Consider the following 51,237-nt stretch of genomic DNA (forward strand, 5'->3'; position numbering starts at 1 on the left):
TCACGTGGACCCGCGAAACGCTGGATGCAGAGATCTCGGCGCTGCTTGGTGGTTATGGCGACAAGTTTCAAATCAATTTTTCGTGATTACTTAAATCGATAGACATGATCCACTCCAAAAACGATTCAGGTGGGACGATGCTAAAGGCCGGCGCATGACGGATAAATGGTTTAGCATGCCGGTTAAAACGGAAATAAATTCCGCAATGGTGCAAGCAGTGGAAAAAATGAATGGAATCGAGCTGTTCGTCCAAGTGGCGCGCCAGGGCAGCCTGGTGGCGGCCGGACGGCAGCTGGGCCTGTCGGCCTCGGCGGTGGGCAAGGGCTTGCAGCGGCTGGAGCAGCGGCTGGGCGCGCGCTTGGTCCACCGCAGCACGCGGCGGCTGGCGCTGACCGCCGAGGGGCAGCAGTATCTGGCGCGCTGCCTGCGCATTCTGGACGAAGTGGACGCCGCCGAGCGCGAGTTGCAGCAGGGCTTGGCCGCGCCCAGCGGGCGGCTGAAAGTGGGCGTGCCGCACGAAAGCGGCTTGCTGACGCCGCATCTGGCCGGCTTCATGCGCGCCTACCCGCAGGTGGCGCTGGATCTTGATTACAGCGACCGGCTGGTGGATGTGATAGGCGAAGGTTTCGACGTGGTGGTGCGCGGCGGCGAGCCGGGCGATTCGCGGCTGTCCGGCCGCAAGTTGGGCGGCTACCACATGTTGTTGGCCGCCTCGCCCGCTTATTTGGCCGAATGCGGCAGGCCAGGCTCTGCCACTGATCTGGCGCGGCATCGCTGCCTGCACTATCGCTTTCCCAGCAGCGGCAAGCTGCTGCCATGGCCGCTGGTGTTGGCGGACGGGGAAGAGGCGGAACCGCCGGTCAGCGCCAGCTGCAATACCGGAGAGGCCTTGATCGAACTGGCCGAGCGCGGCATGGGCATCGTCTGCATGCCGGACTTCTCCATCCGCCGCGAGCTGGCTTCCGGCGCGCTGCTGGCGCTGGAGACGCCCCAGGTGAGGCGCAGCGGCAATCTGTATCTGCTCTGGCCATCCACGCCGGCCATGCCGCCGCGGCTGCGCGCTTTTATCGACTACATGGCGGCGAATGTGTTTGCGGGCTGAGCGCCGGCTAAGGTTTTCGCGGGCAGCGCCGTGGGCGAACCCGCGCGACAGGCGAGATGGCGCGGCCTGCGCCGCCGCAATGAGAAAACCCGGCCTGCGGCCGGGTTTCGCGAAACAGGATGCGGATGCGGGGACTCAGGCCTCGGACAGCACCAGGCGCACGCTGTGCTCTTCCAAGAGCTTGCTGACCGGCTCCGGCGGCATGGCGTCGGTGAACACGGTGTGGAACTCGCTGATGTGGCCCATGCGCACCAGCGCATTGCGGCCGAATTTGCTGTGGTCCGCCGCCAGGTAGCGGTGGCGGGCATTGTTCATCATCGCCTGGGCCACGCGCACTTCGCGGTAGTCGAAGTCCAGCAGCGAGCCGTCGGTTTCTATGCCGGACACGCCGATGATGGCGTAGTCCACCTTGAACTGGTTGATGAAATCCAGCGTCGCCACGCCGGTGATGCCGCCATCGGACGCGCGCACGGTGCCGGAGGTGATCATCGCGGTGAAGTCCGGATTGGTGGACATGATGGAGGCGACGTGGATGTTGTTGGTGATGACGCGCAGGCCCTTGTGCGTGGCCGTCAGCGCCTGCGCCACCGCTTCTATGGTGGTGCCTATGCTCATGAACAGCGAGGCGTGGTCCGGGATGCTGCGCGCGATCATGTCCGCGATATGGGCCTTTTCGCTCTGAAACTTTCCTTTGCGAGCAAAATAGTCCTCGTTCTCCACGCTGTTGCCCAGCGCGGCGCCGCCATGGTAGCGGCGCAGCAGATTGGCCTCGCACAGCTGGTTGATGTCGCGGCGAATGGTTTGCGGCGTGACGTCGAGCAGACGGGCCAGCTCTTCAATCGGCATGAAGCCGTTTTCGCGGACCAGTTGCAGAATCTTGTCGTGACGTGGAGAGCGGCTCATAACTATTCGGAATCGAAAATCACGTTACTTTAGTAACATATTTGGCCCCGGATTAGCAAATGCGGGATGCAAAAAAAGCCGGCCGCGCGCCTTGGCGCAAGACCGGCAGCCCGCGCGCGCCACACCGCGGCGCTCGCGCTTACCCGTGCTGGATCACCACCTTGCCGAAGTGGCGGCGCGCTTCCAGATGCTCGAACGCGGCGCGGGCGTCGCCGAAGGGGAACGCCCGGTCTATGACGGGGCGCAGGCCGTGTCGGCCGATGGCGCGCAGCATGGCCTCCATATCCTCGCGATGGCCCACCGCGATGCGGCGCAGCGTGGCGCCGCTCAGGAAGTAGCGCATGAAGTCCAGCGCCGCGCCGCCTTGGTCCAGAAAGCCGATCACGGCGATTTCGCCGCCGACGGCGACGGCGTCCAGCGATTGCGCCAGCGTGCCCTGGCCGCCCACTTCGACGATGCGGTCCACGCCCATCCCGCCGCTGAGTTCGCGCGCCCGCGTCCCCCATTGCGGTTCGGCGCGGTAGTCGATCACGGCGTCCGCGCCCAAGGCTTCCAGTTTTTCCGCCTTCTCGGCGCTGGAGGTGGTGGCGATCACTCGCGCGCCCATCAGCTTGGCCAACTGCACGGCGAACAAAGACACGCCGCCTGTGCCCTGGGTCAGCACCGTGTCGCCGGCTCGGATGGGGTTGGGGCCGTTCAGCGCGGTCCAGGCGGTCAGCGCGGCGCAGGGCAGCGCGGCGGCTTCGGCATAGCTCAGATGGTCTGGCACGCGGACCAGCGCCTCCTCGCTCACCGTCTTGTATTGGCACAGCCAGCCGTCCAGATTGCTGCCGTACTGGCGCGCGGCCTGTTCCAGCGGAAACGGTCCGCCGAACCATTCCGGGAAGAAGCTGTTGCACACGCGGTCGCCCACGGCGAAGCGGCGGCAGCCCTCGCCCAGCGCGATGATCTCGCCGGCGCCGTCGGACAGCGGAATCAGGCCGTCCGTCCAGCTCATGGGATAACGGCCGTGCAGCAGGGCCAGGTCGCGGTAGTTCAGCGAGCTGGCATGCACTCTGAGCAAGACCTCGCCGCGGCCTGGCGCGGGCATGGCCTCGTCGCGGCGGTTCAGGTGGTCCAGGGAGCCGAAACGGGAAAAACGGTAGCTTTGCATCGTGGATGTCCTTGCTTGAAATATCGCCAGGACATCTTGCCGCGGCCAGGCGAGATGATGAATGATTGGCCGTATCCGTTTTTTCACCATTCGTGCCGGACTCATCATGGACTTGCTGGAAGACATTTTCGCCTCGATGCGGGTGGAAAGCGCGCTGTACGCGCGGCTGCAGGCGCGCGTGCCGTGGGGCATCGCTTTTGATCATCAGGTGTCGGCCCGTTTCGGCATCGTCGCCCATGGCGGCTGCCTGCTGGACGGCGCCGGTCTGGCCGCGCCGCTGGCGCTGGCGGCTGGCGATCTGTTCATTGTCAGCGGCGGCCAGCAGTTCCGGCTGATGGACCAGCCGGGGCGGGAGACGCCGCCGTGCGGGACGGTGTTCGATGGCCGCGTCGACGGCGTGATCCGCTTTGGCGGCGCCGGCGCGGAAACCGGCATCGTCTCAGGCCGCTTTCTGTTCGACGCCGCCGCCGGCGCGCCTTTGATGGCCTTGCTGCCGCCGGTGCTGCACCTGCGGCTGGACGCGGAGCGGGCGCGGCTGCTGCAGGCCGCGCTGGAGATGATCGCGCGCGAGAACGCCGCGCCGGCGCTGGGCTCGCGGCTGGTGGTGCAAAAGCTGGTGGATGTGCTGTTGATCGAGGCGCTGCGCATTCATTGCCTGTCCGGCCAGGGGCAGGGATGGCTGGGCGCGCTGGCGGACCGCCGACTGTCGCCCGTGCTGCGCGCGCTGCATGAGGATTTGTCCGCGCCGTGGACGCTGGACGCCATGGCCGCGCGCGCCGGCATGTCGCGCTCGGCCTTCGCGCGTTACTTCCGCGCGCGGGTGGGCGACACGCCGCTGAACCACCTGACGGGCTGGCGCATGCAGCGCGCGCGGGCTTTGCTGGGCGGGAGCCGCTTATCGCTGGCCGAAGTGGCGGCGCGGGTGGGCTACGATAGCGACGCCGCTTTCCAGCGCGCCTTCAAGCGGCTGGCCGGCGTGCCGCCGGGCGAGTACCGGCGGGCCGCGCAGGCTTAATGCGCCGCGTCGGACGGGCCGCGCCAGGTGTCGCCGGCCCGCCAGCGGCGGGTGAACTCGTCCAGCGGCATGGGCCGGGCGATGAGGTAGCCCTGCAGCCAGCCCACGCCCAGCCGGCTCAGGTAGTCGAACTGGACTAAGGTTTCGACGCCCTCCGCGACCGTTTCCAGGCCGAGCTTGGCCGCCAGTTCGGCCACGCTGTCCACGATGTGGGCGGAAAGGCCGTCGCTGCCTATGCCGGCGACGAAGCTCTGGTCTATCTTCAGACCGTCCACCGCCAGCTGTTGCAGGTAGACCAGGCTGGAGTGGCCGGTGCCGAAGTCGTCCAGCGCGATCTTCACGCCCAGCTCGTGCAGTTGGCGGAACAGCACCTCCACCGCCGGGGTGATGGCGATGATCTCGCGCTCGGTCAGTTCCAGCGTCAGCACCGCGCCGCTGGCGGCCAGCGCGCGCTGCCATGTCTCGCAATCGCTGTAGAAGCGCGGGTCGTCGAGGTGGGCGCGGCTGATGTTGAAGCCTAGATGAAAGCCCGCGGGCAATCGCAGCGGACCCAGCTGCCGCACCAGGCTGTCCATCATGCGGCGCGTCATCGGCACGATCAGGCCGCTTTCCTCGGCGCGCGGGATGAACAGATCGGGCCGGATCAGCCCCTCGCGCGGGTGGCGCCAGCGCATCAGCACTTCGGCGCCATGCCAGCCGGGCAGGCCGGGCTTGACCAGCGGCTGCAGGAAACCCTCGAACTCCTCGTTGTCCAGCGCGCGCCGCAGCTCGTCGCTAGGCGAGTCCGGCCGGCCCAGCAGCCAGTACAGCGTGCCGCCGGCCAGCAGGCCCAGCGCTGCTGCCACCAGCAGCAGGGCGGCGTGGCGGCGCCACAGCAATTGGTGGCTGCCGGGCAGCGCGTAGCCGGTGGCCACCGCATAGGGATAGCGGGCCGATTGCCGGCTGGCCTGGATCTGGGCGGGGTAAGGCGGCCGGCCGGCGCCGGTGCGGCGCGGACCCAGCCATTGCTGGCCCACGATCAAATAGACCGGCGCGTTGTCGCTGGCGTCTTGCAGCGCCAGTTGCAAATAGCGGCCGTCCACCGCGGCGATCGCGTCGCCGCGCGGACCGGCTTGCCGGACGTGCAGCACCGGCACGTCAGGCGTGGTGCGGTTGCCGGGCAGCAGCGACAGGCGGCCGGCGGCGAAGCGCGAGGCATAGGGCTTGGGGTGGGCGATGTCCCCGACCAGCGAGGTGCAGTAGATGGCGCCGCCGCGCATCAGCGCGGTGCTGCGCACGAAGGGCACGATGGCGGCCTGGCGGCGCAATTCCGGTTCGGCGACCGCGCAATCGCCGCCTGCCAAGGGCAGGATGGCTCGGCCGGCCAGTTCGGCCTGGTCCAGAATCTCGTCCACCTGGACCTGGGCCTGCTCCACTTGTTGTTGCGCCTGGCGGCGCAGGTCTTGCTTTTCCTGCCAGACCAGGGTCGGGGCGATGGCCAGCAGCGGCAGCGCGCTGACCAGCAGGCTGGCCAGCAGGTGGGACAGCCGATGCTGGCGGCGGGGATGCAAGGGATTCATCGCGTCTCCGCGACGGGGCTGTCCGCTTTATCCAACCAGTCCCATCGCATTTTGTTTCAAATAGTGCTTTTATATTAAATCAAAAATGAAAAACCCTCCTGGCGGAGGGCTGCGGCATGGACGGAGCAGGGCGGGGCCTCAGGCCAGCCGGCCGCGGTGGCGGGCGATTTGCGCCTTGACCTGGGACGGCGCGGTGCCGCCGACATGGTCGCGCTGCGCCAGGCTGCCTTCCGGCGTCAATACGGTATAGACGTCCTCGGCGATCAGCGCGCTGAAACCTTGCAGCGCAGCCAGCGGCAGGTCGGCCAGATCCACGCCCTGGCGTTCGGCGTGGCGCACCGCCAGCGCCACCACTTCATGGCTGTCGCGGAAAGGCAGGCCTTTTTTGACCAGATAGTCGGCCAGGTCGGTCGCGGTGGCGAAGCCCTGCAGCACGGCCGCGCGCATCGCCTCCGGCTTCACCGTCACGCCGCGCATCATGTCGGCGTAGATGCGCAAGGTGGTTTGCAGCGTGTCCACCGTGTCGAACAGCGGTTCCTTGTCTTCCTGGTTGTCCTTGTTGTAGGCCAGCGGCTGGGCCTTCATCAGGGTGATGAGTGCGATCAAGTGGCCGACAACGCGGCCGGATTTGCCGCGCACCAGCTCTGGCACGTCCGGGTTTTTCTTCTGCGGCATGATGGACGAGCCGGTGCAGAAGCGGTCGGCGATGTCGATGAAGCCGACGCGCGGGCTCATCCACAGGATCAGCTCTTCCGACAGCCGCGACAGGTGGAGCATGACCAGCGACGCCGCGGCGGTGAATTCGATGGCGAAGTCGCGGTCGGACACCGCGTCCAGCGAGTTGTGGCAGACATCGTCGAAGCCCAGCAGCTCGGCGGTGTAATGGCGGTCTATCGGGTAGGTGGTGCCGGCCAGCGCCGCCGCGCCCAGCGGCAGGCGGTTGACGCGCTTGCGGCAGTCCTGCATGCGCTCGGCGTCGCGCGCCAGCATTTCCACATAGGCCAGCAGGTGGTGGCCGAAGGTGACCGGCTGCGCCACTTGCAAGTGGGTGAAGCCCGGCATCACCGTATCGGCGTGCGTTTCCGCCAGGTCCAGCAGGCTGCGCTGCAGCTCGGACAGCAGGTGGACGGTGGCGTCGATCTCGCCGCGCAGCCACAGCCGGATGTCGGTGGCCACCTGGTCGTTGCGGCTGCGGCCGGTGTGCAGGCGCTTGCCGGCGTCGCCGATGCGGTCGGTCAGCCGGCGCTCGATGTTCATGTGCACGTCTTCGAGGTCCACGCTCCATTCCAGCTTGCCGGCGCGGAGGTCGTCGCGGATTTCCGCCATGCCTCGTCGGATCGCTTCCAGGTCGGCGTCGCTGAGCACGCCGGATCGGTTCAGCATCGCGGCGTGGGCCAGCGAGCCTTCGATGTCGACCTCGGCCAGTCGGTAGTCGAAGCCGATGGAGGCGGTGTAGTGCTTGACGAGTTCGGAAACCGGCTCGGAAAACCGGCCGGACCAGGCGTGCGAGTCTTGCATGGCGTAGCGTCCTGCGTTGAGGGTGCGAAAGCCCTACTATGCCAGCCGCAACCGTTCGCGGCCAGCGCGGATTTACCCCTGGCGGCTAACGCGGCTTGATGGGGCCCGCCTGCTGCAGCCGGGCTAGCGTGCCGTCGGCTTGCATGCCGCGCAGGGTTTGCTCGATGCGGGCCTTTTGCGGCTGCAGCGGCGATTGCCGCGCCAGCGCCAGGCGGTTGGGGTGGTGGTCGTCCAGCGTCAGCGCGGCGCGTTTCACGCGGGCGGCGAATTCAGGCCGGGCGGCCAGCGCGGCGCCCTGGCTCTCATTGACGATCAGCACGTCGACGCGGCCCTCCGCCAGTTTGCGGAAGCCGGACTCCATGCCGGGGCTGGCGTCGCGGCGCAGGCGCGCGTCATGGTCGAAGCGGGCGGCGTAGCTTACGCCTTCGGACACGCCCACTTTCAGCGGCAACAGGTCTTCATAGCGGGCAATGACGCGCGGATCGCCGCGGCGTTGGTAGAAGGCCAGGCGGTCGCCGTTGGCGAACGGCGGCTCCAGAAAGTCCAGATATTGCGATCGTTCGGCCGTTTGCCGCACCCCTATCATCAGATCGGCGCGGCCCTGCTGCATCCTGGCCAGGCATCGCGACAGCGGGCAGTGCAGAAAGCGCAGCCGCAGATCCAGCCGCCGCGCCAGTTCGCGCACGATCTCGGTATACGGCCCCGCCGGCTGGCCCTGCGCGTCCAGCCGTTTCCACGGCTCGAACACGTTGTAGGCGAAAACCAGCTCGCGAGCCTCCGCCAGCGCAGTCTCGCAGACCAGGCAGAGCAGTAGCAGGGCGATCAGTTTCTTCACGGTATTCGCTTGGAAATGTTTTCAGCAATCCTATCCGGTAATGCTGACAGTAGGGGTTTTGCCGAGGGGTGGTTGCGTTTCGTGTTGTAAAAAGGCTGCGGTTCAAGAAGGCCGGATCATGAGCTGGCTGGCGCTGCGACAGGGGCGGTGACCTTGCCCCATCAGCGTCGAATGGGATAAGCGCCGAAGCCCGTGAGGCAGGGCTACTGGCTAACGGGAATGCCAAATAAGTAAATAAAAATTGTTTTAATAAGAAATGTTTAAATATGTGGCATATTGTAAACACGGTTTGCTTAAAACCGGATTTGGGAATGGAGATATTGCATGTATCGCAAAACAACCATGTTGGCCCTGACTTCTCTGCTGGCAGGCCAAGCTATGGCGGCCCAGTTCGTGGTATCCGAGAGCCGTAATTTTCCGCCAGCGCCGGCCGTCGGCAAACCGTCGCCGAGCCTGGTAACCGTCAAGCTGCTCAATATCGGCTCCGCCGGCAGCATGATCTCTCCGACTCTGGGCGGCTACAATCCGGGCGATTTCTCGGTGGCGGCCAATAGCTGTGCCGACATTGCCGTCAATGGCGGCTGTCAGATCAGCTTCGGCTTCACGCCGTCCGCCGCCGGCACCCGCAGCGCCACCGTGATGCTGGGCGCCACCCTGATCACCCTGTATGGCACCAGCAATAGCGGCATCGGCAACGGTTTCTCCCGTAGCGGCGCTTGCGCCTCAGGCGCGGCCAGCGGCTGCGCGTCTTTCTCTTCCGGAACCCTGCAGGTGACGGCCAGCGGCAGCGCCGCTGTGGCAGCCAATGTTTGCAAGAGCAGCGGCAAATGGTACTTCGAGATGACCCCGACGCAGTTGTCCGGCAACGCCGCATCGCGCGCGCTGTTGGCTGGCTGGGCCACCAATCCGCCCGGACCGCAGTTGACCGGCAACGGCATCACCGGCAGCGGCACCTACGCGGTGGAGAATGACCAGGCCTGGGGCATAGGCTCCACCCGCACCGCGGAAACGCTGATCAACAAGACCGCCATCGCCAAGCTGGCGCCCATCGGCTACGCTTTCGACGCCGATGCCGGCACGCTGAGCGTGTACAACGGCGGCAAGGCCCCGTATGCGGTGATCTACACAGGCATGGCGCGCGGCAACTACTGCCCGGCGGCCTTGGCCACTGGCGCGCTGTACAACAACACCTCGTCCGGCGCGTTCAACTTCGGCGGCAGCAACTTCGCCTACCCGGTGCCGGCAGGTTTCCACGCCGGCGTGTGGTAAGCCGATTCCGGCCTGGGCTGGAAAACGAAAAGCCCGCGCGGAGGCGCGGGCTTTTTTTGCGGGCGGGAGGTTCGCGTCAGTGCTGCAGGATCTTGGACAGGAAATGGCGCGCTCGCTCGCTGCGGGCGTCCAGATTGCCGAAGAACTCTTCCTTGGCGCAGTCTTCGACGATGCGGCCCTGATCCATGAAGATCACGCGATCGGCCACGCGGCGGGCGAAGCCCATCTCGTGCGTCACACACATCATGGTCATGCCTTCGTGCGCCAGGCCGGTCATCACGTCCAGCACCTCGTTGATCATTTCCGGGTCCAGCGCGCTGGTCGGCTCGTCGAACAGCATGGCGATCGGGTCCATCGCCAGCGCGCGGGCGATGGCCACCCGCTGCTGCTGGCCACCGGACAACTGGCCGGGGTGCTTGTCGGCTTGCTCTTTCAGGCCGACGCGGTCCAGCAGCTTCAGGCCCTTGTCCACCGCCTCGTCGCGGCTGCGGCCCAGCACCTTGATCTGGGCGATGGCCAGGTTCTCGGTAATGGTGAGGTGCGGGAACAGTTCGAAGTGCTGGAACACCATGCCGACGCGCGAACGCAGCTTGGGCAGGTCGGTTTTCGGATCGCCCACCGAGATGCCGTCGACGACGATCTCGCCCTGCTGGAACGCCTCCAGCCCGTTGACGCACTTGATCAGGGTGGACTTGCCGGAGCCGGACGGCCCGCATACCACCACCACCTCGCCCTTGGCGACCTCGGTGGTGCAGTCGGTCAGCACCTGGAAGTCGCCATACCATTTGCTGACCTTGCTCAGCGAAATCATTGCAGTCATACAGCCAACCTTTGTTGCAGGCGCCTCACCAGGCGGGACGCGCCGAAGCTGATCACGAAGTAGACCGTGCCGGCGAATATCAGGAATTCATGCGGCAGGCCGACGATGTCGCCCTTGGAACGGGCGGTATTCAGAAAATCCATCAGGCCGACAGCGTATACCAGCGAGGTGTCCTGGAACAGGATGATGGATTGCTGCAAGAGCAGCGGCATCATCTTGCGCAGGGCCTGCGGCAGCACCACCAGGCGCATCACCTGGTGGTAGCGCATGCCCAGGGCGTAGGCGGCGTTGGCCTGGCCCTTGGGTATGGCCTGGATGCCGGCGCGCACGATCTCGGCGAAGTAGGCGGCCTCGAACATCACGAAGGCCACCAGGCAGGAGGTGAAGGCGCCCACCGGCTCCAGAGTGCCGGTGATCCAGTTCAGCAGCAGCGGCACCGCCAGGTAGAACCAGGAAATCACCAGCAGCAGCGGAATGGAACGGAAGTAATAGATGTAGAACTTGGCTAGCGCCGACAAGGGCTTGACGTCGGACAAGCGCGCCAGGGCCAGGAAAATGCCCAGGACCACGCCGCCGATCACACCGCTTGCCGTCATCTTCAGCGTCAGCGTCATGCCTTGCGACAAGCCCGGCATGGCCGGAAGGATTTGGCTGAAATCCATTATTTGCCTCCCATCATGCCGGGCACTCTGAGCTTTTTCTCCAGCGCGGCCATCAGCAGCATCAGGCTCATATTGAGCACGAAGTAGATGACGGTGGCCAGGGTGAAAGCCTCGAAGATGTTGGCGGAGAACTCGGCCGTCTGCTTGGTTTGCGCCAACAGTTCCATCAGGCCGATCAAGGACGCCACCGACGAGTTCTTGATGATGTTCAGGAACTCGCTGGTCAAGGGCGGAATGATGATGCGCATGGCTTGCGGCAGCAGCACGTGGCGATAGGTCTGCGCGAGCGAGAAACCCATGGCCATGGCCGCGTTGCGCTGGCCGCGCGGCAGCGCCTCTATGCCGGTGCGCACCTGTTCCGCCACGCGGGCGGCGGTGAACAGGCCCAGGCACACCACCACGGACAGGTATTGCGAGGTGGCCGGCGCCAGGTCCTGCTTGAACCAAACCTGCGCCGCTTCGGGCAGCAGGTCCGGCACCAGGAAGTACCAGACGAACAGCTGCACCAAGAGCGGCACATTGCGGAACAGCTCGACATAGGCCGTGGCCAGGCCGGCGGCCCAGCGCTGCGGCAGCGTGCGCGCCACGCCGACCACGGTGCCGACGGCCAGCGCGACGATCCAGCCGGACAGCGCCACCGCGAGGGTCCAGCCCAGGCCGCTGACGAACCAGCTCAGATAGATTTCGCTGCCGACGCCGGTCGGCTTGAAAAAGACTCCCCAGTCCCAGTGATAATTCATTGCAACTACTCCCAGCCGCGCGGCCGGGGCGGCGGCGCGGCGATCGATGCCCCCTGGCGTCCGGTGGCGGGCGCGCAGGGTCAAACCGCCGCCCTGGCGGGCGGCGCGACGTGCAAAGCTTCAGGGCGAAGGCCGCATTCGCGGCCAGGCGGGCTTATTCGGCCGGCTTGTCGGTGGGCTTGGCCAGCAGCGCCTTCAGCTCGTCGGACATCGGGAAGTTCAGGTTCAGGCCCTTGGGCGGCACCGGGCTGGTGAACCACTTGGCGTAGATCTTGTTCACTTCGCCGGACTTGAAGGTGTTGGCGAGCGCGGTGTCCACCACCTTCTTGAAGGCCGGGTCTTCCTTGCGCAGCATGCAGCCGTAGATTTCATACGATTGCGACTTGCCGGTCACGGTCCAGTTGGCCGGGTTCTTGGCCTTGGCCATTTCGCCGTACAGCAGCGCGTCGTCCATCATGAAGGCGACGGCGCGGCCGGATTCCAGCATCAGGAACGATTCGCCGTGATCCTTGGCCGAGATCACGTTCATGCCCAAGCTCTTGCTGGCGTTCATGGCCTTGATCAGGCGCTCGGACGTGGTGCCGGCGGTGGTGACCACGTTCTTGCCCTTCAGGTCAGGGAAGTCTTTGACGCCGGAGGTCTTGGCGGTCAGCAGACGGGTGCCGATCTCGAAGATGCCGACGGAGAACGCCACCTGCTTGCCGCGCTCGGCGTTATTGGTGGTGGAGCCGCACTCCAGGTCCACCGTGCCGTTCTGCACCAGCGGGATGCGGTTCTGCGAGGTCACCAGGTTGTAGCGCACCTGCAGATTCGGCATCTTCAGTTCCTTCTTCACCTCGTCCACGACCTTGTTGGCCAGGTCCACCGAATAGCCGATGGGCTTCTGGTTGTTGTCGTAGTACGAGAAGGGGATGGAGGAATCGCGGTTGCCCAGTACGATCACGCCGGAATCCTTGATCTTTTTCAGCGTGCCGGTCAGCTCGGCGGCGGCGGCGGATTGGGTGGCCAGGGCGGCAAGGGCGGCCAGGGTACATCCGGCGATGACGGAGGTGCGAATGCGCATGGAGTTTCTCCTTATTGACTCTCTATTGCGGGTGAGGCGGCGCCGCTAGGGCGGCGCCTTGATCTTCTTTGTAGTGTTTGTCCGACAGTATGCTGTTATTTTTTATTCGTGTCAGGACGAAATGCCTTTGTCAGACAAATGGTTGGCCAGGCGGACGTAGTCTTCCACCGGCAGGTTCTCCGGACGCAGGCCGGGATCAATGCCCACGGCTTCCAGGTCGGCCACGTCGGCCAGGCCCTTCAGATTGTTGCGCAGCGTCTTGCGGCGCTGGGCGAAGGCCTGGCTCACCAGCTTCTCCAGCAAGCCTTCATCGCGCGCCGTGCCGCAGCGGCCCGGCGCCGGGATCATGCGCACCACGGCGGAATCCACTTTCGGCGGCGGCCAGAACGCTTCCGGCGGCACGAACAGGATGTTTTCCATGTAGAAGCGGTATTGCAGCATCACCGACAGCCGGCCGTAATCGGCGGTGGACGGCTCGGCCACCATGCGCTCGATCACCTCTTTTTGCAGCATGAAGTGCATGTCGGTGACGCGGTTGCCGTAGGTGGCCAGGTGGAACAGCAGCGGGGTGGAGATGTTGTACGGCAGGTTGCCGACTATCTTCAGCGGCGCCTCGCTGACCGAGGCGAAGTCGAAGGCCAGCGCGTCGCCTGCGTGTATGGTCAGCCGGTCGGCCGGATGCTCGGCGCGGAGACGCTCGATGATGTCGCGGTCGATTTCCACCACGTGCAGGTGCTTGAGGCGGGCCAGCAGCGGTTTGGTGATGGCGCCCAGGCCGGGGCCGATTTCGATCACGACATCGTCCGGCTGCGGATTGACCGCGTGGACGATGCCGGCGATGACGCTGGCGTCCTGCAGGAAGTTCTGCCCGAAACGCTTGCGCGGAATGTGCTTGCTCATGAATCTGCCAATCTTGGGAACAGCCGCGATTGTACTCGCGCCGCGGCGAATGTCCCAAGCGATTCAGGCAGTTGGCCGCCTCAGGCGCCGGCCGGGGCCGGCACGCCCTGCTGGCGCAGCGCCAGCAGACAGCCCAGCGACAGCAGCAGGGCCGCGCCGCCCAGCGCCCACTCGCCGGGCAGCGGCAGCGCGGCGAGTCCGGCCGACAGCGCCGCGGCGAACAGCATCTGGCCGCAGCCCAGCAGCGCGGCGGCGCGGCCGGCCGCATGGCCGAACGGCGCCATCGCCAGGCTGCTGGCCGGCCCCAGGGTGAAGGCGAAGCCCACGCTCAACAGCGCCACCGGCCCCATGTAGTGCCAGGACTCGGTTCGGCCGGACAGGGCCAGCAGCAGCGCGCCGGCCAGCGCCATCAGGCTCAGGCCCCAGTGCAGCAAGGTCTGCTGGGAAAAGCGGCCGATCAGGCGCAGGCCGAGGAAGCTGACCGCCATGATCAAGAGCGCGTTGGCGCCGAACAGCAGGCCGAAAGTTGTCGCGTCCATGCCTCCCCTGGCGATCAGCACCGCCGGCGCCAGCGTGACATAGCCGAGTATCATGCCCAGCGCGGCGCAGCAGCAGGCGCCGTAACGCAGCAGCTCCGGGTGGCGCAGCAGCTCGCCGGTGCCCATCCGCTCGGCGCGCGGCGGCGCGGCGGGCCGCGTTTCCGGCATGCGCCAGGCCAGCGCGGCGAATCCCAGCAGAGCCAGCAAGGCCAGCAGCTCGAAACAGGATGGCCAGCCGAACTGCCGTATCAACACGCCGCCCAAGGTGGGCGCCAGCGCCGGCACGATGCTGAGCGTGCCGTTGAGCAAGCTGTAGCGGCGGGCGGCGGCGTTGCCGGAGAAGCAGTCGCGGATGATGGTGAAGGCGCACACCGCGCTGGCGCTGGCGCCCAGCCCTTGCAAGGCCCGCGCGGCCAGGAAGCCTGCCAGCGTGTCGCAACGGCTGGCCAGAATGGAGGCCAACGCGTAGACCAGCAAACCGCCCAGCGCCACCGGCCGGCGGCCGGCGCGGTCGGCCAGCGGGCCGAACAGCAACTGGCCCAGGCCCAGGCTGAACACGAAGGCGCCTATGCTGGCGGAGGCGTCGGCGTGGAACTGGCTTTGCAGCGCGGGCAGCGCCGGCAGATAAAGGTCGATGCCCAGCGGGTTGAACAGGATCAGCAAGATGGCGGCGGCGGTGGCCAGATTGGCCTGGCGGGCGGGAAGACTGGCGTGCGGCATGGCGGAGCCCGGTGGCGACGAAAGACGCATGGTAGCAAATCAATCCGTCTCAGCTCAATTTGCATAAATCAATCGATTTAAAGAATAAACGTCATATCATGACGCCGGTCAGCGCAATAGCCCTTACAAGCGTTTACTTTCTGGAATGCCGCGCCAAGTGATTGAATCTCTTGGACCGCGCGGTAGCCGTCGCCGGAGGGTGTTGGCGTGGTGATGGTTGGCCGCCTGCCGCTCTGGTAACCTAGGCGTCAGCCAAAGAACAAACGAGCAGCCTGACATGAAAGCCAATGACAATAGAATATATCTTGCTTCCGGCAGCCCGCGCCGCCGCGAGATACTGGAGCAGCTTGGCCTGAATCTGGAGCGCATCCACGCCGACATCGACGAAAGCGTGCGGTCCGGCGAGGACGCCGTGGCCTATACCGAGCGGCTGGCGCGCGAAAAGGCCGAGGCCGGCTGGCGCGTGGTGGCCTCTTGCGGGCTGCCGGAACGTCCGCTGCTGGCTGCCGACACCACGGTGACCCAGGACGGCGAGATTTTCGGCAAGCCGGAAAACGCCGACGACGCCCGCCGCATGCTGCGCGCCTTCTCCGGCCGCAGCCACCAGGCCATCACCAGCGTGGCGATCCGCATGGGCGACAGGCTGCTCGTCAAGACCTCGGTCACCGACGTCTTTTTCAAGACGCTGTCCGAGGCCGAAATCGAACGCTACGTCGCCAGCGGCGAGCCGTTCGACAAGGCCGGCGCCTACGGCATCCAGGGCCGCGCCGGCGTGTTCATCGAACATATCGAGGGCAGCTACACCGGCGTGATGGGCCTGCCGGTCCACGAAACCGCGCTGCTGCTGGCCGAATTCGGCTTCGAGCTGCCGTAAGCCGGAGAACCATCATGCTGCATCAATCGATAGCATTGCCGCGCGACTTGCCGCGGCCGCAGGAACAGATCCTGGTCAACATCACGCCGCAGGAAACCCGCGTCGCGGTGCTGGAAGAAGGCATTGTCCAGGAGTTGCACGTCGAGCGCGCGGCCAGCCGCGGCATCGTCGGCAACATCTACCTGGGCCAGGTCAAGCGCGTGCTGCCCGGCATGCAAAGCGCCTTCATCGAGATCGGCCTCGAGCGCGCCGCCTTCCTGCACATCGCCGACGTGCTGGAACAGCGCCAGCACCCCACGGAGCCGCAGCGCATCGAAAAAATGCTGTTCGAAGGCCAGACCGTCCTGGTGCAGGTGATCAAGGACCCGATCGGCACCAAGGGCGCGCGGCTGTCGACGCAGATCTCGCTGGCCGGCCGTTTCCTGGTTCACCTGCCGCAGGAGGAGCACATCGGCGTATCGCAGAAGATTGAAAGCGACGCCGAACGCCACAGTCTGAAATCTCGACTGGAAAAGCTGCTGCCGGCGAATAGCCCGCGGGGCTACATCATCCGCACCAGCGCGGAAACCGCGCGCGACGACGAGCTGGCCGCCGACGTCGAGTACCTGAGCAAGCTGTGGTGCGACATCCAGCAGAAGTCGCAGACCCTGCCGGCGCAGAGCTTGTTGTACGATGACCTGCCGCTGGCGGTGCGCGTGCTGCGCGACATGGTCAGCGGCTACACCGACAAGGTGCTGGTGGACTCCAACGAGAACTACGGCCGCATGGTGGAGTTCGCCGAGCAGTACGTGCAGATCGCCGTGGACAAGATCGAGCGCTACGCCGGCGAGCGGCCGCTGTTCGAGCTGCACGGCATCGAGGCCGAGATCGACAAGGCGCTGGCGCGCCGCGTCAATCTGAAGTTCGGCGGCTATCTGATCATCGACCAGACCGAGGCGATGACCACGATAGACGTCAACACCGGCGGCTTCGTCGGCAACCGCAACTTCGACGAAACCATCTTCAAGACCAATCTGGAGGCCACCCAGGTCATCGCGCGCCAGCTGCGGCTGCGCAATCTGGGCGGCATCGTCATCGTCGACTTCATCGACATGGACAGCGAAGAGCACCAGGCCGCGGTGCTATCCGAACTAGCCAAGGCCATGGCGCGCGACCGCACCCGGGTGACGCTGAACGGCTTCACCAGCCTCGGCCTGGTGGAAATCACCCGCAAGCGCACCCGAGAGAGCCTGGCCCATGTACTGTGCGAGCCCTGCCCCACCTGCCAGGGCCGCGGCGAGATCAAGACGGCGCAGACGGTGTGCTACGAGATCCAGCGCGAGATCGTGCGCGAGGCGCGGCAGTACGGCGCCAAGAGCTACCGCATCCTGGCCGCGCAGTCGGTGATAGACATGTTCCTGGACGAGGAGTCGCAGAGCCTGGCCATGCTGGTGGACTTCATCGGCAAGCCGGTGTCGCTGTCGGTGGAGTCCAGCTACACCCAGGAACAGTTCGACGTGGTGCTGCTGTAGGGCGGAAGCCTGGCCTCGCCGGGCGTTCCGCCTGCCTCGCGCCATGGACTGGAGCGGCGGCGCAAGAACGGGCAATGGCCATAGGGCGGTTGCCCGTTTTGCTTGGGCAGCTAGCCGGCTAGGCGAAGGTTGTGGATAAGAAACGATTTGGCAAAGGACTGTGGATAACCGGCGTTCAAAGCATCCATCGGCCAGGTTTCGACGCGGGGCGCGCGCAGGTCTTGCAGGGTGGCCAAGCCTTTTCTTGCGCAGACAATCGCGGGCATGCCTCCTAGGCCAGCCCGCGCTGCGTTTGGACGGGCACGCCCTTCTCCCTTAAAGATTGTGGCGTCAGCTGCAAAGGCAAGGATATTGCCGTCAACCCGCTACACTCAAATTGACAAGCCGGATGACGGAGGGACATGCCATGAACGCGCTGTGCCGTGAAAGCCTGCTGTGCCTGATGGAGGACGTGGAGGCGGAGGACCCTATCGATTACGCCGACCTGCCCTTCGATGAGCGCAATCTGCGCGAGCTGATCGTCGACTCGCTGCTGGAGCGGGAACTGACATTCCGCGCCGAGGAGCCGGACGAGGCCAGGCGCATGCTGGTCTACCTGGCCGCCACCGCGCGGCTGACTTTGGAGAATCTGGTGCTGCACGCCCGGCTGCTGCGCGCGGGGCTGGAGGAGGAATGAGGCTGGGATGGGCCAGCGCGCCGCGCCGCAAGTGGCCGGAATGATGACGGAGAGCTAGAATGGCGCCCGCCATCGGCGCGTTGCCCTTGGTTTTCCCAAAATAACAAGCCAGACACTGTGATGAAAAAGATTCTCGCCCTGACCGTCTGCGCGCTGGCCCTGTCCGGCTGCGCCGCCACCACGACTATGAGCAGCTCCGCGCCCAAAGCCGCGATAGCCATCCATCAGGACAAGCAGGTGGTCAATATGGACCTGCCGCAAACCCGCAGCTACTCCACCACCAGCTTCGGCAATTACGAATTCAAGGCTACCGCCGAAGGCAAGCCGCCGCTGTACGGCTTGTTGCCGTTGAAGTTCAACGGCGGCTACCTCGCGACCGACATCGTCCTCTTCCTGCCCGCCCTGTTCTTCAACCTGCGCGAAGTGTTCCCCTATTACGATTTCGACCTGGAGCATGGCGTGGTGCGTTACCGGTCGAAGGCAACCGATGCCTGGACCGCGTACACGCCGAGCCAGGCGGAGGCGGATAGAGCGCGCAGCCATATCGACTATGCCCAGGGTCCGTCCTCCGTGGCCGCATCCGAGCCTGTGGCCGCCAAGTGACGAGGGTGTGACGGGCGCGCTGCCCCGTCTGACTTTTCCCCGGTTCGCGGCTGCCTGCCATGGCGGCCGCGGGTTTCGCCGGGCGGAGCCAAGCGATCCATCACGCCGAATAAACATTTGGCATGGCTGCGCTTATACTGATCGTCTACCCCTCATCAGGATGACGACATGCTACGCCTGCTCGGCCGCGCCAACTCCATCAATGTCCGCAAGGTGCTGTGGACCTGCCATGAAATCGGCCTCGATTACCTGCGCGAGGATTGGGGGCGCGGCTTCCGGCCGGTATCCGATCCCGAATTCCTGGCGCTGAATCCCCTGGCGCAGATCCCGACGCTGGTGGACGGCGACACCGTGTTGTCCGAATCCAACGCCATCTGCCGTTATTTGGCGGCCAAGCATGGCCGGCATGACCTGCTGCCGGCCGATCCCGCCGCGCGGGCGCGAGTGGAGCGCTGGATGGACTGGCAGGCCGCCGACCTGAATCCGGCCTGGTCCTATGCTTTCCACGGCCTGAGCCGCCGCAGCCCGGAGCATCAGGACCCGGCGCGCATCGCCGAAAGCGTGGCCGCCTGGAGCCAGCAGATGCGCTTGCTGGAAACGCAGATCGGCGACGGTTGGATATTGGGCGATGCCTTCACCCTGGCCGACCTTGTCTTGGGCGTCTCGGTGCAGCGCTGGCTGCTGACGCCGTTCGACAAGCCGGCATTGCCCAGAGCCGAAGCCTATTTCGAGCGGCTGCGCCGGCGGCCGGCCTATGTCGCCCACGGCGGCGAGGGCATAGCTTGATCCGAATCCGTTTTTAAGGAGAGCAGCGATGAACGATGCGCAATGGGCCGCGCTGGACGATTACTACAGCGAGGAACTGGTGAGACAGGACGCGGTGTTGGCGGCGGCCTTGGCCGACAGCGAGGCCGCCGGCTTGCCCGGCCATCATGTGGCGCCCAACCAGGGCAAGTTCTTGAACCTGCTGGCGCGCATCCACGGCGCGCGGCGGATTCTGGAAATCGGCACCCTGGGCGGCTACAGCGCCATTTGGCTGGCGCGCGCCTTGCCGGCCGACGGCAGGCTGGTCACGCTGGAGTTCGAGCCGCGGCACGTGGAAGTCGCCGCAGCCAATATCCGGCGCGCCGGGCTGGCCGACCAGGTGGAGATGCTGCCGGGCGCGGCGGCCGATACGCTGCGCCGGCTGATCGCCCAGGGCGAAGCGCCGTTCGACTTCATCTTCATCGACGCCGACAAGCCCAACAACCCGCTCTACCTGGAGCTGGCTCTGCAGCTGTCGCGCCCCGGCACGGTCATCGTGGGCGACAATGTGGCGCGCGGCGGCGCGGTGGCGGACGCCTCCAGCGCCGACCCGGCCGTCCAGGGCATACGCCGTTTCATCGAGCTGATGGGCGAGCACCCGCGTCTGTCCGCCACCGCGATGCAGACGGTTGGCGCCAAGGGCTACGACGGCTTCGCCTTGGCCGTGGTCGAGCGCTGAGCCGCCGCGCGCGAAAACGGGCAGCCCAGGCTGCCCGTTTCGTTTTGCCGATCGAGCCGGCTTACGGCTGAGCCGACGGCTGGCCGAACACGTCTTTCCAGCTGGTGTAGGCCGTGACGAAGGCGATGGGGCACCACAGCAGCAGGCCCAGGCCTAGCGTCAGCATGACCGGAATCAGCAAGAGGCCCAGCGCCAGGCCGGCCACCAGCATGGGCAGCCAGTTGGACAAGCCGGCGCGCAGGCTGGCCAGGATGGCCTGCCACGGCGACACGCGGTCCAGCGCCACCAGCGACGGCGCGAACCAGTAGCTCAGGCTGACGACGAACATCACCGCCGACATCGTCAGCGCCAGCAGGGCTAGGAAGCCACCCGCCGCACCCGGGTGCGATGCTGCCGGTGCTAAGTCGCCAGAGAACAGCGACAGCTCGCCCATCGCGCCGGGATGCATCGCATGATTGCCCAGGACGCCGCTCATCACGCCGGTGGACATGCCGACAATGCCGACGACCATCATCGCCGCCACCATCAGCGCGAAGAACATCGCGCCCACCTGCAGCAGCGGGCCGGGCATCAGGCGGAAGCCGGCGAACAGGTCGGCCAGCTCCAGCTCCTCGCCGCGTTCGGACTTGCGCGCGGCCAGGATGAAGCCGCCGGCGAACACCGGGCCGATGACGGCGCCGATCAGCCCGCCGATGAAGGGCACGGAGTGGATGGCGAAATGGATCAGCAGATAGACCAGGGTCAGCAGCACCCAGGTCAGCGGTTGCTCGCGTACGATGTGAAACGCCTCCACGCACCAGCGCCAGCCGCGGCCGGCGGCCACTTTGCGGGCAAGGGGCGGGGTGTCGAATGACTGCATATTTGGCCTCCGTTGCGGCGCGTTTTGCGCCGTGATTTGGGGAAATACAGCTAGACCATGCCATCCAGCCATGGTTCTGCTTGATTCTACTCAATTTGCGGGGCGGCGGGCCGGTTGCCGGAAAGCGCCAAAATCGGCGATAATCCGGCGGTTTTGCGACGGTGTGCCCTGTCGCCGGCAGCATGAGCGCATAGGGATGAACCGTCGTACCGGTTCCCAAATAGTCTTGAGGTTTTACCGAAATGGTTACCCGCACCGAGCTTGCCAATGCTATCCGCTTCCTGGCCATGGACGCCGTGGAAAAAGCCAAATCCGGCCACCCGGGCGCGCCGATGGGCATGGCGGATATCGCCGAAGTCCTGTGGCGCGATCACCTGAAGCACAATCCGGCCAACCCGTCCTGGGCCGACCGCGACCGCTTCGTCCTCTCCAACGGCCACGGCTCGATGCTGATCTACAGCCTGCTGCACCTCTCCGGCTACGATCTCTCCATCGACGACCTCAAGAATTTCCGCCAGCTGCACTCCAAGACGCCGGGCCACCCGGAATACGGCTACGCGCCTGGCATCGAAACCACCACCGGTCCGCTGGGCCAAGGCATCACCAACGCGGTGGGCATGGCGCTGGCCGAAAAAATGCTGGCCGCCCAGTTCAACCGCGACGGCCATGAAATCGTCGGCCACAACACCTATGCGTTCCTGGGCGACGGCTGCCTGATGGAAGGCATCAGCCACGAGGCGTGCTCGCTGGCCGGCACCTGGGGCCTGAACAAGCTGGTCGCCTTCTGGGACGACAACGGCATCTCCATCGACGGCCACGTCGAAGGCTGGTTCAGCGACGACACCCCGGCCCGCTTCGAGGCCTATGGCTGGCAAGTGATCCGCAACGTCAACGGCCACGATCCGGCCGAGATCGCCACCGCCATCGAAACCGCCAAGAAGAGCGCCGACCAGCCGACGCTGATCTGCTGCAAGACCACCATCGGTTTCGGCGCCCCCTCCAAGCAGGGCAGCCACGATTGCCACGGCGCGCCGCTGGGCGCGGCCGAAATCGCCGCTTCCCGCGAACTGCTGAAGTGGCCGCACGCGCCGTTTGAAGTGCCGGCCGAGATCTACGCCGAGTGGAGCGCCCGCGACAAGGGCGCCGTGGCCGAGATCGAATGGAACAAGCGCTTCGACGCCTACCGCGCCGCCCATCCGGAGCTGGCCGCCGAGTTCGAGCGCCGCATGAAGGGCGAGTTGCCGCAAGGCTGGGCCGACGCTCAGGCCGCCGCGCTGGCCAAGATCAACGACGCCGCCCAGACCGTGGCCACCCGCAAGGCCAGCCAGATCGCGCTGGAAGCGCTGTCGCCGTCCCTGCCGGAATTCGTAGGCGGTTCCGCCGACCTGACCGGCTCCAACCTGACCAACTGGTCCGGCTCCAAGTGGATAGACGGCGAAGGCCAGGGCAATTACATCAGCTACGGCGTGCGCGAGTTCGGCATGGCCGCCATCATGAACGGCATGACCCTGCACGGCGGCCTGCGTCCGTACGGCGGCACCTTCCTGATGTTCAGCGAATACGCCCGCAACGCGCTGCGCATGGCCTCGCTGATGAAGATCAACCCGATCTTCGTGTTCACCCACGACTCGATCGGCCTGGGCGAAGACGGCCCGACCCACCAGCCGGTGGAACAGACCGCCACCCTGCGCTACATCCCCAACCACCACACCTGGCGTCCGTGCGACACCACGGAAACCGCGGTGGCCTGGGCGCATGCCGTCGAGCAGAAGCACACGCCGTCCAGCATGATCCTGAGCCGGCAGAACCTGCCCTTCGTCACCCGCGACGAGGCCCAGGTCGCCGCCATCCGCAAGGGTGGTTACGTGCTGCGCGACGCCGAGAGCGCGCGCGCCGTGCTGATCGCCACCGGCTCCGAAGTGGAGCTGGCGCTGAAGGCGCAGGAAACGCTGGCGGCCGAAGGCATCGCCGTGCGCGTGGTGTCCATGCCCTGCACCAATGTGTTCGACGCCCAGGACAAGGGCTGGCAGCAAAGCGTGCTGCCGGCGGGCCTGCCGCGCGTGGCCATCGAAGCCGGCCATCCGGACTTCTGGCGCAAGTACGTGGGCCTGGAAGGCGACGTGGTCGGCATCGACCACTTCGGCGAATCCGCCCCGGCCGGCCAGCTGTTCAAGGAATTCGGCTTCACGGTGGAGAACGTGGTCGCCAAGACCCGCGCCGTGCTGCGCTAAGAAATCAACAGACCACCGCGGCGTCGCGGTGGTCTTTTTTTGCCTTGCCATGTAGTGTCGCCACTACATGAAGCATTCTGGAGAAGAGAGAAGCATGACCATCCGCCTCGCCATCAACGGTTACGGCCGCATCGGCCGCCAAGTTCTGCGCGCCATCTACGAAAACAAGTTGCACGACGACTTCAAGGTGGTGGCGGTCAACGCCTCCGGCGACCTGGCCATCAACGCCCACCTGACCCAGTTCGACACCGTGCATGGCCGCTTCCCCGGCACCGTGGAGCAGGACGGCGAACATCTGATCCTGAATGGCGACAAGATACCGTTCTTCAGCACCCGCAACCCGGCCGAGCTGCCGTGGAAGGCGCTGGGCGTGGACCTGGTGCTGGAATGCACCGGCTCCTTCACCACCAAGGAAAAGTGCCAGGCCCACCTGGCCGCCGGCGCCAAGAAGGTGCTGATCTCCGCGCCGGGCGGCGACGATGTGGACGCCACCATCGTCTACGGCGTGAACCATGACGTGCTGACGCCGGCAATGACCGTGGTGTCCAACGCCAGCTGCACCACCAATTGTTTGGCTCCGGTGGCCAAGGCGCTGCACGACGCGCTGGGCATCAAGAAGGGCCTGATGACCACCATCCACGCCTTCACCAACGACCAGGTGCTGACCGACGTCAAGCACAAGGACCTGCGCCGCGCCCGTTCCGCCACCGACAATATGATCCCCACCAAGACCGGCGCGGCCAAGGCCGTCGGCCTGGTGCTGCCGGAGCTGAAGGGCAAGCTGGACGGTTTCGCCGTGCGCGTGCCCACCATCAACGTTTCGCTGGTGGACCTGACGTTTACCGCGATGCGCGACACCACCAAGGAAGAAGTCAACGAAATCCTGCAGGGAGCGGCCGATGGCCGGATGAAGGGCATTCTGGGCTTCAATACCCTGCCCTTGGTGTCCGGCGACTTCAACCACACCGAGCAGGCCTCCACCTTCGACGCCACGCTGACCAAGGTGACCGGCGGCAATCTGGTCAAAGTGCTGGCCTGGTACGACAACGAGTGGGGTTTCAGCTGCCAGATGCTGCGCACCGCGCGCGCGATGTTCGAGTGCTGATCCAGCCGTAGGGCGGATGCCCCGCGAGGGGCGATCCGCCATCTTGTCGCGGGGCCAGTGTGTTCGGATGGTAAAGATGGGCGCGGCGGAACGCCCGGCTAGGCCGGGCTTCCGCCCTACGGAAAACCGCGGCCGCATGCCAAATGCACTGTTGTTTTGTTACATGGCGCGCGCAAGAAATTTGATTGGTGTTAAAGTGACGCCGCTTAATCGGCATACACTGCCGGATAGGGGCGATCACCGCGCGCGGCTGTCCGCCGCCCAGCGCCGCTGGGCGACACGGGGGAAATTCTGCAACAGCGCGTGGCGCCATCGTCATGGTTACGCCCAATCCCGCGCAAGCCTAGTCTGCTTGCCGGACTCTTCCGCATCCAAACCTGAGCGAGTGAAGCGATGAAATTCAACAAACTCTCCGAGCAGAATCTATCCGGCAAGCGCGTGCTGATCCGCGTGGACATGAACGTGCCGTTGAAAAACGGCGTGATCGGCGAGGACACTCGCATCCGCGCCAGCCTGCCCACCATCGAACACTGTCTGCAGGCCGGCGCCGGCGTGATGCTGATGACCCACCTGGGCCGTCCGACCGAAGGCGAGCCGAAGCCGGAAGACAGCCTGGCGCCGGTCGTGGCCCGCCTGTCCGAGCTGCTGGGCAAGCCGGTGCGCCTGCAAGCCGATTTCCAGTCCGGCGTCGAACTCGCCGCCGGCGAAGTGGTGATGCTGGAAAACATCCGCCTGAACAAGGGCGAGAAAAAGAACAACGAGGACCTGGGCCGCGCCTACGCAGGCCTGTGCGATGTGTTCGTGCACGACGCCTTCGGCACCGCGCACCGCGCCGAGGCCTCCACCCACGCCGTGGCCAAGTTCGCTCCGGTAGCCTGCGCCGGCCTGTTGCTGTCGGCCGAGCTGGACGCCCTGGGCAAGGCGCTGCAAGCGCCGGCCCGTCCGCTGGTGGCCATTGTCGCCGGCTCCAAGGTATCGACCAAGCTGACCATCCTGGAAGCGCTGGCCGACAAGGTGGACCAGCTGATCGTGGGCGGCGGCATCGCCAACACCTTCTTGCTGGCCGAAGGCAAGGCCATCGGCAAATCGCTGGCCGAAGCCGATCTGGTGGAAGACGCCAAGCGCGTGATCGCCAAGATTCGCGCCCGCGGCGGCGATGTGCCGCTGCCGTCCGACGTGGTGTGCGCCAAGGAATTCGCCGAAACCGCCGCCGCGACCACCAAGAACGTGGCCGAGGTGAGCGCCGACGACATGATTCTGGACATCGGCCCGGATTCCGCCAAGCAGCTGGCCGGCATCATCGCCCAGGCCGGCACCGTGGTGTGGAACGGCCCGGTCGGCGTGTTCGAGTTCGACCAGTTCGGCAACGGCACCCAGACGCTGGCCAAGGCCATCGCCCAGTCCAAGGCGTTCTCCATCGCCGGCGGCGGCGACACGCTGGCAGCCATCGCCAAGTACGGCATCACCGACGACATCAGCTACATTTCCACCGGCGGCGGCGCCTTCCTGGAATTCCTGGAAGGCAAGGAACTGCCGGCCGTGGCCATCCTGGCTGAACGCGCCAACTAAAGGAGCGACCGGCATGGCGGCTTGGCCGTCATGCCGGCGACGAGGGATGAATGTGCGAAAACAAGGAGGCGAGATGAGCCGCCGCCCGCTCCGGACGCTCCGTTATACTGACGGTTCCGCCCTCGTCAGGAGAATGTGATGTCGCTGCAAACTTGGCTGTTGTTCGTCACCACCATGTTTTTCGTCTCCGCCACGCCCGGCCCCAATATGCTGCTGACGATGACCCACGGCATCCATTACGGCGTGCGCCGCACGCTGATGACCTGTTTCGGGCTGATGAGCGCGCTAGGTCTGATCATGATGGGCTCGGTGGCCGGCCTGGGTGCCTTGCTGGCCACCTCCGAGCTGCTGTTTTCCATCGTCAAGTACGCCGGCGCGTTGTATCTGGTTTACCTCGGCGTCAAGACCTGGCGCAGCCTGCCGCAGCCGGTGGCCGAGCTGTCCGAGGATAAGAGCGGCAAGCATGGCCCGTGGGCGCTGTACCGCCGCGGCTTCCTGGTGGCGATGAGCAATCCCAAGGCCTTCATCTTCTTTACCGCGTTGTTCCCGCAGTTCATGAACGCGCACCAGCCGCAAGGGCCGCAACTGGCCATCCTGGCGGCCACGTTTTACCTGATCGAGTCGAGCTGGCAGCTGACCTACGCCGGCAGCGGCGCCCGGCTGGCGCGCTGGCTGAACAGCGCGCGCCGGCTGCGCATGGTGAACCGCTTCAGCGGCGGCGCCTTCGTCGGCGCCGGCGTATTGCTGACCGGCTTGTCTCGTCAATAAGCATCACGGCTGCCGATTCGCCATCGTCAGCCGTTTTTTTCGAACCGGCCCCGCGCGCTGCGGGGCTTAGCGAGGGAGAGATTCATGGCACTCGTTTCCATGCGCCAGCTGCTGGATCACGCGGCTGAATTCAGCTATGGCCTGCCGGCCTTCAACGTCAACAACCTGGAGCAGATGCGCGCCATCATGGAGGCCGCCGACAAGGTGGACGCTCCGGTGATCGTGCAGGCCTCGGCCGGCGCCCGCAAATACGCCGGCGCGCCCTTCCTGCGCCACATGATCCTGGCCGCGATCGAAGAATTCCCGCACATCCCGGTGGTGATGCACCAGGATCACGGCACCAGCCCGGACGTGTGCCAACGCTCCATCCAGCTGGGCTTCTCCTCGGTGATGATGGACGGCTCGCTGAAGTCTGACGGCAAGACCCCGGCCGACTACGACTACAACGTCGGCGTCACCCGCACCGTGGTCAACTTCGCCCACGCCTGCGGCGTGTCGGTGGAGGGCGAAATCGGCTGCCTGGGCAGCCTGGAAACCGGCATGGCCGGCGAGGAAGACGGCGTCGGCGCCGAAGGCGTGCTGGACCACAGCCAACTGCTGACTGATCCGGAAGAAGCCGCCCGCTTCGTCAAGGATACCGGCGTGGACGCGCTGGCCATCGCCATCGGCACCAGCCACGGCGCCTACAAGTTCAGCAAGAAGCCCACCGGCGACGTGCTGCGCATCGACCGCATCAAGGAAATCCACGCCCGCATTCCCAACACCCACCTGGTGATGCACGGCTCCTCCAGCGTGCCGCAGGAGTGGCTGGCCATCATCAATCAGTACGGCGGCGAGCTGGGCGAAACCTACGGCGTGCCGGTTGAGGAAATCGTGGAAGGCATCAAGCACGGCGTGCGCAAGGTGAACATCGACACCGACCTGCGCCTGGCTTCCACCGGCGCCATCCGCCAGTTCATGGCCAAGAACCCGGCCGAGTTCGACCCGCGCAAATACCTGGCCAAGACCATCGAAGCGATGCGCGATGTTTGCATCGCCCGCTACGAGGCTTTCGGCTCCGCCGGCCAGGCCAGCAAGATCAAGGCCATCAATCTGGACACCATGGCCAATCGCTACCTGAAGGGTGAACTGGCTCAGATCATCCGCTGACGAATGATGCACGCGCAGACGATGGTTTGTAAGCATTGTGTAAAAACGCTTGCAAGCCATTATTAGCGATGCAATAATCCATTTGTCATTTCAGGAAAGGGATTTGCATTCCATGCCGCATTGGCGATTTATGCGAACGAGCATGCGCATGGCTTGCTAACTACCCGACCCGCCCGCGAGGCGGGTTTTTTTTGCTTGCGGCGAGCGCAGCGCGTTTCCAGCGCGCAAAGCCGCGCTCTTAATGGCGCGAACCCTTTATGCCATCTCTCCCGCCGCGGCGATCCGGCGCCTGGCGGCAGGAGCATGGCATGCCGACTCAGCCGGACTACGACATGATGGGGTCGCGCCGGCGAGTGCGTCCGGAATTCAAATAACCGGCGATATAGGCTTGCGCCACCTCGCCGCAGTAGCGGCCGGCTTCGTCCACCACCGGCATCCAGGTGAGGTTATGTTCGTATAGCCGCGACAGCACCACCCGCAGGTTCTCGTCCGCGCCGGCGGTCGCCTCTATCCGGTTGAGCTTGTCGCGGCAGCGGCCTTCGCCCAGCTTGGCGTCGCGGCGCTTGACGAAGCCCAGCGGCTCGCCGGCTTCATTCACCACGGTGAGGTGCAGCAGGTCGGCGTCGTCCATCATGCCGTAGGCGGCGGCCAGCGGCGTGTCCAGCCGCGCGGTCAGCGTTTCCTGCTGCTCCGCCACCTCGCCCGCCCGCACCAGCAGCAAGCGCTTCAGGGTGCGGTCATGGCCGACGAAGCTGGCGACGAACTCGTCCGCCGGACGCGCCAGCACTTCGTCCGGGCCGGCGCACTGCACCATTCTGCCCTGGCGGAACACCGCGATGCGGTCGCCGAGCTTGATCGCCTCGTCGATGTCGTGGCTGACCAGCATCACGGTCTTGCCCAACTGGCGCTGCATCTGCAGGAATTCGTTCTGGATCTGCTCGCGGTTGATCGGGTCCACCGCGCCGAAGGGCTCGTCCATCAGCAGCACAGGCGCGTCGGCCGCCAGCGCGCGGATCACGCCTATGCGCTGCTGCTGGCCGCCCGACATCTCGCGCGGATAGCGTTGCAAAAAGCGGTCAGGGTCCAGCGCCACCATATGCATCAGCTCGCGGGCGCGCTCGCGGCAGCGCTTCTTGTCCCAGCCCAGCATGCGGGGCACCACCGTGATGTTTTCCTCGATGGTCATATTGGGGAACAGGCCGATCTGTTGAATCACGTAGCCGATGTGCCGGCGCAGCGTCACCGTGTCGATGCCGGCCGTGTCCTCTCCTGCGATCAGCACCTTGCCGGAAGTCGGTTCGATCAGCCGGTTGATCATCTTCATGGTGGTGGTCTTGCCGCAGCCGGACGGGCCCAGCAGCACGCAGATCTCGCCTTCCGCCACTTTCAAGCTGACATTGTCCACGGCCTGGACCCGTTGACCGTTCTTTTGGGTAAATTGCTTGCAGAGATTTTGCAGTTCTATCATCAGCGAATTCCTTTCGGTGTCAGCGCGCGCTGGGCGCGCAGCAGCAGCCAGTCCATGGCGACGGCGAGCAGGCTTACGACGACGGCGCCGGCTATCAGTTTGCGGATATCGCTCTGGCTGATGCCGTGCAGGATCAGGGTGCCGAGGCCGCCGGCTCCGACGATGGCGGCGATGGCCATGACGCCGATGTTCAGCACCACGGCGGTGCGGATGCCGCCGAAGATCACCGGCACCGCCAGCGGCAGCTCCACCCAGCGCAGACGTTGCCAGAAGGTGAGGCCGATGCCGCGGCCGGCCTCGCGCACGCCGGGCTCCAGCTGCGTCAGCGCGGCATGGGTGTTGCGCACGATGGGCAGCAAGGAATACAGGAAGGCGGCGCTGACGGCCGGCACCGCGCCGATGCCGTGGCCGATCAGCGAAAACAGCGGGATCATCAGGCCGAACAGCGCGATCGCCGGAATGGTCAGCAATACGGTGGCCAAGCCCAGCACCAGGTTGGTGATCGCGGGAAAGCGCACGATCCATATGCCCAGCGGCACGCCCAGCAATACGGCCAGGCTGACGGCGATGCCGACCAGCGACAGGTGCTGCCAGGCCAGCGCGCCAATATAGGGCAGGCTGGACAGAATGTAGCGGACTGTCTCCAGCAGGGTTTCCATCAATCACCCCCTTTCAACAGGCCGCGGCTGAGCAGAAACTCGGCCGCCACCTCCGTGACTGGGCGATGCCGGATATCCACCTCGGCGTTCATCGTCGATATGGTGTCGTTGTCCAGCAAGGCGGACAGCCGGTTCAAATCGTCGGCCAGGCCGGGATGGCGCTCCAGCGCTTCTTTGCGCACGACAGGCGTCGCCGCGTAGGCCGGGAAGAAGTTCAGATCGTCCGCCAGCACCAGCAGCTCGAAGCCCTGGATGCGGCCGTCGGTGGTGTAGACCAGGCCGGCATCGACGAAACCGTCGCGGATGGCGTTGAAGACCAGTCCCGAATCCATCTGCCGGATCTGCGGCCGGCTCAACGCCATGCCGTACAGTTTCTGCAAGGGCTTCAGCCCGTCCGGACGGCCGGCGAACTCCATGTCGAAGCCCAGCTGCCAGCGTTTGTCGCCGCCGTTGCGCGGGTTTACCGCCCGCGCCAGGTCCGACAGCGTGCGCACGCCTTCGGCCTCGGCCCGCGATCGTTTCATCGCCAGCGCATACGTGTTGTTCAGCGCGGATGGATTCAGCCAGACCAGGCCCAGCGGTTCGTCCAGCCGCTTGATCTCGGCATAGGCCTCCTCATTGTCCATTTTCCGCTGGATGCCGTGATGGACGATCAGCCCGGTGCCGGTGTAATCCCAGGCCAGGTCGATCTGCCCGCTCTCTTGCGCCTTGCGCAGGATCACCGAGGCGAGATCCTGCTTTTGGACGATCTGGTAGCCTTTGCCGCGCAGATACTGCGCGGTCAGCTCGGATAGCAGGTGCTGCTCGGTGAAATTCTTGCTGCCCAGCGTCAGGGTCGCCGCCTGGGCCGGGATGGCCAGGCCAAGCGCCAGCGCCGCCAGCGTCAGCCAGCGGCGGACGCCGGCCTTGAACATCGATAGGGATATCGTCATGAAACCTCCATGGAATGGCTTGGATCAGCCCATACCGCGCGCGGCGGCGAGGCGGCCCGCCAGCGCTACAGCCTGATCCAGGGCCAGCGCCAGCAGCGCCGTGGCGCCTGCGCCCAGCAGCAAGGCGGTATGTTTGTTCAGATAGATGCCGGGGAAGATCAGCTCGCCATAGCTGCTGGCGCCGATCAGAAAGGCCAGCGGCGCGGTGCCCACGTTGAGCGCCAGCGCGACGCGCACGCCGGACAGGATCACCGGCAGCGCGTTGGGCAGCTCCACCCGCCACAGCCGCTGGCGCGGCGTCATGCCTATCGCGTCGGCGGCTTCGAGCAAGGCCGGCGGCAAGCCGGCCAGGCCGGCATAGGCGTTGCGCACAATGGGCAGCAAGGATGCCAGGAACAGGGCGGTGATCGCGGGGGCGTCGCCGATTCCGACCACCACCATGGCTAGGGCCAGCACCGCCATCGGCGGCAGGGTGTTGCCGATATTGAAGATCTGCATCCATGATTCCGCGCTGCCGCGCAGGCGCGGCCGGCTCAGCAGGATGCCGCTGGGCAAGCCGACGGCTAGAGCCAGGGCCATGGAAACGCCCACCAGATAAAGATGCCGCCCGCCCAGATAGACCAGGTCTTCGCGGTACTCGGCCCATATGGCCGTGTCTATGCCGTAATGCCATCCTGCCGCAGCCAATGCGGCGAGGGCCAAGCAAAACATGTTGCGCTTGCTAAACGCTCTTTTGTGCATCTGCGTCCTCCTTGGCGGATGAAGACGGCGAAACCGTCAACGATCCGCTGTAATGATCGCGACAACCAGAGAGCTGCCAGTAGATTTTCAAGACATCCGGCCAAGCCGGATACGAGACGCGTGAAACGCGGGAACGGGCGCGAGCCCGAAGCTTGAATGACGCGCCGTGAAGCGCATCGAGTTTTTAACGCTACCATACAAAGATTAAATATACAAACAATCTAATATTCAAATAATCAATACTGGCGCAGAATTTGATGGATGATGTTTGAATTGTTAGATTAATTTATGCATATGGTATTGCTTGTGGGGCATTGTGTCCGCTTGGCCGTTAGGGCGGCTGAGGCCGGCGCGACACTCCTGAACATGGCGTTCTGCGGTCGCTCGGCGCCGAACGTCGATGGACTCGCTTCCGTCGTCGCCATCGTTTGCATACACTGGCCATAGCGAGTGAGTGAGCTCGATAAAGGGGGACGATATGAAACTGAACTTGTTGTATTTTGCCCGCTTGCGCGAGACGCTGGGCGTGGAGAGCGAGCAACTGGACAGCGAGGCCGCCACGGTGGCTGAGCTGTTGACCGAGTTGCGCCAGCGCGGCCAGGCCTGGGCTCTGGAACTGTCGGCGGACAAGGTGTTCCGCGTGGCGGTGAACCAGGAAATGGCCGGCCTGGAAACGCCGCTGGCCGACGGCGACGAAGTGGCGGTGTTTCCGCCGGTGACCGGGGGCTGAGATGACGGTCAACCATATCCGGGTGCAGAACGAGGACTTCGACGTCGGCGCCGAAGTGCGGCGCTGGTCGGCCAATCCGGCTTGCGGCGCGGTGGTCAGCTTCACCGGCATGGTGCGCGGCGACGGCGACCGTCAGGACGTGGTGGCGCTGGAGCTCGAGCATTACCCGGGCATGACGGAAAAGGCGCTGGCCGACATCGTCCGCGAGGCGCGCCGGCGCTGGTCCTTGAAGGGCGTGACGCTGATCCACCGCATCGGCCGGCTGGCTCTGGGCGACAATATCGTGTTGGTGGTGGCGGCCAGCGGCCATCGCCGCGATGCTTTCGAGGCCGCCTCCTTCCTGATGGATTATCTGAAGCGGCAGGCGCCGTTCTGGAAATGCGAAATCCTGGCCGATGGCAGCCGCCATTGGGTGGACGCCAAGGCCAGCGACGAGGCGGCGGCCGCGCGCTGGGACGAAGCGGGAGCGCAGTCATGACGATGGATGTGATCGATTACCAGGTGTTCGGCGACGACATGCAGTATGTCGAGGTGGAACTGGACCCGGGCGAGGCGGCGGTGGGCGAGGCCGGCGCGCTGTATTACATGCAGGACGGCATCGCCATGGATACGGTGTTCGGCGATGGTTCGAACCGCGGCGGCGGCGCATTCGGCTCCTTGCTGGGCGCCGGCAAGCGGCTGCTGACCGGCGAGTCCGTGTTCACCACCGTGTTCGCCAATCAGGCCTCCGGCCGGCGCAAGGTGGCGTTCGCCGCCGCCACGCCGGGCAAGATCGTGCCGGTGCACCTGCTGGAGCTGGGCGGCGTGCTGTACGCGCAGAAGGACAGCTTTCTCGCCGGCGCCAAGGGCGTCAGCCTGGGCCTGGCCTGGCAGAAGCGCATCGGCACCGGCTTGTTCGGCGGCGAAGGCTTCATCATGCAAAAGCTGGAGGGCGACGGCTACGTCTTTCTGCACGCCGGCGGCGCCTTGACCGAGATGCAGTTGCAGCCCGGCGAAACGGTGCGGGTGGATACCGGCTGCGTGGTGGCCTATCAGCCCAGCGTCGACTTCGACATCGAATACGTGGGCAAGCTGAAAAGCGCGCTGTTTTCCGGCGAGGGTCTGTTTTTCGCCAAACTGACCGGTCCGGGCAGGGTGTGGCTGCAGTCGCTGCCCTTGTCGCGCTTGGCCGACCGCATCGTCGCCGCCGCGCCGCGCGCCGGCGGCGAGTCGAAGGAGCAGGGTTCCTTGTTGGGCGGCCTGTTCAACGACAAGAACTGATTCACGCATCCGAAGCAGGGGCGGCAGACCGTCGCCAGCCGTCCAGCCGGTAATGGCGAGCGCCGTCGGCGCGCAGCTCGGACGCCAGCAGCGCCACGTCGTCCAGCGGCAGGATCAGCGGCGGCAAGGCCTGTTGCGGCAGCGGCCGCGCCAGCCGGCGCAGCAGCGTCAGATGCGGCCGATAAGGCCGCGCGTCCGCCGCGATGCCGGCCGCGCGCAATTCGCGTTTCAAATTCTCCACCCAAGCGCGCAGCGCCGGCGGCGGATGGACCGGTCCGCACCAGCCCACGTCGTGCCAACTGCCGCAGCTGTCTAGCCGGACTGAGGCCGGCAGGCTGGCCATGGCCCGCTCCGCGCAGTCGGCGGCCAGTTGCAGCTGCAGCGGCGTGACTTCGCCCAGAAAAGCCAGGGTCAGGTGCAACTGGCGCGCCGGCAGCGGCCGCCCGCCGCCCAGCCGCCGCAATTGGCGTTGCCAGTCTTGCAGGGACGCTAGGCAGTCCCGCGGCGGCAGGCAGGCGAGAAAGACGCGCATCGAGAAATCCGCCGGCTATCGCGGCGATGCCGCTTCGGACGTGCCTAGTCCGGATGGCGCAGCAGGGCCTGGCGCCGCTTGACGAAGCCGCGCACCCGCTCGTTGTCGTGCGGCAGCCAGCCCAGCAGCTCGCGCAGCGAGCGCATCTCCCCGCCGTCCGGCAGGCCCGTCTGGCTGCGGTTTTCGGCGATGCGCAGCAGCATGGCGCAGCCGTAATGGCCGAGCCGGCAATTCAACGTGAGCATCGCCTCGTCGTGCAGCAGCTTGGCCGCCTCGTCCAGCCGGCCCTGGTTGGCGATTTCCAGCGCCGCGCGTCCTTTCTCCTGCAGTTCCTCGTAAGCCTGCTCGATGGCGTCGCGGCAGGCAGGCCGCTCGCGGGTGATTTCCTGCAAGGCGCCCAGCTCGTGGCGGCCGTCGGCGAAGCGCAGGCTGATCAGCCGCGCCCAGGGCGGCGCATGCCCGCCGCCCTGCTCGTCCGGCAGCCGGACGGCGACGGCCAGGAAGCGCTGGGCGCTGGCGAAGTCTACCTCCGGCGAGCGCAGCCATTCCGCGGCCTCCTGCAGATGCGGCAGCGCCTGGGCCGGCTGCTGCAGCGCCAGCGCGGCCAGCGCGCGGCAAACCGCCATGGTCAGCGGCCCGCCGGGCAGCTCGCCCTGGCGCGCGGCGATGTCTTTCTGCAAGCGGTCCAGCTGCTGGGTCTGGCCGCTTTCGCAGCGCGCCTGCAGCAGGTCTACCATGGCTTCCGGGCCGAAGAAGCTGTTGCCGCGGCCGATGTCCACCGCCTTTTGCAGAGATTCCACCGCGCGCTCTGCCTCGCCGCTGCGCAGCAGCGAGGTGCCGTAGTGATGCAGGCGGCGGAAGTTGCGCGGCGAGATCGCCACCGCTTTTTCCAGCACGGCGGCGGCCTGGGCGTAGCCGCCCTCGTCTATCAGGTTTTGCGCCAGCAGGTCGTAGGCCTCGGTATAGCGCGGCGCGACGGCGATCACCTGGTCCAGCAGCTCGCGCGATCCGGCGCCGTCGCCCTGCTCGGCCAGGATGCGCGCCACGCCCATCTTGGCCCAGGGCACGTCGGTTTGGGCCAGCACCGCGCGGTATAGCTGCAGCGCCGCGTCGTGCAGGCCTTCACGCGCCTGCAATTCGCCGCACAGCCGCAGCGCGTCCAGCCGGCGCTGGCGGTTTTCCGCCTGTTTGGCCAGCTCCATCAGTTGGGCGATGGCCTGCTCGGTCCGGCCCTTGTCCAGCAGCTTGTAGGCCGGCGCGAGCCAGGCCTTGCGTCGTGCGGCCGCTTCCAGCCGGTCCAGCAGTTGCTGGGCGGTGAACGGCTTGAGAATGTAGTCGTCGGGGATCATTTCGGCGGCGCCCGCCACCTGGCTGTAGTTGCGCTCGCCGCTGATCATCACCCACAGTGTGGACGGCGGCAGATTGCCGTCCTTGCGCATGGCTTCGAGCAGTTCTTGCCCGCTCATGCCGCGGCCCAGGTTGTAATCGCACAGCACGGCGTCGTAGCGGCGGCCGCGCAGCCGGTTCTGCGCCTCGGCGGCGCTGCTGGCGGTATCGGCCTGGCTGACGCCGGCCATGGAGAGAATGGCGCGTATGCCTTGCGCCATGCTGAGGGAGTCGTCGACGATCAGGACGGTGGTGTTCGCATCGAATGCCATGGGCTGCCTCGCGGCGGGACATTGGGGCGGCCGGCGGCCGGCCTATGGCTTCAGTCTAGACCGTTCGCCGCCGGACGGTCACACGCAGTCTGGATCCAGCGCCTGGTGGCGGCGCACGAAGCCGCGCACACGTTCGTTGTCTTCCGGCAGCCAGTTGAGCAGCTGCATCACCTGCTTGTCTTCCTCGGCGAAGGCCTGGTTCAGCTTGCTGCGGCTCTCGCAGGTGCGCAGCAGCAGCGCGCAGGCGTTCATGCTGATGCGCTCGTTCAGCGTCTTCTGCGACAGCAGGTAGAGCATGGCGGCGGCCTCCTCCAGCATGCCGTTGCTGGCCAATTCCACCGCCTTGTTGCTGTCGGTCTGCAATGTGTCATAGGCGGTCTGGATGGCCTCGTGGCAGGCCGGGTGCTTGTGGGCGATCTCCAGCAGCGTGCCCAGTTCGTGGCGGCCGTCGGCGAAGCGCAGCGCGATGCTGTGCCCCCATTGCGGCGGCAGCTCGCTGTTCAGTTCCTCTGGCAGCCGCACGGCGGCGGCGAGGAAGCGCTGGGCGGAGGTGAAATCGGTTTCGCGCGCGCGCAGCTCTTCGGCCACCGATTGCAGCTGGGTCAGCGCATCGGACGGCCGTTTTTGTGCCAGCGCGGTCAGCGCGCGGCAGACCGCCATGGTCAGCTGGCCGCCGGGCAGCTCGGAGGAGCGGGCGGCGATTTCGGCCTGCAGCCGGTCCAATTGCTGGGTCTGGCCGCTTTCGCTGAAGGCCTGCAGCAGGTCCACCAGCACGTCGGGGCCGAAGAAGCTGTTGTTGCGGCCTATCTCCACCGCGCGCTGCAGGTATTCCGAGGCCTTGGCCGGATCGCCGCAGCGCAACAGCGCGGTGCCGCAGCTCTTCAGCCGGTGGAAGTTGCGCGGCGAGATGGCCACCGCTTTTTCCAGCACGATGGCGGCGGTCTGGTATTGGCCGTCGTCTATCAGGTTTTGCGCCAAGAGGTCGTAGGCGTCGGTGTAGCGCGGCGCGTCGGCGATGATTTCGCGCAGCAGCGAGTTGGATTCCTGGGTCTCGCCCTGTTCGGCGACGATGCGCGCCACGCCCATCTTGGCCCAGGGGATGACCCGCAGGTTGAGCAGTTCCTGGTAGATGGCCAGCGCTTCACCCTGGCGGCCCTCGTTGACCAGCAACTCGGCGGCCAGCCGCTGCGCGTCCACCCGGTATTGCGGGTTCGCCACTTCGCGCGCCAGCTGCATCAGCACCTGTATCGCCTGTTCCGGCTTGCCCTGGGCCACCAGCTTGTGCGCCGGCGACAGGAAGGTCTTGCGCAGATGGGCCAGATTCATGCGGTCCAGCAATAGTTGCGAGGCGAAGGGCTTCAGGATGTAGTCGTCCGGCGCCATTTCGGCGGCGGCGACCACGCGTTCGTAGTGGCGCTCGCCGGTGATCATGATCCAGATGGTGGACATCGGCAGATTGCCGTCCTTGCGCATCGCCTCCAGCAATTCCTGGCCGTCCATGCCGTCGCCCAGGTTGTAGTCGCACAGCACCACGTCGTAGTCCTTGCCGCGCAGCCGGTTGCGCGCCTCGCTGGCGTTGGTGACGGCGTCGGAGCGGGTGATGCCGGCCATGGACAGCATGGTGCGCAGACCCTGGCGCACGGTGTGGGAGTCTTCGATGATCAGAACGGTGGTATTGGCGTCAAAAGGCATGATGATTGGCTAGGTGGCGTCGGTTTAGACGATGTCCAGATGGTCTATGCCTTCCAGCGGGTCGCGGTTGCGGGCGCTTTCGCTGTACAGCTTGATTTTCAGGCGCAAGTCGTTGATGGAGTCGGCGTTGCGCAGCGCGTCCTCGTAAGTGACCAGGTCTGCTTCGTACAATTCGAACAGCGACTGGTCGAAGGTTTGCATGCCGGCCTCGCGCGAGCGCGACATCACTTCCTTGAGGCCGGCGATTTCGCCGCGGAAGACCATGTCGGAGACCAGCGGGCTGTTCAGCAAGATTTCCACCGCCGCCACCCGGCCGCGGCCGGACTTGTGCGGCACCAGCCGCTGCGACACGATGGCGCGCATATTCAGGGACAGGTCCATCAGCACTTGCTGGTGGCGCTCCTCCGGGAAGAAGTTGAGGATGCGGTCCAGCGCCTGGTTGGCGTTGTTGGCGTGCATGGTGGCCAGGCACAGGTGGCCGGTCTCGGCGAACTGCAGGCCGTAGTTCATGGTTTCGCGGTCGCGGATCTCGCCCATCAGTATCACGTCCGGCGCTTGGCGCAGCGTGTTTTTCAGCGCGATTTCCCAGCTTTCGGTGTCCACGCCGATCTCGCGCTGGGTGACGATGGACTTTTTGTGCGCGTGCACGTATTCGATCGGGTCTTCGACCGTGATGATGTGGTCTTGATTGGTGCTGTTGCGCCAGTCCACCAGCGCGGCCAGCGAGGTGGATTTGCCGGAGCCGGTGCCGCCGACGAAGATCACCAGGCCGCGTTTGATCAGCGCGATGTCCTTCAGCACTTCAGGCAGGTTGAGCTGGTCGAAGTTGGGGATTTCGGTGTTGATCTTGCGCAACACCATCCCCGCCATGCCCTGCTGCACGAAGGCGCTGACGCGGAAGCGGCCGATGCCGGGCGGGTTGATCGCGAAGTTGGCCTCCTTCTTGGACTCGAACTCTTCGGTCTGGCGGTCGTTCATCACCGCCCGCACCAGCTCCTTGCTCTGCTGCGGGCTCAAGGGCTGCGGCGCCACCGGCGTGATCTTGCCGTCTATCTTCATCGCCGGCGGAAATTCCGGGGAGATGAAGATGTCGGACGCGTTCTTGCCGATCGCGTGTTTCAGCAGATCATGGATGAATTTGGAGGCCTGGTCTTTTTCCATGGCGACGTTTCCTGCGGGTTGCTGCTTTCAGTTTAGCCTGCGGGCGATCCCGGCGCGGCGGCCTAGAAGGCGTCCTTGTTGCTGGCCTTGGCCCGCGCCTCGCCCGGCGACACGATATTGCGCCGCACCAGATCGGACAGGCACTGGTCCAGCGTCTGCATGCCGTACTGCTGGCCGGTCTGTATCATCGAGTTGATCTGGGCGATCTTGTTTTCGCGTATCAAATTGCGGATGGCCGGCGTGCCCATCATGATCTCGTGCGCCGCCACGCGGCCTGCGCCGTCCTTGGTTTTCAGCAGCGTCTGCGCGACCACGGCGCGCACCGATTCCGACAGCATGGAGCGCACCATTTCCTTTTCGCCGGCCGGGAACACGTCGACGATCCGGTCTATCGTTTTCGCCGCGCTGCTGGTGTGCAGGGTGCCGAACACCAGGTGGCCGGTTTCGGCCGCGGTCAGCGCCAGCCGTATCGTTTCCAGATCGCGCAATTCGCCCACCAGGATCACGTCCGGGTCTTCGCGCAGCGCGCTTTTCAGCGCGTTGGCGAAGCTGTGGGTCTGCAGGCCCAGCTCGCGCTGATTGATCAGGCTCTTCTTGCTTTCATGCACGAATTCGATCGGGTCTTCCACAGTAAGAATGTGCGAAAACTCGTTTTCGTTGACATAGTCTATCATCGCCGCCAGCGTGGTGGACTTGCCGGAGCCGGTGGGGCCGGTGACCAGCACCAGGCCGCGCGGGAAAGTGGCGATGTCCTGGAAGATCTTGGGCGCGTTCAATTGCTCCAGCGTCAGCACCTTGCTGGGAATCACCCGGAACACGGCGGCCATGCCGCGGTTCTGGATGAAGGCGTTGACGCGGAAGCGGGCGATGCCGGGCAGTTCGAACGAGAAGTCGCACTCATAGGTGTCTTCGAAAATCTTGCGCTGATAATCGTTCATGATGTCGTACACCATGTCGTGCACGTCATGATGGTCCATCGGCGGCAGGTTGATGCGGCGGATGTCGCCGTTGACCCGTATCATCGGCGGCAGGCCGGCCGACAGGTGCAGGTCGGAGGCCTTGTTCTTGACGGTGAATGCCAGCAGCTCGGAGATTTCCATGTCTTGACCCGTTGCGTGATTGCGGGGGCGCGCGGCGCGGCGCGGCGAATGCGTGCATTCTCAAGCGTAGCGGGCCGGCGGCGCAACAAAATCGCGCGGCGCCGGCGGACGGCTGTGCCCGAAACGCCTACGCCGACGGGCCGCGCGGGCTCAGGCTGGCGCGCAGCCGGTTCAGATCGAACGGCTTTTCCAGTTTTTCGTCGAACCAGGCGGCGCGCGGGTCGCTGTACTCCTCCGGGTAGGCGGTCATCGCGATCAGCCGGGCGTCGCGGTTCTGTCCGTCGCGCGCGCAGGCGGCCACGTCGTAGCCGCTGTCCTCGCCCAGCTGCATGTCCAGCAGGACCACGCTGAAGATTTTCTCCCGCAGCAGTCGGCGCGCCTCCGCCGCCGTGGCGGCGGCCGTCACCGCGTAGCCGCTCAGCGCCAGGCAGTCGGAAAACGGCTCGCGGACATTGGCGTCGTCGTCCACCAGCAGGATGCTGCGGGCCGGCGCGGCCGCCGGCAAATGGATGGGCAGCCGCACCACGAATTCCGATCCCCGGCCCTCTTCGCTACGCAAGGTGATCTCGCCGCCCATCAGCCGCACCAGCTCCTTGACGACGGCGAGCCCCAGGCCGCTGCTGCCGGGGCGGCGTTGCCGGCCCTGGAAGAAGGGCTGGAAGATGCGGGTCTGCAGGTCCGCCGGCACGCCTATGCCAGTGTCGGCCACCCGGATTTCCAGCAGATGCAGGCCGTCGCGGTTTTCCGCGCGCGCGGCCACCGTCACCGCGCCGTGGTCGGTGTAGCGGATGGCGTTGGACAGCAGGTTGCCGACGATCTGGCGCAGCCGGTTGCCGTCCAGCCGCGCGGAATCCGGCAGCGCCTCCAGCGCAACCGTAAGCTGCAAGCCCTTGCCTTCCAGTTGCACCCGGTAGGCGTCTATCGCCTCGTTCAGCGCGTGGGCGAGGTCCACGTCTTCCGGCTGCAGCCGGAACTGCATATTGTGGATGGCCGAAATGTCCATGATGTCGCGGACCTGGGCCATCAGGTGGGCCATGCTGGCTTTCAGCCGCTCCAGCGCGGCGCGCGTCTTGCCGGCGGATTCTATCCGCGGCTCTATCAGCTCGACGCAGACCTGCATGGTCTGCAGCGGCGAGCGGATTTCGTGGCTGATGGTGGCGAGGAAGGTGGTGCGGTCCAGCTCGGCCGCCACCGTCGCCTGGTGGGCGGCGCGCTCCTGCTCCAGCAAGGTTTGCTGCGAGGCGATGTCGCGGCGGGCATTCTGGTAGCGGTAAAGCAGGCCGAGAATGACGATGCAGATGGCCACCCACAGCGCGAACCACAGCGACATCAAATGCTGGGCGCGTTCCTGCTCCTGGTTGCGGGCCTCGCGCGCGCCGACTTCGGACACGCGCGACTGCACGGCGAACTCGGCCAGCGTCGGGCGCAGCTGGTCTATGCCTTCCATCAGGGCGGCCGCGCTCGCCTGGCTGGGATGGCGAATGCGCGGGTCGCGGAAGAAGCGCTGCAGCTGGACGACCAATTGGGGGAAGCCGTCCACGCCGCTGAGCTGATGGCGAGTGGTGGATGGCGTCACGAAGTCGAGCGCGCGGCTTTGGGCGATGGCCAGCCGGGTTTGCGCCTGGCCGGCGTCGATCTCGCCCCACTTCAGCCGCTCCAGCTCGGCGCGCGACCGCTCCAGCTCCACTTGCAACTGGGCCACGCTCCAGTACAAGTCCTCGCTGTGCGGCGGCAGCGATTGCGCGGCGACGAAGCGCTCCACCGCCAGATAAACGCCGGAGGCGACGACGAACAGCAGCACCAGGATGCCGGGCGAGGTCTCTTTCAGCAGGGCGCGGAATCGGCCGCGCTTGCGGGCGTCGGGCGGGGCGTCGGCGCGGCTCATGGCTCAGCGGATGTCCATGCGATTGACCTGCCAGACCAGCTTGGCGTCCTGCAGCGGCCCGCGCAGCCGCGCCGGCATGTCGTCCAGCGGGTAGATCAGCCATAGCGGCCCGCGGTCGGCGATCTCCATTTTCCGGCCGTCGCGCTCGCGCGCCAGTATCGTGCCGTACTGGATCAGCTCATGGGCGGCGATGGTGTAGGCGTAGTCGTTCAAGGCGGACAGCTTGACCTGGCCGTCGGCGGCGCCGGCCTTTTGCAGGATGTCGCGCAGCAGCGGGCCGGTGAAGGTGGATTTCGGCGTCCAGCTGGTTTGGGTGATGATGCTGTGCTGCGGCAGCGCCTGCAAGTCGGCCTCGCTGAATTGATAGACTTTCAGGCGGGCGTCGGTATAGCGGCTGATGTGTCCCGACACGGTCAGCAGGATGGGGGAGGATTGCGCCAGCGCCGGCAGACACAGCGCAACGGCGAGTAGCGTGAAACCGATCAGTCTGTCCATCATCGATAGGCGGGTAGCGAGGAGCGAACCCTCATCATACCGCACATACGAAGGCGGAAAATGCATTCGTGCTATGCGGCTAGTCTGAATATTACGTCATGGAACATTGACTGGATGGCGCGGCGCCTGCCCGTTCGATTGTGGTCCGCGGCGGCTTTCCCTACAATCTTCGCGACAACGCGCTCATCGATACGCTCTTGGATCACCCAACATGACAGACACCCTTTCTTCCCGCCTGGAACAGGTGCGGGAGCGGCTGCGGGCGGCTTGCGAGGCCGCCGGACGCGCGGATGGCGCGGTCGCGTTGCTGGCCGTCAGCAAAACCTTCCCCGCCGCCGACCTGCGCGAGGCGTTTGGCTGCGGCCAGCGCGCCTTCGGCGAGAACTATGTGCAGGAACTGCAGCAGAAATGCGAGGCGCTGGCCGACCTGGCGATAGAATGGCACTTCATCGGTCCGCTGCAGTCGAACAAGACCCGCGTCGTCGCCGAGCGTGCGCACTGGGCGCATTCGATAGACAGGCTGAAGATAGCCGAGCGGCTGTCTGCCCAGCGTCCGGACGATATGCCGCCGCTGAACGTGTGCGTGCAGGTCAATGTGTCCGGCGAGGACAGCAAGAGCGGCTGCGCGCCGGAGGAGGCCGCGGCGCTGGCCCGCGCGGTGGCGGCTCTGCCGCGGCTCAGGCTGCGCGGTCTGATGTGCATTCCGGAGCCGACCGAGGACGCGGCCAGCCTGGCGGCGCAGTTCGCCGCGCTGCGGCGGCTCAAGGAAGGGCTGGAGGCCGAGGGCTTGGCGCTGGACACGCTGTCCATGGGCATGTCGGCGGATCTGGAGCCGGCGGTGGCCGAGGGCGCCACGCTGGTGCGCGTGGGCTCGGCCATCTTCGGCCATAGAAGCTACGCGCATTGAGCTTGGCCGGCGGGCATGCCCCGCCGAGGACGTAGGCGCAATCATTCGGGCGCCGGCGCAGCCGGCGCCGCAACGTGTCCAGAGGACAATATGCGGATCACTTTCATCGGCGGCGGCAATATGGCCGGCGCCATCATAGGCGGGCTGGCCCGCCAGGGCGGCCACCGGATTCACGTGGTGGAACATCAGCAGGACAAGCTGGACCAGTTGGCGGCCAGTTTTGGCTGCAGCGGCGGCCAGGCGCTGCCCGAGGCCTTCTCCGCGGACGAGGTCGTGGTGCTGGCGGTGAAGCCGCAGCAGCTGCGCGGGCTGTGCCTGGAGTTGGCGCCGCGCTTGAACGGCGCGCTGGCGGTGTCCATCGCCGCCGGCATCCGGCTGGACGCGCTGCGGCGATGGCTGGCTTCTGATCGCATCGTGCGCGTGATGCCGAACACGCCGGCCATGGTGGGCAAGGGCGTGTCCGGCCTGTACGCGGACGCGGCGGTGACGGCGGCGGACCGCGAGGCGGCCGAAACCGTCATGCGCGCCGCCGGGATGACAGTGTGGCTGGACGAGGAGGTCGGCATAGACGATATCACCTGCGTTTCGGGCAGCGGCCCTGCCTATGTGTTCTACTTCATCGAGAGCATGATAGAAGCTGGGGTGAAGGCTGGTTTCAGCGAAGCCCAAGCGCGCGAGCTGGTGCTGGCGACGTTCGACGGCGCGGTGGAGCTGGCGCGGCAGAGCCCGCTGCCGGTGGCCACGCTGCGCCAGAACGTGATGTCCAAGGGCGGCACCACCGAGCGCGCCATCGCCCGCTTCGAGGCCGAGGGCGTCAAGGCCGCCATCGTCGCCGGCGCGATGGACTGCCGCGAGCGTTCCATCGAGATGGGCCAACAACTCAGCCAGGAGTAAACCGCGATCATGTTCGTCGATACGCTGCAGTTTCTGATCAAGACCTTGTCCGGCCTGTTCGTGCTGGTGTTGCTGCTGCGCTTCTACCTGCAGGTGGCGCGCGCGCCGTTCAAGCATCCTGTGTGCCAGTTCGTGATGGCGGCTACCAATTTCCTGGTGCTGCCTACGCGCAAGCTGGTGCCGTCGGTGCGCAACTACGACACCGCCACCATGCTCTTGGCCTGGTTGGTCAGCCTGTTGGCCAATATCCTGATGCTGCTGCTGGGTTCGCTGCCGGAGGTATTCACCTTCCCGCAGGTATGGGTGGCGCTGGCCCTGCTGTCGCTGCTCGAGGTGTTCAAACAGTCGCTGACGCTGCTGATGGGCGCGGTCATCGTGCAAGCCGTGCTCAGCTGGATCAATCCCTATAATCCAATAGCGCCGGTGCTGGACAGCCTGACTCGTCCCTTCCTGCGCCCGTTCCGCCGCTTTGCCGTCGGCGGCGTGGATTTGTCGCCGCTGGTGCTGCTGCTGGTCATCCAGGTCATCATGATGCTGCCAGTGCGCTGGCTGGAAGCCGGTTTCTTGACCCAACTCAAGGTGGTCATCCAGTAAGGCGGGTTATTTGTCATGTTTTTGACAGTCGCCGGTCATTTCGGTCGGCGATAATGTGAACGATAGGGAGAATCCAGATGAAAAAGACCCTGCTCGCCGCCCTGCTGCTGGGCGCCGTCGCCGCGCCGGCCATGGCCAATATGCAGATGGCGCAGAAGTACGGCTGTACCGCCTGCCACGCCGTGGACAAGAAGATCGTCGGCCCGGCTTACCAGGATGTGGCCAAGAAGTACGCAGGCGACAAGGGCGCCGAGGCCAAATTGATCGCCAAGGTGAAAAACGGCGGCTCCGGCGTGTGGGGCCCGATTCCGATGACGCCGCATCCGAATATCCCGGACGCCGACCTGAAGGCGCTGGTCAAATGGGTATTGAGCCAGAAATAAACAGCCGGCGACGGCTGTCATGAGGCGGAATCGCAACGGTTCCGTCCGGTTGAAAAGGCGGCTGCGGCCGCCTTTGAACTTGTATGGGGGCGGCCGGTCGAATCCGGCGCGCTTATTGATTAATGATGAACTCTGGCGGACTTGTTATCAATGCCGGAGCGGGCTATAAAAAATGTTAGCAGTCGCGAGTGATTATTTGGATTCAAGCTCAAGACAGTTGCGCAAATATTGGCCCGCCGGTAATCTTCTCCGCCTGTTGCCAACTCTATGCTGGAAGCACCAAACATGGCCAAGCTGACCGAACAGGATATCCTCAACTGGGAAGGCGATGATTACATGAACGCCGACCACCTTGAGTTTTTCAAAGACCGGTTGTTGCAGATGCAGCAGGAGTTGCTGGTAAACGCCAACGCTACCGCCAATCACCTGCAAGAACAAGAAGCCACGCCCGATCCGGCCGATCGCGCGACGCTGGAGGAAGAGTACGCGCTGGAGCTGCGCACGCGCGACCGCGAGCGCAAGCTGCTGCAAAAAATCCAGGCGTCCATCCGCCAGATCGAAGACGGCTCCTACGGCTTCTGCGAAGACACCGGCGAACCCATAGGCCTGAAACGCCTGATGGCCCGTCCCACCGCCACGCTGTCGGTGGAGGCGCAGGAGCGCCGCGAGCGCATGAAGCGCCAGTACGCGGACTGATCCTCCCCTGTCGCCGCGCCAAGCGCCGCCGCCTTCGGGCCGCGGCGTTTTGCTTTGCGCGCGCCGGCGGTTGTCGAGTGCGGACAAATGCGGTTATCTTGCTGCTATGCAGAAAACGACATAGCCAAGGGACAATCGCATGCAACGCCAGACCGACGACGTCAGAATCCGCGAAATCAAGGAACTGCTTCCGCCTATCGCCCACCTGTATGAGCTGCCGATCAGCGAGTCGGCCTCCGAACTGATCTACAACACCCGTCGCGAAATCTCGGCCTTGCTGCGCGGCGAGGACGACCGCCTGCTGGTGGTGATCGGCCCCTGTTCCATCCACGACGTCGACGCGGCAGTCGAATACGCGCAGAAGCTGGCGCCGCTGCGCCAGGCGCTGGCCGGCGAGCTGGTGGTGGTGATGCGGGTCTACTTCGAAAAGCCGCGCACTACGGTGGGCTGGAAGGGCCTGATCAACGATCCGCACCTGAACGAGTCCTACGACATCAACGCCGGCCTGCGCATCGCGCGCCGTCTGCTGTTGACGCTGAACAACCTGGGCATGCCGGCCGCGACCGAATTCCTGGACATGATCACGCCGCAGTATTTCGCCGACCTGATCAGCTGGGGCGCGATCGGCGCCCGCACCACGGAGAGCCAGGTGCACCGCGAGCTGGCCTCCGGCCTGTCCTGCCCGGTGGGCTTCAAGAACGGCACCGACGGCAATCTGAAGATCGCGGTGGACGCCATCCGCTCGTCCAGCGTGCCGCACCACTTCTTGTCCGTGACCAAGACCGGCCATTCCGCCATCGTCTCCACCGGCGGCAATCCGGACTGCCACGTGATTCTGCGCGGCGGCAAGGAGCCCAATTACTCGGCCGAGCACGTGAGCGCCGCCGCGGCCGAACTGACCGCAGTCGGCCTGCCGCACAAGCTGATGGTGGACTTCAGCCACGCCAACAGCCGCAAGGACTACCGCCGCCAGATGGAGGTCAGTACCGATGTCGCCGGGCAGATCGCGGGCGGCGACCGCAACATCTTCGGCGTGATGGTGGAGAGCCATTTGGTGGAAGGCCGTCAGGACCAGAAGCCGGGCTGCGAGCTGAAGTACGGCCAGAGCATCACCGATGGCTGCCTGGGCTGGGACGATACCGAGAAGCTACTGAGCGAGCTGGCTGACGCGGTTAAGGCGCGCCGCGCCCGCGCCGGGTAAGCGGCTTGGGATGGAACAATGCCCCGCTGCTGCGGGGCATTGTCGTTTCAGGCCTTAGCTAGGGCTTAATGGGCGGAGACCAGATGGTCGGCCATTTGTTTGATCGCATGCATTTGCGCGCCGCTTTTCCAGGCATAGGCTTTGCCGGTGTAGCCGAACCAGTCCCAGCAGCCTTGCTGATTGGAGGGGGACGTGGTGGTTTGCGGGTAGAGCACCAGAATGCGGTTGCTGTCGGCCCAGTTGTTGTAACCGGTGTGGGCGTAGAAGGCGTCGCCCACCTTGCCGGCGTATTGCTGGCAGCCATGCAGCGCGATGTGCACCTTGCAGGCCTCGCCCTCGGCGCAGGCGCGCGGCACGTAGACGAAGCCTTCCGCCGCCATGCTGCTGCCCTTCGGCGCGTAGCGGCTTTGGTCGAAGCTGACGATCTTGCCGGTGAGCGCCTGGGACTTGGGCTGCAGCGGGCCATAGATATGCTGCAGAATCACGCCGGCCTGGTCGTAACCCTTACCTTGCGATTCGCAATGATTGATGTAGGGCGTGTTGGTGAGGGCGCAATCGTTGCCGTAAGCCGGCGTGATTTGGGCGTGGCCGGCCGGCAGGCTGCGCTCATAGGCGATTTGCGCGCTCGGCACGCCGGCCTGGCGGAACCATTCCGCCGCCACGTCCACCACCTGGGTTTTCACCGTGTTGTCGTTGCTGCCGCTGAACAGATAAATGCGGCGGCTGGCCAGCTTGTCCAGCGGGTCGATATGGCCTGCGTGGGCGAATTGGCGCGCGGTGGCCAGCAAGGGGCCGACTGCCGGGGGCTGCCCCATATTCATGCAGGGGCCGGCGCCGGCGAGCGTGCCCTTGGCGCAGAAATAGGGCCCGCCCGCCACCACGCCGGCGCCCACCACCGAGGCTGAATAGGCGACCTGATACTGCGCCGCCATGAAGGCGCCGGACGACAGGCCGGACACGGACGATTGCGCAGGGTCGCCGCGAAAAGCCGGCAAAGGGTCTGCGGCCAGGGCCGGCATGGACAGCAGAGCCAGGATGCCGAGTAAGGCTGGGTATTTCATCTGCAACTCCTCGATATGAAGCCGGCGGCGCCGGCATTAAGGGAAATCGCGAAAGCTGTTCCAAGAGGATGGTTCAAGATGAAAATGGCAAAAGAATAGACAAATGGCAATGGCAATAGGCCGTTCGGCCGGGTGGGCGCCGCCGCGCGGAACGGCCGGTGGATTGCATGCAGAGCCGCGCTCGCGCGGCGGCTGAAATGACTATGGCGTATCGCGTGTGCGTGGGCGGCCGTCAGGCGCTGAAGTTTTCGCAGGCAGGCTCGATAAGGGGTTCCGCCAGCACATCCTTCAAGGTCAGCAGCGCATTGCTGACCGCCGGTCCGCCGGCATAGAAAGTCAGTTGCAGAATGGTTTCCAAAATCTGCCGGCGGGTGGCCCCGGCGCGCAGCGCCGCCTCCGCGTGCGCCAGCAGCTGTACCTGGGCGAAGCCTTGGGTGGCGCAGGACGCGACCAGGATCAGCTCGCGGGTAGCCAGATCGAGGCCGGGGCGGCTCAGGATGTGGCCAGTGGCCCAGGCTATGCTCATGTCAGCGAAGTCGGGGCTGATTTCCGCAACAGCGGCTACCCGCTCGCCGCCGGTATGGCCGCCATGCAGGAATTCGATCAGCTCCAGGCCTTTTTGATACTGCGCGTCTTGGCGAATCATGGGGGGCTCCTTGTCGATTTGGTCGATGACAATTCATCTGGCATTCAGTGTCGCCAAAATCGTTCAGGAGAATAAGCGGCCATGCGGATGAGCAGTTCTAACCTCCAGTTTGAAATGCCGGAAGCGGAGCGCAGGCGCCACTCCCGGCAAGGCCATGCCTCAGCGCGCGGCGGCGGCGGCGGTGGAGCCGCCTATCAGCTTGGCGATGGACTGGGCCAGCGCGGCGTTGGGCAGGGCGAAGAACAGGCCGCCGCGGCCGTTCTGCGCGCTGGCGCAGTTGCCGGACAGCGAGCCTTCCTGGTTCATGTCGCCGAAGATGGCATAGGCGGCGCCGCTGGTGCTGACGCCTATCTTGGCATGGTTGAAGTTCTTGCCCAGGCCGCCTTGCAGCGAGAAGATCTTGCCGCCCCAACTGCCGGAGGTGGCGATGGCCACCGGACCCGGCTTGGGCAGGCTGCTGTCCCAGCAGGCCGGCGCGCCGGCCTTGGTGGTGGTCGGAATCGCGGTGCTCTTGCTGCCTTCCCACCAGGTGGCGGCGCGCAGCGCGACGCCGCCGAGCTCGGCCGAAACCAGCTGCCACGGCGGCACTTGCAGCGCGGAAGGCTTGGCGATCAGAGTGACGCCGCTGGATAGCTTGCTGACTTGCGGCGCGGCGCTGTCGGATTTCTGCCCCAGCTGGTCTACGGCGGCCTGGATGTCGGCCGGGCCGCCGTTCTTGACGATCTGCGGATTGCCGACATCGGTCACCACGCTGGCGTTGGCCAGGCCTTGCAGCACGGACAGCACGTCGGCGTGGCTGAGCTTCAGCGAGAAGAAGTGTTGGCTGACTTGCACGTCGTTGTCTTGCACGCAGCCCAGGGTGTTGCCGTCGCTGGTGCGCGGATATTGCGCGCTGCCGGAGGCCGGCCAGGACGGCGTGCTGACTTGCATCACCACACCGTTGCCTTGGTCGTCCCAGGCCAGCACGCCCTTGGAATGGCCCCAAGGCGCACCGCAGGAATTGCCGGAACAGGAGGCGATGGACGGGTCGTCGTAGAACTGGTCGTTCCACACCACGTAGTTCAGCGTACCGTTATAGATTTGCTTGAAGGTGGCGCCCACCGGATCGGCCGGCGTGTCGCCTATGCAGCCGCCGCCCTGGCTCAGCGCGGGCTGGCTGCTGCTGGCGTAAACGTATTGCTGGCTGTAACTGCTGCCGCTGGTATAGCCCTGCGGGCTGCCGCCGAACTGGCAGCTGTTGACCGGCGCGGCCGTGCCGCAACCAGGGAAGGACGCGGCGTTGAATTTGAAGGCGAACCACCAGCTCACCGGGTGGCTGGCGTCCAGCAGCGGCGAGGGGGCGGCCTGGGCGAGCGGTTGCAGCGCGCTTAGCATCAGCGCGGCGGCGAGGCCGGCGCGGCGCAGGGTGGTGGGTACAGTCATGGCGTTTCTCCGTTATTTGTTATGTAGACGTATTGGACGAGCCAAATGAATGGCCGCGCGCCATGCTGATTGAATAATGTTTATGGATTGTTAAGCGGCCCTTCGCTGAAACAATTGTTAATGCAATCGCGGCCTGGAAAAGCAAAGCCCCCGCCGAGGCGGGGGCTGGTCAAACGCGGACGGCGTTGGCGATCAGATGGCTGCGGCCAGGCGCGAGCCCTGGTCGATGGCGCGCTTGGCGTCCAGCTCGGCCGCCACGTCGGCGCCGCCTATCAGGTGCACCGGCTTGCCGGCGTCCAGCAGCGGCTGTTGCAATTCGCGCAGCGGGTCCTGGCCGGCGCAGATCACCACATGGTCCACGTCCAGCACTTGCGATTCGCCCTTCACCGTGATGTGTAGGCCGGCGTCGTCGATCAGGTCGTAGCTCACGCCGGACAGCATTTGCACGCGCTTCATCTGCAGGCTGGCGCGGTGGATCCAGCCGGTGGTCTTGCCCAGGCCCTCGCCCACCTTGCTGGTCTTGCGCTGCAAGAGGTAGACCTCGCGCGGGCTCTTGTGCGGCTGCGGGCCTTGCGGCGCCAGGCCGCCGGCGGTTTCGCCCGTCATGTCCACGCCCCACTCGCGCATGAAGGCTTCGGTGTTGAGCGAAGTGGATTCGCCTTCGTGGGTCAGGTATTCGGCGGTGTCGAAGCCGATGCCGCCGGCGCCGATGATGGCCACTTTCTTGCCCACCGGCTGCTTGTGCTTGAGCACGTCCAGGTAGTTCAGCACCTTGGGGTGATCGACGCCGGGGATGGCCGGCGTGCGCGGCGCGATGCCGGTGGCCAGGATGACTTCGTCGAAGCCGGCGAGGTCGGCCGCGGCGACGCGGGTGTTCAGCTTAAGCGCGACGCCGGTGGTTTCGATGCGGCGCTTGAAGTAGCGCAGCGTCTCATAGAACTCTTCCTTGCCCGGAATCTGCTTGGCGACATTGAACTGGCCGCCGATTTCGCCAGCGGCATCGAACAGCGTCACCGCGTGGCCGCGCTCGGCGGCGACGGTGGCGAAGGCCATGCCGGCCGGGCCGGCGCCGACCACGGCCAGCTTCTTCGGCGCGGCGGTTTTCTCGTAGTTCAGCTCGGTTTCGCGGCAGGCGCGCGGGTTGACCAGACAGGAGGTCAGCTTGCCCTGGAAGATATGGTCCAGACAGGCCTGGTTGCAGCCTATGCAGGTGTTGATCTCATCGCCGCGGCCTTCCGCCGCTTTGTTGACGAAGTCCGGGTCGGCCAGGAAGGGGCGCGCCATGGATACCATGTCGGCGCAGCCGCTGGCCAGGATGTCCTCGGCCACTTCCGGCGTATTGATGCGGTTGGTGGTGATCAGCGGGATGCTCACCGCGCCCATCAGCTTCTGGGTGACCCAGGCGAAGCCGCCGCGCGGCACCATCGTCGCGATGGTGGGCACGCGGGCCTCGTGCCAGCCTATGCCGGTGTTGATGAGGGTGGCGCCGGCTTT

At 65.6% G+C, this 51,237-nt stretch carries 50 protein-coding genes; 23 read left to right on the forward strand and 27 right to left on the reverse strand.

Annotation, left to right across the window (positions count from 1 at the left end):
* Window positions 1-226: 226 nt before the first annotated feature.
* Window positions 227-1,102 carry a LysR family transcriptional regulator gene (locus C2I19_RS03875; RefSeq protein WP_233201100.1) on the forward strand — a complete coding sequence of 292 codons (876 nt, stop codon included), beginning with the start codon at window positions 227-229 and terminating at the stop codon, window positions 1,100-1,102.
* A 135-nt stretch (window positions 1,103-1,237) separates the two neighbouring features.
* Here the strand turns inward: C2I19_RS03875 and C2I19_RS03880 are convergent, their stop codons facing one another.
* Together C2I19_RS03880 and C2I19_RS03885 are read right to left on the reverse strand one after the other, a co-directional pair.
* Window positions 1,238-2,005, reverse strand: a complete 768-nt coding sequence (locus tag C2I19_RS03880; RefSeq protein ID WP_103901405.1) for a DeoR/GlpR family DNA-binding transcription regulator — start codon at window positions 2,003-2,005, stop codon at window positions 1,238-1,240.
* A 139-nt stretch (window positions 2,006-2,144) separates the two neighbouring features.
* Window positions 2,145-3,158: a zinc-dependent alcohol dehydrogenase family protein gene (locus tag C2I19_RS03885; protein ID WP_103901406.1), complete on the reverse strand. Its 1,014-nt coding sequence runs from the start codon at window positions 3,156-3,158 to the stop codon at window positions 2,145-2,147.
* 61 nt (window positions 3,159-3,219) lie between these two features.
* On the opposite strand from C2I19_RS03885, the gene C2I19_RS03890 reads away from it, so the two are divergent.
* Window positions 3,220-4,173 (forward strand): AraC family transcriptional regulator, encoded by a 954-nt coding sequence (locus C2I19_RS03890; RefSeq protein WP_103901407.1) that lies wholly within the window; start codon window positions 3,220-3,222, stop codon window positions 4,171-4,173.
* Here the strand turns inward: C2I19_RS03890 and C2I19_RS03895 are convergent.
* From C2I19_RS03895 to C2I19_RS03905, 3 genes are all read right to left on the reverse strand, one after another.
* Window positions 4,170-5,732, reverse strand: a complete 1,563-nt coding sequence (locus tag C2I19_RS03895) for an EAL domain-containing protein (protein ID WP_103901408.1) — start codon at window positions 5,730-5,732, stop codon at window positions 4,170-4,172. The genes C2I19_RS03890 and C2I19_RS03895 overlap by 4 nt on opposite strands.
* 138 nt (window positions 5,733-5,870) lie before the next feature.
* Window positions 5,871-7,250, reverse strand: coding sequence for an argininosuccinate lyase (gene argH, locus C2I19_RS03900; protein WP_103901409.1), 1,380 nt, complete (start codon window positions 7,248-7,250; stop codon window positions 5,871-5,873).
* 85 nt (window positions 7,251-7,335) lie between these two features.
* The gene (locus tag C2I19_RS03905) at window positions 7,336-8,085 is read right to left on the reverse strand and encodes a substrate-binding periplasmic protein (protein WP_103901410.1); all 750 of its coding nucleotides are present in this window, start codon (window positions 8,083-8,085) and stop codon (window positions 7,336-7,338) included.
* A 324-nt stretch (window positions 8,086-8,409) separates the two neighbouring features.
* On the opposite strand from C2I19_RS03905, the gene C2I19_RS03910 reads away from it, so the two are divergent.
* Complete coding sequence (locus tag C2I19_RS03910; protein ID WP_103901411.1) at window positions 8,410-9,354, forward strand: hypothetical protein; 945 nt, start codon at window positions 8,410-8,412, stop codon at window positions 9,352-9,354.
* 76 nt (window positions 9,355-9,430) lie between these two features.
* Here C2I19_RS03910 and C2I19_RS03915 read toward each other — a convergent pair whose 3' ends face one another.
* From C2I19_RS03915 to C2I19_RS03940, 6 genes are all read right to left on the reverse strand, one after another.
* Window positions 9,431-10,165, reverse strand: a complete 735-nt coding sequence (locus C2I19_RS03915) for an amino acid ABC transporter ATP-binding protein (RefSeq protein WP_103901412.1) — start codon at window positions 10,163-10,165, stop codon at window positions 9,431-9,433.
* A gap of 5 nt (window positions 10,166-10,170) precedes the next feature.
* Window positions 10,171-10,836, reverse strand: coding sequence for an amino acid ABC transporter permease (locus tag C2I19_RS03920; RefSeq protein WP_103901413.1), 666 nt, complete (start codon window positions 10,834-10,836; stop codon window positions 10,171-10,173).
* Entirely contained in the window at window positions 10,836-11,576 is a 741-nt protein-coding gene (locus C2I19_RS03925) for an amino acid ABC transporter permease (protein WP_103901414.1), read from the reverse strand. Before C2I19_RS03925 ends, C2I19_RS03920 begins: the two co-directional genes overlap by 1 nt.
* Window positions 11,577-11,730: 154 nt before the next feature.
* A complete protein-coding gene (locus C2I19_RS03930) occupies window positions 11,731-12,639 on the reverse strand; it encodes a glutamate/aspartate ABC transporter substrate-binding protein (RefSeq protein WP_103901415.1) in 909 nt (302 codons plus the stop codon).
* 111 nt (window positions 12,640-12,750) lie between these two features.
* Complete coding sequence (gene rsmA / locus C2I19_RS03935) at window positions 12,751-13,539, reverse strand: 16S rRNA (adenine(1518)-N(6)/adenine(1519)-N(6))-dimethyltransferase RsmA (RefSeq protein ID WP_103901416.1); 789 nt, start codon at window positions 13,537-13,539, stop codon at window positions 12,751-12,753.
* A gap of 80 nt (window positions 13,540-13,619) precedes the next feature.
* Window positions 13,620-14,798 (reverse strand): multidrug effflux MFS transporter, encoded by a 1,179-nt coding sequence (locus tag C2I19_RS03940; RefSeq protein WP_158253633.1) that lies wholly within the window; start codon window positions 14,796-14,798, stop codon window positions 13,620-13,622.
* Between the two features lie 277 nt (window positions 14,799-15,075).
* Between C2I19_RS03940 and C2I19_RS03945 the strand changes: the two genes are divergently transcribed.
* The 6 genes from C2I19_RS03945 to C2I19_RS03970 all read left to right on the forward strand — a co-directional run bounded on the left by C2I19_RS03945 (window position 15,076) and on the right by C2I19_RS03970 (window position 19,945).
* On the forward strand, window positions 15,076-15,672 hold the full coding sequence (locus C2I19_RS03945; RefSeq protein ID WP_103901418.1) for a Maf family protein: 597 nt from the start codon (window positions 15,076-15,078) through the stop codon (window positions 15,670-15,672).
* A 14-nt stretch (window positions 15,673-15,686) separates the two neighbouring features.
* Window positions 15,687-17,183, forward strand: a complete 1,497-nt coding sequence (gene rng, locus C2I19_RS03950) for a ribonuclease G (protein ID WP_103901419.1) — start codon at window positions 15,687-15,689, stop codon at window positions 17,181-17,183.
* 406 nt (window positions 17,184-17,589) lie between these two features.
* Complete coding sequence (locus C2I19_RS03955; RefSeq protein ID WP_103901420.1) at window positions 17,590-17,859, forward strand: hypothetical protein; 270 nt, start codon at window positions 17,590-17,592, stop codon at window positions 17,857-17,859.
* A 120-nt stretch (window positions 17,860-17,979) separates the two neighbouring features.
* Window positions 17,980-18,462 carry a putative periplasmic lipoprotein gene (locus C2I19_RS03960; protein WP_103901421.1) on the forward strand — a complete coding sequence of 161 codons (483 nt, stop codon included), beginning with the start codon at window positions 17,980-17,982 and terminating at the stop codon, window positions 18,460-18,462.
* Window positions 18,463-18,630: 168 nt separating this feature from the next.
* Window positions 18,631-19,248, forward strand: a complete 618-nt coding sequence (locus C2I19_RS03965; RefSeq protein ID WP_103901422.1) for a glutathione S-transferase family protein — start codon at window positions 18,631-18,633, stop codon at window positions 19,246-19,248.
* 28 nt (window positions 19,249-19,276) lie between these two features.
* Window positions 19,277-19,945 (forward strand): O-methyltransferase, encoded by a 669-nt coding sequence (locus C2I19_RS03970; RefSeq protein ID WP_103901423.1) that lies wholly within the window; start codon window positions 19,277-19,279, stop codon window positions 19,943-19,945.
* Between the two features lie 61 nt (window positions 19,946-20,006).
* Here C2I19_RS03970 and C2I19_RS03975 read toward each other — a convergent pair whose 3' ends face one another.
* Window positions 20,007-20,804 carry a BPSS1780 family membrane protein gene (locus C2I19_RS03975; RefSeq protein WP_103901424.1) on the reverse strand — a complete coding sequence of 266 codons (798 nt, stop codon included), beginning with the start codon at window positions 20,802-20,804 and terminating at the stop codon, window positions 20,007-20,009.
* 242 nt (window positions 20,805-21,046) lie between these two features.
* Here C2I19_RS03975 and tkt point away from each other — a divergent pair, with 242 nt between their 5' ends.
* The 5 genes from tkt to fba all read left to right on the forward strand — a co-directional run bounded on the left by tkt (window position 21,047) and on the right by fba (window position 27,626).
* Entirely contained in the window at window positions 21,047-23,035 is a 1,989-nt protein-coding gene (tkt, locus tag C2I19_RS03980) for a transketolase (protein ID WP_103901425.1), read from the forward strand.
* 94 nt (window positions 23,036-23,129) lie between these two features.
* Window positions 23,130-24,140 (forward strand): type I glyceraldehyde-3-phosphate dehydrogenase, encoded by a 1,011-nt coding sequence (gap, locus tag C2I19_RS03985; protein ID WP_103901426.1) that lies wholly within the window; start codon window positions 23,130-23,132, stop codon window positions 24,138-24,140.
* 393 nt (window positions 24,141-24,533) lie between these two features.
* Entirely contained in the window at window positions 24,534-25,709 is a 1,176-nt protein-coding gene (locus tag C2I19_RS03990) for a phosphoglycerate kinase (RefSeq protein ID WP_103901427.1), read from the forward strand.
* 138 nt (window positions 25,710-25,847) lie between these two features.
* Window positions 25,848-26,477 (forward strand): LysE family translocator, encoded by a 630-nt coding sequence (locus C2I19_RS03995; RefSeq protein ID WP_103901428.1) that lies wholly within the window; start codon window positions 25,848-25,850, stop codon window positions 26,475-26,477.
* Between the two features lie 84 nt (window positions 26,478-26,561).
* On the forward strand, window positions 26,562-27,626 hold the full coding sequence (gene fba / locus C2I19_RS04000) for a class II fructose-bisphosphate aldolase (RefSeq protein WP_103901429.1): 1,065 nt from the start codon (window positions 26,562-26,564) through the stop codon (window positions 27,624-27,626).
* Window positions 27,627-27,951: 325 nt separating this feature from the next.
* Here fba and C2I19_RS04005 read toward each other — a convergent pair whose 3' ends face one another.
* The 4 genes from C2I19_RS04005 to C2I19_RS04020 are packed head-to-tail and all read right to left on the reverse strand — an operon-like array spanning window position 27,952 to window position 31,396.
* A complete protein-coding gene (locus tag C2I19_RS04005; protein ID WP_103901430.1) occupies window positions 27,952-29,094 on the reverse strand; it encodes an osmoprotectant ABC transporter ATP-binding protein OsmV in 1,143 nt (380 codons plus the stop codon).
* On the reverse strand, window positions 29,094-29,753 hold the full coding sequence (locus C2I19_RS04010; RefSeq protein WP_304529147.1) for an ABC transporter permease: 660 nt from the start codon (window positions 29,751-29,753) through the stop codon (window positions 29,094-29,096). Before C2I19_RS04010 ends, C2I19_RS04005 begins: the two co-directional genes overlap by 1 nt.
* A complete protein-coding gene (locus C2I19_RS04015; RefSeq protein ID WP_199181067.1) occupies window positions 29,753-30,685 on the reverse strand; it encodes a glycine betaine ABC transporter substrate-binding protein in 933 nt (310 codons plus the stop codon). Before C2I19_RS04015 ends, C2I19_RS04010 begins: the two co-directional genes overlap by 1 nt.
* 24 nt (window positions 30,686-30,709) lie before the next feature.
* A complete protein-coding gene (locus tag C2I19_RS04020; protein ID WP_199181068.1) occupies window positions 30,710-31,396 on the reverse strand; it encodes an ABC transporter permease in 687 nt (228 codons plus the stop codon).
* Between the two features lie 508 nt (window positions 31,397-31,904).
* On the opposite strand from C2I19_RS04020, the gene moaD reads away from it, so the two are divergent.
* The 3 genes from moaD to C2I19_RS04035 are packed head-to-tail and all read left to right on the forward strand — an operon-like array spanning window position 31,905 to window position 33,416.
* Window positions 31,905-32,156, forward strand: a complete 252-nt coding sequence (gene moaD / locus C2I19_RS04025) for a molybdopterin converting factor subunit 1 (protein ID WP_103901433.1) — start codon at window positions 31,905-31,907, stop codon at window positions 32,154-32,156.
* Between the two features lies 1 nt (window position 32,157).
* Window positions 32,158-32,634, forward strand: coding sequence for a molybdopterin synthase catalytic subunit MoaE (moaE, locus tag C2I19_RS04030; RefSeq protein WP_103901434.1), 477 nt, complete (start codon window positions 32,158-32,160; stop codon window positions 32,632-32,634).
* Window positions 32,631-33,416: a TIGR00266 family protein gene (locus tag C2I19_RS04035; protein ID WP_103901435.1), complete on the forward strand. Its 786-nt coding sequence runs from the start codon at window positions 32,631-32,633 to the stop codon at window positions 33,414-33,416. The genes moaE and C2I19_RS04035 overlap by 4 nt, the downstream gene beginning before the upstream one ends.
* A gap of 1 nt (window position 33,417) precedes the next feature.
* Here the strand turns inward: C2I19_RS04035 and thpR are convergent, their stop codons facing one another.
* From thpR to C2I19_RS04070, 7 genes are all read right to left on the reverse strand, one after another.
* Entirely contained in the window at window positions 33,418-33,948 is a 531-nt protein-coding gene (gene thpR / locus C2I19_RS04040; protein WP_103901436.1) for an RNA 2',3'-cyclic phosphodiesterase, read from the reverse strand.
* A gap of 44 nt (window positions 33,949-33,992) precedes the next feature.
* Window positions 33,993-35,606, reverse strand: coding sequence for a response regulator (locus tag C2I19_RS04045; protein ID WP_103901437.1), 1,614 nt, complete (start codon window positions 35,604-35,606; stop codon window positions 33,993-33,995).
* A 78-nt stretch (window positions 35,607-35,684) separates the two neighbouring features.
* Window positions 35,685-37,298: a response regulator gene (locus C2I19_RS04050; protein WP_103901438.1), complete on the reverse strand. Its 1,614-nt coding sequence runs from the start codon at window positions 37,296-37,298 to the stop codon at window positions 35,685-35,687.
* 24 nt (window positions 37,299-37,322) lie between these two features.
* Window positions 37,323-38,459 carry a PilT/PilU family type 4a pilus ATPase gene (locus tag C2I19_RS04055; RefSeq protein WP_103901439.1) on the reverse strand — a complete coding sequence of 379 codons (1,137 nt, stop codon included), beginning with the start codon at window positions 38,457-38,459 and terminating at the stop codon, window positions 37,323-37,325.
* Between the two features lie 62 nt (window positions 38,460-38,521).
* The gene (locus C2I19_RS04060; RefSeq protein ID WP_103901440.1) at window positions 38,522-39,559 is read right to left on the reverse strand and encodes a type IV pilus twitching motility protein PilT; all 1,038 of its coding nucleotides are present in this window, start codon (window positions 39,557-39,559) and stop codon (window positions 38,522-38,524) included.
* A gap of 127 nt (window positions 39,560-39,686) precedes the next feature.
* Complete coding sequence (locus C2I19_RS04065; RefSeq protein WP_103901441.1) at window positions 39,687-41,444, reverse strand: ATP-binding response regulator; 1,758 nt, start codon at window positions 41,442-41,444, stop codon at window positions 39,687-39,689.
* Window positions 41,445-41,447: 3 nt separating this feature from the next.
* Window positions 41,448-41,942, reverse strand: a complete 495-nt coding sequence (locus C2I19_RS04070) for a putative pterin-binding protein (RefSeq protein ID WP_103901442.1) — start codon at window positions 41,940-41,942, stop codon at window positions 41,448-41,450.
* A 208-nt stretch (window positions 41,943-42,150) separates the two neighbouring features.
* On the opposite strand from C2I19_RS04070, the gene C2I19_RS04075 reads away from it, so the two are divergent.
* The 6 genes from C2I19_RS04075 (at window position 42,151) to aroG (ending at window position 46,614) form a co-directional block, all read left to right on the forward strand.
* Window positions 42,151-42,846 (forward strand): YggS family pyridoxal phosphate-dependent enzyme, encoded by a 696-nt coding sequence (locus C2I19_RS04075; protein WP_103901443.1) that lies wholly within the window; start codon window positions 42,151-42,153, stop codon window positions 42,844-42,846.
* Between the two features lie 90 nt (window positions 42,847-42,936).
* Window positions 42,937-43,740, forward strand: a complete 804-nt coding sequence (gene proC, locus C2I19_RS04080) for a pyrroline-5-carboxylate reductase (protein ID WP_103901444.1) — start codon at window positions 42,937-42,939, stop codon at window positions 43,738-43,740.
* 9 nt (window positions 43,741-43,749) lie between these two features.
* Window positions 43,750-44,334 (forward strand): YggT family protein, encoded by a 585-nt coding sequence (locus C2I19_RS04085; protein WP_103901445.1) that lies wholly within the window; start codon window positions 43,750-43,752, stop codon window positions 44,332-44,334.
* A gap of 77 nt (window positions 44,335-44,411) precedes the next feature.
* Window positions 44,412-44,717: a c-type cytochrome gene (locus tag C2I19_RS04090; protein ID WP_103901446.1), complete on the forward strand. Its 306-nt coding sequence runs from the start codon at window positions 44,412-44,414 to the stop codon at window positions 44,715-44,717.
* Window positions 44,718-45,002: 285 nt separating this feature from the next.
* A complete protein-coding gene (gene dksA / locus C2I19_RS04095; RefSeq protein WP_043627703.1) occupies window positions 45,003-45,413 on the forward strand; it encodes an RNA polymerase-binding protein DksA in 411 nt (136 codons plus the stop codon).
* Between the two features lie 139 nt (window positions 45,414-45,552).
* Window positions 45,553-46,614 (forward strand): 3-deoxy-7-phosphoheptulonate synthase AroG, encoded by a 1,062-nt coding sequence (gene aroG, locus C2I19_RS04100; protein WP_103901447.1) that lies wholly within the window; start codon window positions 45,553-45,555, stop codon window positions 46,612-46,614.
* Window positions 46,615-46,679: 65 nt separating this feature from the next.
* Here the strand turns inward: aroG and C2I19_RS04105 are convergent, their stop codons facing one another.
* The 4 genes from C2I19_RS04105 to C2I19_RS04120 form a co-directional block, all read right to left on the reverse strand.
* Window positions 46,680-47,675 carry an extracellular catalytic domain type 2 short-chain-length polyhydroxyalkanoate depolymerase gene (locus C2I19_RS04105; protein WP_103901448.1) on the reverse strand — a complete coding sequence of 332 codons (996 nt, stop codon included), beginning with the start codon at window positions 47,673-47,675 and terminating at the stop codon, window positions 46,680-46,682.
* A gap of 232 nt (window positions 47,676-47,907) precedes the next feature.
* On the reverse strand, window positions 47,908-48,321 hold the full coding sequence (locus tag C2I19_RS04110) for a carboxymuconolactone decarboxylase family protein (RefSeq protein ID WP_103901449.1): 414 nt from the start codon (window positions 48,319-48,321) through the stop codon (window positions 47,908-47,910).
* A 159-nt stretch (window positions 48,322-48,480) separates the two neighbouring features.
* Window positions 48,481-49,743, reverse strand: coding sequence for a deoxyribonuclease II family protein (locus C2I19_RS04115; protein WP_103901450.1), 1,263 nt, complete (start codon window positions 49,741-49,743; stop codon window positions 48,481-48,483).
* Between the two features lie 192 nt (window positions 49,744-49,935).
* Window positions 49,936-51,237, reverse strand: a 1,302-nt coding sequence (locus C2I19_RS04120; protein WP_233201101.1) for an FAD-dependent oxidoreductase, incomplete at its 5' end; no start/stop codon positions are given.

Origin of the sequence: Chromobacterium alticapitis, assembly GCF_002924365.1 — a bacterium.
GTDB lineage: Bacteria > Pseudomonadota > Gammaproteobacteria > Burkholderiales > Chromobacteriaceae > Chromobacterium > Chromobacterium alticapitis.

Excerpts from the sequence above, each read along its gene's own strand:
- C2I19_RS04065 (WP_103901441.1), bottom strand. The coding sequence starts at position 41,444 with ATGAGCCGCGCCGACGCCCCGCCCGACGCCCGCAAGCGCGGCCGATTC.
- C2I19_RS03955 (WP_103901420.1), top strand. The coding sequence starts at position 17,590 with ATGAACGCGCTGTGCCGTGAAAGCCTGCTGTGCCTGATGGAGGACGTG.
- C2I19_RS03970 (WP_103901423.1), top strand. The coding sequence starts at position 19,277 with ATGAACGATGCGCAATGGGCCGCGCTGGACGATTACTACAGCGAGGAA.
- thpR (WP_103901436.1), bottom strand. The coding sequence starts at position 33,948 with ATGCGCGTCTTTCTCGCCTGCCTGCCGCCGCGGGACTGCCTAGCGTCC.
- C2I19_RS03965 (WP_103901422.1), top strand. The coding sequence starts at position 18,631 with ATGCTACGCCTGCTCGGCCGCGCCAACTCCATCAATGTCCGCAAGGTG.
- C2I19_RS04110 (WP_103901449.1), bottom strand. The coding sequence starts at position 48,321 with ATGATTCGCCAAGACGCGCAGTATCAAAAAGGCCTGGAGCTGATCGAA.
- rng (WP_103901419.1), top strand. The coding sequence starts at position 15,687 with ATGCTGCATCAATCGATAGCATTGCCGCGCGACTTGCCGCGGCCGCAG.
- C2I19_RS03895 (WP_103901408.1), bottom strand. The coding sequence starts at position 5,732 with ATGAATCCCTTGCATCCCCGCCGCCAGCATCGGCTGTCCCACCTGCTG.
- C2I19_RS03960 (WP_103901421.1), top strand. The coding sequence starts at position 17,980 with ATGAAAAAGATTCTCGCCCTGACCGTCTGCGCGCTGGCCCTGTCCGGC.
- C2I19_RS04020 (WP_199181068.1), bottom strand. The coding sequence starts at position 31,396 with ATGTTTTGCTTGGCCCTCGCCGCATTGGCTGCGGCAGGATGGCATTAC.
- rsmA (WP_103901416.1), bottom strand. The coding sequence starts at position 13,539 with ATGAGCAAGCACATTCCGCGCAAGCGTTTCGGGCAGAACTTCCTGCAG.
- moaE (WP_103901434.1), top strand. The coding sequence starts at position 32,158 with ATGACGGTCAACCATATCCGGGTGCAGAACGAGGACTTCGACGTCGGC.
- C2I19_RS04085 (WP_103901445.1), top strand. The coding sequence starts at position 43,750 with ATGTTCGTCGATACGCTGCAGTTTCTGATCAAGACCTTGTCCGGCCTG.
- aroG (WP_103901447.1), top strand. The coding sequence starts at position 45,553 with ATGCAACGCCAGACCGACGACGTCAGAATCCGCGAAATCAAGGAACTG.
- C2I19_RS04070 (WP_103901442.1), bottom strand. The coding sequence starts at position 41,942 with ATGATGGACAGACTGATCGGTTTCACGCTACTCGCCGTTGCGCTGTGT.
- C2I19_RS04045 (WP_103901437.1), bottom strand. The coding sequence starts at position 35,606 with ATGGCATTCGATGCGAACACCACCGTCCTGATCGTCGACGACTCCCTC.
- C2I19_RS04105 (WP_103901448.1), bottom strand. The coding sequence starts at position 47,675 with ATGAAATACCCAGCCTTACTCGGCATCCTGGCTCTGCTGTCCATGCCG.
- C2I19_RS04035 (WP_103901435.1), top strand. The coding sequence starts at position 32,631 with ATGACGATGGATGTGATCGATTACCAGGTGTTCGGCGACGACATGCAG.
- C2I19_RS04015 (WP_199181067.1), bottom strand. The coding sequence starts at position 30,685 with ATGACGATATCCCTATCGATGTTCAAGGCCGGCGTCCGCCGCTGGCTG.
- C2I19_RS03885 (WP_103901406.1), bottom strand. The coding sequence starts at position 3,158 with ATGCAAAGCTACCGTTTTTCCCGTTTCGGCTCCCTGGACCACCTGAAC.
- C2I19_RS04075 (WP_103901443.1), top strand. The coding sequence starts at position 42,151 with ATGACAGACACCCTTTCTTCCCGCCTGGAACAGGTGCGGGAGCGGCTG.
- C2I19_RS03920 (WP_103901413.1), bottom strand. The coding sequence starts at position 10,836 with ATGGATTTCAGCCAAATCCTTCCGGCCATGCCGGGCTTGTCGCAAGGC.
- C2I19_RS03995 (WP_103901428.1), top strand. The coding sequence starts at position 25,848 with ATGTCGCTGCAAACTTGGCTGTTGTTCGTCACCACCATGTTTTTCGTC.
- C2I19_RS04005 (WP_103901430.1), bottom strand. The coding sequence starts at position 29,094 with ATGATAGAACTGCAAAATCTCTGCAAGCAATTTACCCAAAAGAACGGT.
- moaD (WP_103901433.1), top strand. The coding sequence starts at position 31,905 with ATGAAACTGAACTTGTTGTATTTTGCCCGCTTGCGCGAGACGCTGGGC.
- C2I19_RS03990 (WP_103901427.1), top strand. The coding sequence starts at position 24,534 with ATGAAATTCAACAAACTCTCCGAGCAGAATCTATCCGGCAAGCGCGTG.
- C2I19_RS04115 (WP_103901450.1), bottom strand. The coding sequence starts at position 49,743 with ATGACTGTACCCACCACCCTGCGCCGCGCCGGCCTCGCCGCCGCGCTG.
- argH (WP_103901409.1), bottom strand. The coding sequence starts at position 7,250 with ATGCAAGACTCGCACGCCTGGTCCGGCCGGTTTTCCGAGCCGGTTTCC.
- gap (WP_103901426.1), top strand. The coding sequence starts at position 23,130 with ATGACCATCCGCCTCGCCATCAACGGTTACGGCCGCATCGGCCGCCAA.
- dksA (WP_043627703.1), top strand. The coding sequence starts at position 45,003 with ATGGCCAAGCTGACCGAACAGGATATCCTCAACTGGGAAGGCGATGAT.
- C2I19_RS03930 (WP_103901415.1), bottom strand. The coding sequence starts at position 12,639 with ATGCGCATTCGCACCTCCGTCATCGCCGGATGTACCCTGGCCGCCCTT.
- C2I19_RS04050 (WP_103901438.1), bottom strand. The coding sequence starts at position 37,298 with ATGCCTTTTGACGCCAATACCACCGTTCTGATCATCGAAGACTCCCAC.
- C2I19_RS03880 (WP_103901405.1), bottom strand. The coding sequence starts at position 2,005 with ATGAGCCGCTCTCCACGTCACGACAAGATTCTGCAACTGGTCCGCGAA.
- tkt (WP_103901425.1), top strand. The coding sequence starts at position 21,047 with ATGGTTACCCGCACCGAGCTTGCCAATGCTATCCGCTTCCTGGCCATG.
- C2I19_RS03890 (WP_103901407.1), top strand. The coding sequence starts at position 3,220 with ATGATTGGCCGTATCCGTTTTTTCACCATTCGTGCCGGACTCATCATG.
- C2I19_RS03945 (WP_103901418.1), top strand. The coding sequence starts at position 15,076 with ATGAAAGCCAATGACAATAGAATATATCTTGCTTCCGGCAGCCCGCGC.
- C2I19_RS04090 (WP_103901446.1), top strand. The coding sequence starts at position 44,412 with ATGAAAAAGACCCTGCTCGCCGCCCTGCTGCTGGGCGCCGTCGCCGCG.
- C2I19_RS04055 (WP_103901439.1), bottom strand. The coding sequence starts at position 38,459 with ATGGAAAAAGACCAGGCCTCCAAATTCATCCATGATCTGCTGAAACAC.
- C2I19_RS03915 (WP_103901412.1), bottom strand. The coding sequence starts at position 10,165 with ATGATTTCGCTGAGCAAGGTCAGCAAATGGTATGGCGACTTCCAGGTG.
- C2I19_RS03875 (WP_233201100.1), top strand. The coding sequence starts at position 227 with ATGAATGGAATCGAGCTGTTCGTCCAAGTGGCGCGCCAGGGCAGCCTG.
- C2I19_RS04010 (WP_304529147.1), bottom strand. The coding sequence starts at position 29,753 with ATGGAAACCCTGCTGGAGACAGTCCGCTACATTCTGTCCAGCCTGCCC.
- C2I19_RS03940 (WP_158253633.1), bottom strand. The coding sequence starts at position 14,798 with ATGCCGCACGCCAGTCTTCCCGCCCGCCAGGCCAATCTGGCCACCGCC.
- C2I19_RS03925 (WP_103901414.1), bottom strand. The coding sequence starts at position 11,576 with ATGAATTATCACTGGGACTGGGGAGTCTTTTTCAAGCCGACCGGCGTC.
- C2I19_RS04060 (WP_103901440.1), bottom strand. The coding sequence starts at position 39,559 with ATGGAAATCTCCGAGCTGCTGGCATTCACCGTCAAGAACAAGGCCTCC.
- fba (WP_103901429.1), top strand. The coding sequence starts at position 26,562 with ATGGCACTCGTTTCCATGCGCCAGCTGCTGGATCACGCGGCTGAATTC.
- C2I19_RS03910 (WP_103901411.1), top strand. The coding sequence starts at position 8,410 with ATGTATCGCAAAACAACCATGTTGGCCCTGACTTCTCTGCTGGCAGGC.
- C2I19_RS03975 (WP_103901424.1), bottom strand. The coding sequence starts at position 20,804 with ATGCAGTCATTCGACACCCCGCCCCTTGCCCGCAAAGTGGCCGCCGGC.
- proC (WP_103901444.1), top strand. The coding sequence starts at position 42,937 with ATGCGGATCACTTTCATCGGCGGCGGCAATATGGCCGGCGCCATCATA.